54 protein-coding genes and 1 pseudogene are annotated in these 50679 nt (G+C 59.4%); 29 read left to right on the top strand and 26 right to left on the bottom strand.

The genetic code is table 11. The features are described from left to right. Nucleotides 1-119 (bottom strand): annotated as a pseudogene (gene gcvT, locus ACR0KW_RS21695) (glycine cleavage system aminomethyltransferase GcvT); the annotation flags it as partial. Between the two features lie 348 nt (nt 120-467). Between gcvT and ACR0KW_RS21690 the strand changes: the two are divergent. Genes ACR0KW_RS21690 through ACR0KW_RS21675 form a run of 4 tightly spaced genes read left to right on the top strand, consistent with a single transcriptional unit; the run spans nt 468 to nt 3963 of the window. Next, nucleotides 468-1118 (top strand): histidine phosphatase family protein, encoded by a 651-nt coding sequence (locus ACR0KW_RS21690; RefSeq protein ID WP_480806869.1) that lies wholly within the window; start codon nt 468-470, stop codon nt 1116-1118. A 14-nt stretch (nt 1119-1132) separates the two neighbouring features. After that, a complete protein-coding gene (locus tag ACR0KW_RS21685) occupies nt 1133-1747 on the top strand; it encodes a glutathione S-transferase family protein (RefSeq protein ID WP_480806868.1) in 615 nt (204 codons plus the stop codon). Nucleotides 1748-1761: 14 nt separating this feature from the next. Then, the gene (locus tag ACR0KW_RS21680) at nt 1762-2817 is read left to right on the top strand and encodes a saccharopine dehydrogenase (RefSeq protein WP_480806867.1); all 1056 of its coding nucleotides are present in this window, start codon (nt 1762-1764) and stop codon (nt 2815-2817) included. A 3-nt stretch (nt 2818-2820) separates the two neighbouring features. Continuing rightward, entirely contained in the window at nt 2821-3963 is a 1143-nt protein-coding gene (locus ACR0KW_RS21675; protein WP_480806866.1) for a saccharopine dehydrogenase family protein, read from the top strand. Nucleotides 3964-4001: 38 nt separating this feature from the next. Here the strand turns inward: ACR0KW_RS21675 and ACR0KW_RS21670 are convergent, their stop codons facing one another. The 7 genes from ACR0KW_RS21670 to ACR0KW_RS21640 all read right to left on the bottom strand — a co-directional run bounded on the left by ACR0KW_RS21670 (nt 4002) and on the right by ACR0KW_RS21640 (nt 8233). After that, the gene (locus ACR0KW_RS21670; RefSeq protein ID WP_480806865.1) at nt 4002-4235 is read right to left on the bottom strand and encodes a hypothetical protein; all 234 of its coding nucleotides are present in this window, start codon (nt 4233-4235) and stop codon (nt 4002-4004) included. Between the two features lie 24 nt (nt 4236-4259). After that, entirely contained in the window at nt 4260-5081 is an 822-nt protein-coding gene (locus ACR0KW_RS21665) for a hypothetical protein (RefSeq protein WP_480806864.1), read from the bottom strand. 146 nt (nt 5082-5227) lie between these two features. Beyond that, the gene (locus ACR0KW_RS21660) at nt 5228-5428 is read right to left on the bottom strand and encodes a DUF1127 domain-containing protein (RefSeq protein WP_480806863.1); all 201 of its coding nucleotides are present in this window, start codon (nt 5426-5428) and stop codon (nt 5228-5230) included. A 38-nt stretch (nt 5429-5466) separates the two neighbouring features. Next, nucleotides 5467-5703, bottom strand: a complete 237-nt coding sequence (locus tag ACR0KW_RS21655) for a DUF1127 domain-containing protein (RefSeq protein ID WP_480806862.1) — start codon at nt 5701-5703, stop codon at nt 5467-5469. Nucleotides 5704-5810: 107 nt separating this feature from the next. Next, entirely contained in the window at nt 5811-6956 is a 1146-nt protein-coding gene (locus ACR0KW_RS21650; RefSeq protein WP_480806861.1) for a tetratricopeptide repeat protein, read from the bottom strand. A gap of 99 nt (nt 6957-7055) precedes the next feature. Next, entirely contained in the window at nt 7056-7373 is a 318-nt protein-coding gene (locus ACR0KW_RS21645) for a DUF3775 domain-containing protein (protein ID WP_170326413.1), read from the bottom strand. Nucleotides 7374-7459: 86 nt separating this feature from the next. Then, nucleotides 7460-8233: a DUF1365 domain-containing protein gene (locus ACR0KW_RS21640; protein ID WP_480806860.1), complete on the bottom strand. Its 774-nt coding sequence runs from the start codon at nt 8231-8233 to the stop codon at nt 7460-7462. Nucleotides 8234-8387: 154 nt separating this feature from the next. Between ACR0KW_RS21640 and ACR0KW_RS21635 the strand changes: the two genes are divergently transcribed. From ACR0KW_RS21635 to ACR0KW_RS21625, 3 genes are read left to right on the top strand one after another with little or no spacing between them, the layout of a single operon-like run. After that, nucleotides 8388-9044 carry a sigma-70 family RNA polymerase sigma factor gene (locus tag ACR0KW_RS21635; protein ID WP_480806870.1) on the top strand — a complete coding sequence of 219 codons (657 nt, stop codon included), beginning with the start codon at nt 8388-8390 and terminating at the stop codon, nt 9042-9044. Nucleotides 9045-9054: 10 nt separating this feature from the next. Next, nucleotides 9055-9705 (top strand): ChrR family anti-sigma-E factor, encoded by a 651-nt coding sequence (locus ACR0KW_RS21630; protein ID WP_480806859.1) that lies wholly within the window; start codon nt 9055-9057, stop codon nt 9703-9705. Between the two features lie 58 nt (nt 9706-9763). After that, entirely contained in the window at nt 9764-10168 is a 405-nt protein-coding gene (locus ACR0KW_RS21625) for a hypothetical protein (RefSeq protein ID WP_480806858.1), read from the top strand. Between the two features lie 3 nt (nt 10169-10171). Here ACR0KW_RS21625 and ACR0KW_RS21620 read toward each other — a convergent pair whose 3' ends face one another. The 6 genes from ACR0KW_RS21620 to ACR0KW_RS21595 form a co-directional block, all read right to left on the bottom strand. Continuing rightward, entirely contained in the window at nt 10172-11401 is a 1230-nt protein-coding gene (locus ACR0KW_RS21620; protein ID WP_480806857.1) for a DNA recombination protein RmuC, read from the bottom strand. Between the two features lie 52 nt (nt 11402-11453). Next, nucleotides 11454-13319 (bottom strand): DNA mismatch repair endonuclease MutL, encoded by a 1866-nt coding sequence (mutL, locus tag ACR0KW_RS21615; protein WP_480806856.1) that lies wholly within the window; start codon nt 13317-13319, stop codon nt 11454-11456. 279 nt (nt 13320-13598) lie between these two features. Continuing rightward, entirely contained in the window at nt 13599-14528 is a 930-nt protein-coding gene (locus tag ACR0KW_RS21610; protein ID WP_480806855.1) for a metal ABC transporter permease, read from the bottom strand. Beyond that, entirely contained in the window at nt 14525-15730 is a 1206-nt protein-coding gene (locus ACR0KW_RS21605; RefSeq protein ID WP_480806854.1) for a metal ABC transporter permease, read from the bottom strand. Before ACR0KW_RS21605 ends, ACR0KW_RS21610 begins: the two co-directional genes overlap by 4 nt. A gap of 3 nt (nt 15731-15733) precedes the next feature. Then, nucleotides 15734-16537 carry a metal ABC transporter ATP-binding protein gene (locus ACR0KW_RS21600; RefSeq protein WP_480806853.1) on the bottom strand — a complete coding sequence of 268 codons (804 nt, stop codon included), beginning with the start codon at nt 16535-16537 and terminating at the stop codon, nt 15734-15736. A 3-nt stretch (nt 16538-16540) separates the two neighbouring features. Then, a complete protein-coding gene (locus ACR0KW_RS21595) occupies nt 16541-17494 on the bottom strand; it encodes a metal ABC transporter solute-binding protein, Zn/Mn family (RefSeq protein WP_480806852.1) in 954 nt (317 codons plus the stop codon). Nucleotides 17495-17692: 198 nt separating this feature from the next. Here ACR0KW_RS21595 and deoC point away from each other — a divergent pair, with 198 nt between their 5' ends. From deoC to ACR0KW_RS21580, 3 genes are read left to right on the top strand one after another with little or no spacing between them, the layout of a single operon-like run. After that, nucleotides 17693-18691, top strand: coding sequence for a deoxyribose-phosphate aldolase (gene deoC / locus ACR0KW_RS21590; protein WP_480806851.1), 999 nt, complete (start codon nt 17693-17695; stop codon nt 18689-18691). Nucleotides 18692-18702: 11 nt separating this feature from the next. Then, nucleotides 18703-21036 (top strand): aldehyde dehydrogenase family protein, encoded by a 2334-nt coding sequence (locus tag ACR0KW_RS21585; RefSeq protein WP_480806850.1) that lies wholly within the window; start codon nt 18703-18705, stop codon nt 21034-21036. Nucleotides 21037-21060: 24 nt separating this feature from the next. Beyond that, entirely contained in the window at nt 21061-21876 is an 816-nt protein-coding gene (locus ACR0KW_RS21580) for an SDR family oxidoreductase (protein ID WP_480806849.1), read from the top strand. 22 nt (nt 21877-21898) lie between these two features. On the opposite strand, the gene ACR0KW_RS21575 is transcribed toward ACR0KW_RS21580, so the two are convergent. The 7 genes from ACR0KW_RS21575 to ACR0KW_RS21545 all read right to left on the bottom strand — a co-directional run bounded on the left by ACR0KW_RS21575 (nt 21899) and on the right by ACR0KW_RS21545 (nt 30366). After that, nucleotides 21899-23209, bottom strand: a complete 1311-nt coding sequence (locus ACR0KW_RS21575; RefSeq protein WP_480806848.1) for a M16 family metallopeptidase — start codon at nt 23207-23209, stop codon at nt 21899-21901. Next, nucleotides 23206-24546, bottom strand: a complete 1341-nt coding sequence (locus ACR0KW_RS21570; protein ID WP_480806847.1) for a M16 family metallopeptidase — start codon at nt 24544-24546, stop codon at nt 23206-23208. The genes ACR0KW_RS21575 and ACR0KW_RS21570 overlap by 4 nt, the downstream gene beginning before the upstream one ends. An 82-nt stretch (nt 24547-24628) precedes the next feature. Beyond that, entirely contained in the window at nt 24629-25147 is a 519-nt protein-coding gene (locus ACR0KW_RS21565) for a DUF3035 domain-containing protein (RefSeq protein ID WP_480806846.1), read from the bottom strand. Nucleotides 25148-25197: 50 nt separating this feature from the next. Further along, complete coding sequence (lspA, locus tag ACR0KW_RS21560) at nt 25198-25668, bottom strand: signal peptidase II (protein WP_480806845.1); 471 nt, start codon at nt 25666-25668, stop codon at nt 25198-25200. Beyond that, a complete protein-coding gene (purH, locus tag ACR0KW_RS21555; protein WP_480806844.1) occupies nt 25668-27257 on the bottom strand; it encodes a bifunctional phosphoribosylaminoimidazolecarboxamide formyltransferase/IMP cyclohydrolase in 1590 nt (529 codons plus the stop codon). The genes lspA and purH overlap by 1 nt, the downstream gene beginning before the upstream one ends. 22 nt (nt 27258-27279) lie before the next feature. Beyond that, nucleotides 27280-29019, bottom strand: coding sequence for a heparinase II/III family protein (locus ACR0KW_RS21550; RefSeq protein ID WP_480806843.1), 1740 nt, complete (start codon nt 29017-29019; stop codon nt 27280-27282). A gap of 90 nt (nt 29020-29109) precedes the next feature. Next, nucleotides 29110-30366, bottom strand: a complete 1257-nt coding sequence (locus ACR0KW_RS21545) for an RsmB/NOP family class I SAM-dependent RNA methyltransferase (RefSeq protein ID WP_480806842.1) — start codon at nt 30364-30366, stop codon at nt 29110-29112. An 89-nt stretch (nt 30367-30455) separates the two neighbouring features. Between ACR0KW_RS21545 and ACR0KW_RS21540 the strand changes: the two genes are divergently transcribed. Further along, nucleotides 30456-30638 (top strand): DUF1674 domain-containing protein, encoded by a 183-nt coding sequence (locus ACR0KW_RS21540; RefSeq protein ID WP_480806841.1) that lies wholly within the window; start codon nt 30456-30458, stop codon nt 30636-30638. A 4-nt stretch (nt 30639-30642) separates the two neighbouring features. Here the strand turns inward: ACR0KW_RS21540 and ACR0KW_RS21535 are convergent, their stop codons facing one another. After that, a complete protein-coding gene (locus ACR0KW_RS21535; RefSeq protein ID WP_480806840.1) occupies nt 30643-31497 on the bottom strand; it encodes a LysR family transcriptional regulator in 855 nt (284 codons plus the stop codon). Nucleotides 31498-31594: 97 nt separating this feature from the next. Between ACR0KW_RS21535 and tmpA the strand changes: the two genes are divergently transcribed. The 5 genes from tmpA to ACR0KW_RS21510 all read left to right on the top strand — a co-directional run bounded on the left by tmpA (nt 31595) and on the right by ACR0KW_RS21510 (nt 35332). Next, nucleotides 31595-32731 carry a 2-trimethylaminoethylphosphonate dioxygenase gene (gene tmpA, locus ACR0KW_RS21530; protein WP_480806839.1) on the top strand — a complete coding sequence of 379 codons (1137 nt, stop codon included), beginning with the start codon at nt 31595-31597 and terminating at the stop codon, nt 32729-32731. Then, nucleotides 32728-33318, top strand: a complete 591-nt coding sequence (gene tmpB / locus ACR0KW_RS21525; RefSeq protein ID WP_480806838.1) for a (R)-1-hydroxy-2-trimethylaminoethylphosphonate oxygenase — start codon at nt 32728-32730, stop codon at nt 33316-33318. Before tmpA ends, tmpB begins: the two co-directional genes overlap by 4 nt. Next, nucleotides 33315-33983, top strand: coding sequence for an ureidoglycolate lyase (locus ACR0KW_RS21520; RefSeq protein ID WP_480806837.1), 669 nt, complete (start codon nt 33315-33317; stop codon nt 33981-33983). The genes tmpB and ACR0KW_RS21520 overlap by 4 nt, the downstream gene beginning before the upstream one ends. 83 nt (nt 33984-34066) lie before the next feature. Continuing rightward, on the top strand, nt 34067-34924 hold the full coding sequence (locus ACR0KW_RS21515) for a hypothetical protein (RefSeq protein ID WP_480806836.1): 858 nt from the start codon (nt 34067-34069) through the stop codon (nt 34922-34924). A 39-nt stretch (nt 34925-34963) separates the two neighbouring features. After that, a complete protein-coding gene (locus ACR0KW_RS21510; protein ID WP_480806835.1) occupies nt 34964-35332 on the top strand; it encodes a hypothetical protein in 369 nt (122 codons plus the stop codon). A 2-nt stretch (nt 35333-35334) separates the two neighbouring features. Here ACR0KW_RS21510 and dapB read toward each other — a convergent pair whose 3' ends face one another. Next, a complete protein-coding gene (gene dapB, locus ACR0KW_RS21505) occupies nt 35335-36144 on the bottom strand; it encodes a 4-hydroxy-tetrahydrodipicolinate reductase (RefSeq protein WP_170326387.1) in 810 nt (269 codons plus the stop codon). 91 nt (nt 36145-36235) lie between these two features. Between dapB and rbfA the strand changes: the two genes are divergently transcribed. From rbfA to rpsO, 6 genes are all read left to right on the top strand, one after another. Next, on the top strand, nt 36236-36631 hold the full coding sequence (rbfA, locus tag ACR0KW_RS21500) for a 30S ribosome-binding factor RbfA (RefSeq protein ID WP_170401134.1): 396 nt from the start codon (nt 36236-36238) through the stop codon (nt 36629-36631). Next, complete coding sequence (locus tag ACR0KW_RS21495) at nt 36628-37371, top strand: phosphodiester glycosidase family protein (protein ID WP_480806834.1); 744 nt, start codon at nt 36628-36630, stop codon at nt 37369-37371. Before rbfA ends, ACR0KW_RS21495 begins: the two co-directional genes overlap by 4 nt. Before the next feature lie 54 nt (nt 37372-37425). Next, nucleotides 37426-38331, top strand: coding sequence for a tRNA pseudouridine(55) synthase TruB (gene truB, locus ACR0KW_RS21490; RefSeq protein ID WP_480806833.1), 906 nt, complete (start codon nt 37426-37428; stop codon nt 38329-38331). Nucleotides 38332-38352: 21 nt separating this feature from the next. Further along, entirely contained in the window at nt 38353-38856 is a 504-nt protein-coding gene (locus ACR0KW_RS21485; protein WP_480806832.1) for a DUF1643 domain-containing protein, read from the top strand. Between the two features lie 94 nt (nt 38857-38950). Continuing rightward, nucleotides 38951-40009, top strand: coding sequence for a calcium-binding protein (locus ACR0KW_RS21480; RefSeq protein ID WP_480806831.1), 1059 nt, complete (start codon nt 38951-38953; stop codon nt 40007-40009). Nucleotides 40010-40164: 155 nt separating this feature from the next. Then, nucleotides 40165-40434, top strand: a complete 270-nt coding sequence (rpsO, locus tag ACR0KW_RS21475; RefSeq protein WP_170382052.1) for a 30S ribosomal protein S15 — start codon at nt 40165-40167, stop codon at nt 40432-40434. A gap of 244 nt (nt 40435-40678) precedes the next feature. Here rpsO and ACR0KW_RS21470 read toward each other — a convergent pair whose 3' ends face one another. Further along, the gene (locus ACR0KW_RS21470) at nt 40679-41800 is read right to left on the bottom strand and encodes a helix-turn-helix domain-containing protein (RefSeq protein WP_480806830.1); all 1122 of its coding nucleotides are present in this window, start codon (nt 41798-41800) and stop codon (nt 40679-40681) included. On the opposite strand from ACR0KW_RS21470, the gene ACR0KW_RS21465 reads away from it, so the two are divergent. The 3 genes from ACR0KW_RS21465 to ACR0KW_RS21455 all read left to right on the top strand — a co-directional run bounded on the left by ACR0KW_RS21465 (nt 41789) and on the right by ACR0KW_RS21455 (nt 44996). Beyond that, complete coding sequence (locus ACR0KW_RS21465; RefSeq protein ID WP_480806829.1) at nt 41789-42211, top strand: helix-turn-helix domain-containing protein; 423 nt, start codon at nt 41789-41791, stop codon at nt 42209-42211. The two genes, ACR0KW_RS21470 and ACR0KW_RS21465, sit on opposite strands and share 12 nt — an antisense overlap. Before the next feature lie 314 nt (nt 42212-42525). Beyond that, the gene (locus ACR0KW_RS21460; protein WP_480806828.1) at nt 42526-43923 is read left to right on the top strand and encodes a DUF1214 domain-containing protein; all 1398 of its coding nucleotides are present in this window, start codon (nt 42526-42528) and stop codon (nt 43921-43923) included. Between the two features lie 314 nt (nt 43924-44237). Next, nucleotides 44238-44996, top strand: coding sequence for a bestrophin-like domain (locus ACR0KW_RS21455; protein ID WP_480806827.1), 759 nt, complete (start codon nt 44238-44240; stop codon nt 44994-44996). Between the two features lie 291 nt (nt 44997-45287). Here the strand turns inward: ACR0KW_RS21455 and ACR0KW_RS21450 are convergent, their stop codons facing one another. Further along, nucleotides 45288-46292: a helix-turn-helix transcriptional regulator gene (locus tag ACR0KW_RS21450; RefSeq protein ID WP_480806826.1), complete on the bottom strand. Its 1005-nt coding sequence runs from the start codon at nt 46290-46292 to the stop codon at nt 45288-45290. A gap of 233 nt (nt 46293-46525) precedes the next feature. Between ACR0KW_RS21450 and ACR0KW_RS21445 the strand changes: the two genes are divergently transcribed. The 4 genes from ACR0KW_RS21445 to ACR0KW_RS21430 all read left to right on the top strand — a co-directional run bounded on the left by ACR0KW_RS21445 (nt 46526) and on the right by ACR0KW_RS21430 (nt 50184). Continuing rightward, nucleotides 46526-47092, top strand: a complete 567-nt coding sequence (locus ACR0KW_RS21445) for a hypothetical protein (RefSeq protein WP_480806825.1) — start codon at nt 46526-46528, stop codon at nt 47090-47092. 101 nt (nt 47093-47193) lie between these two features. Continuing rightward, nucleotides 47194-47913: a hypothetical protein gene (locus ACR0KW_RS21440; protein ID WP_480806824.1), complete on the top strand. Its 720-nt coding sequence runs from the start codon at nt 47194-47196 to the stop codon at nt 47911-47913. Nucleotides 47914-48157: 244 nt separating this feature from the next. Further along, the gene (locus tag ACR0KW_RS21435) at nt 48158-48880 is read left to right on the top strand and encodes a hypothetical protein (protein ID WP_480806823.1); all 723 of its coding nucleotides are present in this window, start codon (nt 48158-48160) and stop codon (nt 48878-48880) included. After that, a complete protein-coding gene (locus ACR0KW_RS21430; protein ID WP_480806822.1) occupies nt 48877-50184 on the top strand; it encodes a carbohydrate porin in 1308 nt (435 codons plus the stop codon). The genes ACR0KW_RS21435 and ACR0KW_RS21430 overlap by 4 nt, the downstream gene beginning before the upstream one ends. A gap of 307 nt (nt 50185-50491) precedes the next feature. On the opposite strand, the gene ACR0KW_RS21425 is transcribed toward ACR0KW_RS21430, so the two are convergent. Next, nucleotides 50492-50679, bottom strand: a 188-nt coding sequence (locus ACR0KW_RS21425) for a hypothetical protein (protein ID WP_480806821.1), incomplete at its 5' end; no start/stop codon positions are given.

The following is a 50679-nucleotide window of genomic DNA, read 5'->3' as shown; positions in this document are numbered from 1 at the left end:
TGCTCTCCCATGATCCCCATCGGGTACTGAACAGGCATCTCCCAACCAGCAAAATCAACCATCTTACCGCCCAACTCAACATGCAATGAGTACAATGGCGTGCGCTTAATATCGGTCATGGGTCCAACCTTTCTTAGGTCATAATCTCTGAATGCCGCACTTGTTCGCCCTACGTCAAAACTGTTTGCCGCCCAGATTCTCACGACTGTGTCGCAAGTCAACAGTCATGGAACTTTGATCTGTGTCAGAGCAGTCCCCTTGAGAGCCGGGTAAAGAGTATACACCCGTATGCTGCATTCGTGTTTCTGATAGGAAACTTTTCCCCCTTACGCAACATCAAAATGACAATCACCGACAGCTCACCCAAGCACGCGCCTTAAGTCGCTGAGATTTTTGCCGGATGCCCACGGAACACCTCTGGTCCCTGCCTACAACCTGCCCTAAGACTCGGCCCGAGAGGGACCGCCATGTCACATATAACACTGGTTCGCCACGGCCAGGCCAACACCGATGCGCGTGATGAAGAGAGCTATGACAAGCTCAGCGATCTGGGTCACCAGCAGGCGCGCTGGCTGGGTGACCACCTGCAATTCACGCGGACCAGCTATACGCGGGTCTATTGCGGCACTCTGACCCGACACATCGAAACCGCGTCCAGCATGGGACTGGTGGAACCGATCCGCGACCCCCGCCTGAACGAGATCGAATACTTCACTATCGCCAAGCTGTTCGAAGAGCAGCACGGCGTGATAGTCCCGACCGACCGCGAAGGATTTGTGGAGCACCTGCCCCGCACATTCGCCGCCTGGGCCAAGGGCGAGATCAGGGACACCCCCGAGACCTTCGAAGACTTCGAGGCCCGCGTCTCAGGTGCGCTACGCGATATCGGCACCGAGGGCGGGCCCGCGATAGTGGTGACCTCGGGTGGGTTGATCTCGATGGTGGTTCGGCAGGCAATGGGGCTGGACATCCCGTCGATGGCGCGTGTGGCCCTTGCCATCATGAACACGTCGATGCATCGTCTGCACCCGATCGGCCCACAGCTAAGCCCGGTCCTGTTTAACGCCGTTCCGCATCTGGAAGCGCCGGACCGGCAATACGCCCAGACCCACCTGTAAACTTCGGAGGCCCTATGCAGCTTTATTATGCCCCTCGCACGATCTCTGTCGCTGTTGCCATCGCGTTGCAAGAGGCCGGGCTGGACTATGAAGCGATCCAGTTGGATTTTGCCGGGGGCGAGCAGACAAAGCCTGCCTACAAGCAGATCAACCCCAAGGGCCGTGTTCCGGCGCTGGTCGTTGACGGCGGCATTCTGACCGAAACCGGGGCGCTGTTGGAATATATCGCGGCCAAGGCCCCCGAGGCCGGTCTGGTGCCTACCGATCCGATCATGGCGGCCCGGATGCGTGAGGTGATGTTCTACCTTGCCTCAACCATGCATGTGAACCATGCGCACAAGATGCGCGGGCACCGCTGGGCCGACAAGAAATCCAGCTGGAAAGACATGAAAGACAAAGTCGCGCAAACGATGACTGCGTCTTGCGACTACATCTCGTCGAACGGCCTGCGTGGACCGTTTGTGCTGGGCGAGGCGTTCTCGCTGGCAGATGCTTACCTATACGTGGTCTGCAGCTGGCTGGAAGGCGACGGCGTTGACGTCTCGGCCTTCCCTAAGATCGTCGCCTTCCGTGAGGCGATGGAGGCACGTCCTTCGGTTCAGGCGGTGCGCGCCGCCGGAATGCTCTGACAAAAGGAAATACGATGACACATCTCTGGGTCCGGGCAGAACAGCGCTCGAACGAGGAACGGGTCGGGCTGACCCCCGAAGGCGCCGCAGCGCTGATCGCAGCAGGCATCCGCGTGACGGTCGAGGAAAGCTCGGTCCGCGCCATTCCGATTGACGGCTACAAGGATGCGGGCTGCGAGATCGCGGCTGAAAACTCCTGGCCCGAGGCTCCGTTGGATGCGATCATCTTCGGCCTGAAGGAACTTCCCGAAGACGGCACGCCCCTGCCCCATCGCCACATCATGTTCGGTCACGCCTATAAAGGTCAGCATTCAGGCCGCGCACTGTTGGAGCGGTTCAAGACCGGCGGCGGTACACTGTACGATTTGGAATATCTGGTGGATGAAAACGACCGCCGGGTTGCCGCCTTCGGCTATTGGGCCGGGTATGCGGGTGCTGCGGTTACGCTCAAGACATGGGCGGCGCAGCTACGCGGTCAGGAATGCCCACCGGTAGGCGTTTATCCCAGCAAAGATGCGTTGAATGCCGAACTGCTGGCCGAGTTGGACGCCACCGGCGCCGACCGCCCCCGCGCCATTGTCATCGGCGCTTTGGGCCGCGTCGGAACCGGGGCTGCCGACCTGTGCGAAGCGATGGGTGTCACTGTCACCAAGTGGGACATGGCCGAGACCGCCAGCGGCGGGCCGTTCCCCGAAATCCTCGACCACGACCTGTTCCTGAACTGCATCTTTGCCCGCCCCGGCACCCCGGTCTTTGTTCCACAAGAGGCGCTGACCGCCCCGCGCAGCCTGACCGCCATCGGCGACGTGGCCTGCGACCCGGACAGCAACTACAACCCGGTGCCGGTCTATGACCGAGCCACCACGTGGGAGGCCCCCGCCCTGCGCGTGGCCACCGACCCGGTGATGGACGTGATGGCGATCGACAACCTGCCGTCGATGCTGCCGGTCGAAAGTTCGGAAGACTATGCCGCGCAACTGCTGCCCTCGCTGCTGACCCTGACCGATCTGGACAGCGGCGTCTGGGGTCGGGCAGAAGCAACTTACAAAACACATATGAGAGGGATCTGAGCGATGACGATTCACTGGTGTGGCACCGGCCTGTCGGCCATCCCCGGCTTGCGCCGCCTGATCGAAGGCGGGCACAAGGTCACCGTCTGGAACCGGACCATCGACAAGGCCAAGGCCGAAGTCGGAGACCTGACCGACGACATCCGTGCCTTTGACATCGACGCGTTGGGCACGGTGTTGGAAAAGGGCGACGTGATCGTCTCGATGCTGCCGGGTGACTGGCACGTGCCGCTGGCGGAACTGGCGATCTCGAAGGAGGCCAACTTTGTCTCCTCCTCCTATATCGCGCCCGAGATGCGCGCGCTGGACGACAAGGCGCGTGAGGCCGGTGTCGCACTGGTGAACGAAGTTGGGCTGGACCCGGGCATCGACCACCTGATGGCCCACGCTCTGGTCGCCGACTACCGTGCCTCGGACGCGTTCGATGCGCAAAACCACCTGAGCTTCATCTCCTATTGCGGCGGCATCCCCAAGAACCCGAATCCGTTCCGCTACAAGTTCAGCTGGTCGCCTTTGGGTGTGCTCAAGGCGCTGCGCTCACCGTCAAAATCTATTCGCGATTATGCCCCGTTGGACGTCGCCCGCCCGTGGGACGCGATCACCAGCTATATCGCGCCGTTGCCGACGCCCGAGAGTTTTGAGGTCTACCCGAACCGCGACTCGATCCCCTTCATGGCCGAGTACCAGTTCGAAAAGCACTGGCCGGTAAAGGAATTCGTTCGCGGCACCCTGCGCCTGAACGGTTGGGCCGATGCATGGTCGGACGTGTTCAACGAGATCGAGACCTTGTCTGGCCCCGAAGGTGACGCCCGCCTGAAGGAGATGTCGGATCAGTTCTGGGCCGAGAATGCCTATGACGAGGGCGAGCCGGACCGCGTGGTTCTGTGCGTGGGCCTGAAGGCGGAAAAAGAGGGCATCCCGGTCTGGAACAAGACCTATGTGATGGACGCCTGGGGCGACGCGCGCGGCACCGCAATGGCGCGCCTGGTGTCGGTTCCGGTCTCGCTGGCTGTCGAAGCTGTTCTGAACCGCGCCATCCCGGCCGGTGCCCACGCCGCCCCCAGCGACCCGAAGCTGGTGCAAGACTGGATGGCCGAGATCGACACACTGGCCCAGCACCTGCAAGTGGTGGATCATTTGAACTGATTGGCTAGCCCGCTCCGGTCACAGTCGGGGCGGTGTCATCAATTCAAAGCGGTCTGCGCCAGATCAACAAGATTGTGGCGCAGTTGCGGGCTGAAAATAAACTCATTTGTGTATTTCCACCCCGTTATATCTTTTTGTTCAAACCCCTCGTAATAAGAAACTTTGCCGTCATTCACGCATTCAAACACACGATGATGGATCAAAAACTGGGGCACATGTTCCAAAGTTTTGTTCGGCCAGTCGACCCCGCCCAGAAAGGCCCACTGAAACACCTGTTTGGATTTCCAATCGTCCCTCTAAACCAATTCTGTGAGGGTTTCAGCGCCTGTGTCCCGCAACGCTTTTTCGAGTCGTTCCGGGTTAAACTCCGCCCATTTTTTCAATGCCTCATCGCAGCTTAAAACCGGATAGTTGGCGCGGCGTTCGGGGAATAGGGGCGGGCAGTCAGGCCCTGCAAACATACACGCTTCAAAAAAACCTGCGGCCGTTTTCTTGTGTGTCAAATCCAGCCTATACACTTCTCTGAAGACCTCAGCCGCCGCCCCATACTGCTTTAGCTCAAGCCGCATCTGCCCAAGTTCGCGTGGCATCCACAGCAAGCGCTCATCTTCCGCAGCCGGGTATTTCTCCTTCAACCGAACAAAATATGCGTCGGCCTCTTCGTACCGCTCCAGCTTCTTCAAAAGGAGAAAACGCTGTTGCATCGTGTAGGTATTCGCGGGGCCCAATCGATGCGCTTTTTCGATTGCCTCAAACGCCGCCTCATCCTCGCCCAATTTGCCCAGAACATAGCTAACCCACTGCCAGGCTTGATGTTCATCTGCATCAAGAGAAGCCGCGTCGTTGAAATCCTGCAACGCCCGCTGCAGGTCCTCCTGTTCCACAAATGCCCGTCCGCGATAGATATGGAGGACTGCCAATTCCTGCGGCGTGTACTTTGTGTCTTCAAGAAGCCTGCTACAGCCCTGAGCGGCCGCCTCCGGCGCGGTTTCCGGACTGTGGCATCCCCCCGCAAGCATGTCTGCGGCCAAATCGTTTCGCTGATTCTGCAGATACAGAACAAATGCGGCGACCAAAATCAGGCACGCCGCTGCCAGTCTTACAATTCGCCCGTTCAACAGCCTGCCCCTACAATGCGCCAATCAACTTGAACGCGTTTTTTTTGGCATGACCTCTTGCGAATGGCAATCTGCCCCTAGGAATATCGGTTTACAAAAAAGCCATCCCGAAGTTTCGGAATGGCTTTAGCTTGAACTGTTATCCGTCAGATATAGCGTTCGATCACGTCGTCGATATCGCTGCGGTTGATGCCCAGCTCGGCCAGGTCCTGATCGGACAGCCGGTTCAGCTCTTGCGCGGCGCGCACGATATCCGATCTGATCGCCTGCAGCCGCATTGCCCGGTCGAACAGCAACACGGAACTGGCACTGACCGACGGTTCGCGGTTGATTTTTGAATTCAGCATCCTCTCCTCCATGTTTGGCGCCTGGCTGGGCGCCTGGATCACTGAACGTGACGGTTATAGGGCTGCTTGTGGTAGACGCTTTCATAGGCGCGCCGATTGATGTCACAGCGCGGAATGCCGATGTCTTCCAGCTGCCTGTCGGTCAGCTTCTCCAGCGACCGGACGGTTTTGGCGTAAATCCCACGGCGGAAATGTTCTACCCGTGCTTCGGCGTAATTCGAAAACAGACCGAAGAAGAGCCCCTTCTGCGGGGTAACTGTTTGTGCGTATCCCATGACTTTCTCCTTTAACTCTGAATTGCGTTTGTCGTTGCTGAAACAGATAAAAGAAGCCCGCGTTAACGCGGCCAGAGGGAAAGATTAAAACGGGTTAATGTGTTGGGTCAGGGCGTGTTGCCGGGTGTGTTCAGATACACATACGCCAGGTCGATAAGGTTTCGGCGAAACTCCCGAGGAAGGTAAATTTCAGCGTCTTCCCTGAGGTAAGTTGGTTCGAAACCTCTGATCGTATAGGTCTCGGGCAAAAGAAACTCGCCTCCTGACACGCAATGGAACATTTGGTCATGCGATAGAAGATGACCTGCCATCTCACGTGACGGAACATTCAAAAAAAATGAGGTTGTGGCAACGTAGCGCGCTTGCACTAACAATGTTGTTCGCTCGGGTTCGTCCGCAACAAGGCTATGTATGTCGTGTGGTCCACCTTTCTGCACGACCTCTTCCATGAACCTTGGATATTTGGCATCGAATTTTGCTATCGTCTCATCACAGTTGATCTTCGGGTAACCCTCACGCCGATCAGGGTACAGAGGAGGGCAGTTCGCCCCGGCCACCTGGCAACTAAAAAGGAACGTACCTCTTAATTGCCAGTCCACGGGGTTGGCGGCCAGTTTATCCCTGATCTCAAGTGTGCCATCCAGAAAAGCGGTATGCGTCAGTGGGTAAAGATCTGGATTCTGCATCAACCGATGCAACTCGGTTTTGGGCCCACTGATTAGCCAACTTACACTGCTTTCCCCACGCAGCCTTTCACTCACGAACTCATCGACTGCGGCATGTCTGTCGAGGCTAACCAGCAGTTGGTATTTGCCGCTCAGCGCGTCAGGGTCGTCTGGTTGCAGGTCGAAGGCCGTCAGGCGCGCATCCACCATCCCATCTGTATCGCCCATCGCTTCCAGAAGCCTCGCTTTCCATTCCCAAGGAATGTAGCTTCCCGGATCCGCTGCAACCGCCAGATCAGCCTCACGCTTTGCGGCTTCCCAATCCTTTACCCCCATGTAAAGCCGCATTTTGTTGCGGTATGCCAAAGACCTCTCAGCCGGATCGGAAACGGTCCAGTCCAACAGCAGGTCGCAAGCATCGAGGGTGGTTTGCAGGTCACCCTTGTCCGAACTGCAGATATCAACCAACGCGTCATGTTTCTTGCGCAAGAACGGCAGCGCAACGATGCACAGCACGATCAGAACGATGGCAACGCGGACAAAAGTCACTTTGCGTTTCGGGGGATCAACAGAAATATCAGCGTTCATTCAATCAACCAGAAGTAAATTCGGTTGAACTGAACCAAACCTGTACGGGTTTGTAAACGGCCTTCAAAACAATGCCGGCATGGATCGCGGGCACCGTGTTTACATCAGATCGTTTTCCACGTCTTCGGCCGATATTCCCAACGCATCCAGGCCGTTCTCAAGGTGATCCGACAGGTGTGGCGTGCCGATCAGATAGTCAGCGCAGGGGGTCGAAGCCTCGGACTTGGCGGTTGCAATCGCTTCGGCCAGATCCTCGGCGAAAAAGCTCTCGCGCCCGATCCACATCACGGCAACCAGCTCGGCCTGCTCATCCTCGCCCATACGGTCTATGAAGGCGCGCAGTTCGCCCTCGGCGCGGTTCAGTTCGCGCCCCATCATGGCAACCTGAGCGATTTTTCTTGCCGAGATTTCCAACATGACCAACTCCTCGTGTTCGCGGTTTCCATCCTAGCACAAACATTCTGAAGTGCCCGAGTCTTTGATCTTACTCAAACAAAGACGCTTTATGGCTCGCGGATGCGGGAAACCGGGTGATCGGGAACAGGGGCAGTGCGGAACGGACGGAACCGGGCTTTTTTGACCCACAATTTCAAGGCCTGCCACAAGATCAGGACAAACGCGCGGCGAGCGCCGAACGGGCGGCGCAGCAGCGACCACAGGATTTTGCCATCACTCAGCGGCGCACGTGGCCCGGTCAGTGTTGCGATCAACCCGCCGCCCTCGCGCCCGTAGTCGATCCAGACACCCACGCGGTCGGGGCGATAGTCGAACCGGAAGGTATAGGTTCCCTCGACCTTTTGAAACGGCGAGACATGCATCAGCTTGCCCGCCACGATCCGGTCCGAGGGTTGGATCGGCGCGAAATCGGGATTGTGGCACAAATAGCTATGGCGCGTGCCATAGGTATTTGTGACCTCGGCCACCACTGCATAGAGCTGCTCGTCGACGTCGAAACAGAACCAGAAACTAACCGGGTTGAACACGTGGCCGAATACGCGTGGCTGGGTCAGCAGGGCAATCCGGGCCGGTTGGGTAACACCCATCTGGTCGAACTGTTCGCGCAGCCAAGCGGCACCGCGCCCTTTCCCCGGCTCTCCGCCATGATCGCGATCTCGCCAGTTGGTGACATTGGCACGGTTCAGCGAAAACAGCAGCGGGCTGACCGGGTCCCCTTCGGGGTCCAGAAGGATGTAGTCGACGGAATAGCGAAAGGCGTTTTGAACGGCCCCTTTTCGCCCGTGAAAGGTGTGGCCCGCGATATGGTCGATCCTGTTCACGCCTTATTCCTTGATTCCTTGCTGTGCCTGTAAACCGTTCAAACGGCATTCTTTTCGCAATCTGTTCGTACCAGACAATACGCAAGCTAGCCCGATACGGATCAAAAACCGCAAACAAAGTGATCCGCCTTTGGCTGGCCCGCGTATTGTGGTTATGTTTACCGAGATCGATACCGTGACCTTGGATGAACCGGCGGCCGAAGGGCCAGCACTCAAACCTTGGCGCGCGAAAAAACGCATCAGGGGCAAGCCGGTGAACAAAGCGGATGGCAGTTGCGACACCAGAACTGAGTGGGTGAGCCACGTCAGACGCATTCGGGACGCGCAGGATCAGGCGGCCTTTGCCGAGCTGTTTCAGCATTTCGCGCCGCGGATCAAGGCGTTTCTGATCAAGTCGGGCTCAGACCCGGCGATGGCCGAGGAATGCGCGCAAGAAGTTATGGCAACCTTGTGGCACAAGGCGCATCTGTTCGATCCCGCCCGCGCGACCGTCGCCACCTGGGTGTTCACGATCGCAAGAAACAAGCGCATCGACGTCCTGCGCAAACAACGCCGCCCCGAGCCCGAAGATCTGGGATGGGGCCCCGAGGCGGAACCGGAACAGGATGATGTGATCGCACTGCAACAGGAAACCGCGCAGCTGCGCGACGCCATGTCGGCGTTGCCAGAGGCGCAAAGGGAGTTGATCGAAAAGGCCTATTTTGGCGATCTCAGCCACCGCGAGATTGCCTCTGCAACCGGATTGCCGCTGGGCACGATCAAATCACGTATACGGCTGGCGCTGGACCGCTTGCGCCACGCGATGAACTGAGATGATGACGATGAGCAACAAGATCAAACATCACCTGACAGATGACCTGCTGATGGCCTATGCCGCTGGCAGTCTGCCCGAAGCGTTCGACCTGATGGTCGCCACGCATCTGTCCCTGTGTGACCACTGCCGCGCCCGGGCCGAAAGCTTTGACGCCGTTGGCGGCTGTGTCCTGCAGGATCAGGACGCCTCGTCCAGCATGAGCGATGGCGCTTTGGCCGCGACCATGGCGCTGATAGCCCAAGGCGCGCCGATTGCGAAACCGGCCCGTCCGGGATGTTCGGTTCTGCCCGCGCCCCTGCAGGATTACGTGGGCGGAAATGTGAACGACATCAAATGGCGCGCTATCGGCATGGGTGTGAAACAGGCGATCCTGCCGACCACACGCGAGGCCACCGCACGCCTGCTGTTCATCCCTGCAGGTGCCGCGGTACCCGACCACAGCCACAACGGCATCGAACTGACGATGGTGCTGCAAGGCGCGTTCTCGGACGAGGTGGACCATTTCGCCCGCGGCGATGTCGAGATCGCGGACGAGGATGTGCACCACACGCCGACCGCGGATATCTCGGAAGACTGCATCTGCCTGGCCGTCACAGATGCGCCGCTGAAGTTCAGCAAGCTTATACCGCGTCTGTTCCAGCCGTTTCTGCGTATTTGACCCGCTGGGCCAGCCTATTGTTCACTGACCCGGCCCCATTTTGGTGGAGATGTGTACCATGACAAAACTTCTGGCCTTTTCCTTTTTCCTGACCCTCTTCGCCTCTGGAGCGTTCGCGCAGCGGGTTGCCGATGTGAAATTCGAACCGGGGAATTTCGGCGCGATGGTCAGCGGGACGATCACAGGCGACGAATATTTTGATTACAAGCTGGGCGCGTCGTCTGGGCAGGAGATGTTCGCCGATCTCCAAGTGAGCGACACAAACGGCAATGGCGTGATCTATTTCAACATCCTGCCGCCCGGCAGCGACGGGGTTGCGATCTACAATGGCTCGATCAACGGTAACACCGCCAAGATCGACCTGCCGGAGGATGGGGATTACACGATCCGGGTCTACCTGATGGGCAATGATCGGGATACCGGCAAGACGGTCGGCTACAATCTGGACCTGTCGATCCAATAACGCTTAGCCCTCGGACTTGCCCAGCGGCACGACGTTGGTGTGATCATCCGGGGCCAGCTCCTCAAAATCAAAATTGTCCAGCCGCTGCGCCCGGCGCCCGGCCTTTTCGGCGCTGATCTTGATTTCCGAGATATCCTTGGCCGCCTGTCCGAAATGACGGTCGAGATTCGCGACACGATCCCCCAGACGCTCCACATCCTTGTGCAGCATCCCAAGTTCCTTGCGGATCGCCCCCGCCTGTTCCCGCATCCGCGCGTCTTTCAGGATCGCGCGCATCGTGTTTAGCGTCGCCATGCAAGTGGTGGGCGAAACGATCCAGACGCGTTTGCTGAAACTCTCCTGCACCAGTTCCGGGAACTTGGCGTGCAGCTCTGCATAAACGGCCTCCGACGGCAGGAACATCAGAGCGCCATCGGCGGTTTCACCGTCCAGAATGTACTTCTCGGCGATATCGTTGATGTGTTTGCGCACCGTGCTTCGGAACATCTGCACCGCTGCTTTCAACTCGGCATCATTGGTCGATCCGATCAGCGCCTCATAGGCCTCCAACGGGAACTTGCTGTCGATCACAATCGGACCCGGAGGGTTCGGCAAGTTGATCAGACAGTCTGCCCGACGCCCGTTCGACAGCGTCGCCTGCAGTTGGAAGCTGTCCGAAGGCAGCGCCTTGGATACGATATCGTTCAGCTGAATCTCTCCAAACGCGCCGCGGGTCTGCTTGTTCGACAGGATATCCTGCAGCGACAGCACATCTCCCGACAGTTTGGTGATATTGTCCTGCGCCTTGTCGATGGCGGCCAGACGCTCCTGCAACTGGGTCAGCGAGGTCGCGGTCTGTTTCGACGAGCCATGCAGCGATTCCTTCATCCGTTCCTGCATCTCGGCCAGCGCGCGCGCCGACTTCATCGCGTTGTCCGCCAGCCGGTCATTCATCTGCTGCTGCACCGAAGACAGGCGCGATTCAACCGTCTGGATCACCTGCACCTGCGCATTGGCCTGCGTGTCCGAGACATGCTGGAGGCCGCCGCGCAGTTGCTCCTGCCCCTGCCCCAGCTGCTGCACATGCTGGCCCAGATGCGCCATCTGCCGGGCCAGAGGCTCCGCCATTCGGGCCGAGCGCTGCGCCGCCCGCATGGACATAAACAACAGCAGCAGAATCAGCGCGACAACGCCGCCCGCAACCAGGATCGAGGGGTCGTTCAATGCAACTTGGGTGCCAGCAATCTCGATCATGTCGCCTCGGATGTTCTTGTTTCATTCTTCATAACCCGGCAACGCTGCCGGATCAACTGCGGCCGAACAATCGCTCGATATCGCTCAGCTTCAGTTCCACGTAAGTCGGCCGCCCGTGGTTGCACTGTCCGGAATGGGGGGTCGCCTCCATCTCGCGCAGCAGGGCGTTCATTTCCTCGGCCCGCATCCGGCGGCCCGACCGGACCGACCCGTGACAGGCCACGCGGCTGAGGATCGCCTCAATCCGCGCCTGCACTGTCTGGCTTTCGCCCTGATCGGCCAGTTCATCGAGGATATCCAGGATCATCGCGCGGGCATCGACCTCACCCAGAATGGCCGGGGTCTCACGCACGGCGATGGCGCCACCACCGAAGGGTTCCAGCGTCAGGCCGAGGCGCGACAGGTCGTCGGCCACGGTCATCAGCCGCGCGCAGTCGCCTTCGGAAAGCTCCACAATTTCCGGGATCAGCAGCGCCTGCGCGGCGACGCCCTTCTCGGCCATCTGGGTTTTGAGCTTTTCATAGACCAGCCGCTCATGCGCGGCGTGCTGGTCGACAATGACCATGCCATCGGCGGTCTGGGCGATGATGTAGTTCTCATGCACCTGCCCGCGTGCCGCGCCCAAGGGCAGGTCAACCACCGCCACTTCCTCGGCAATGGGTGCTGCGGGCGTCGGTTCCACAACGCTGCCGCTATAGTCTTGCGAGAGTTCCGCAAAGCCCGGAGCTTGTGACCTGTAGGCCGCCTGCCGCGCTGCGGGCGATGGCCGGTCCATCTGATAAACCCGCGCGGGTGTGGGCTGAGCAGGGAGCACCGGTTCGGGCCGCATAGCCCCCAATGTGGCATTGGCCACAGTGGTCGAGGCCCGGTGCCCCGCCTCGGCCAGCGCGTGGCGCAGGGCCGAGACAATCAACCCGCGCGCAACGCCGGGATCGCGGAACCGCACTTCGGATTTCGCGGGGTGAACGTTCACATCCACCAGCGTCGGGTCGCAGTCGATGAACAGCGCCGCCGCCGGGTGGCGGTCGCGGCTGAGAAAATCGAAATAGGCCGCCCGGAGCGCGCCGGTCAGCATCTTGTCGCGCACGGGGCGGCCATTGACGAAGAGATACTGCGCCACCGCAGCACCGCGGGAATAGGTCGGCAGGGCAGCATAGCCATAGAGCCGGATGCCTTCGCGCGTGGCATCGATCTGCAGCGCGTTCTCGGCAAATTCGCGCCCGATCACGCGGGCCAGACGGGCGTGCAGCGCGTCGAAAAGATCGCCATTTTCACGGTCAGCGCGGAAGGTCACGCGCCCCTCACCGCCGCCCGAAACATCGCGCAGGGTGAAGGTGATCGCAGGCTCGGCCATCGCCAGACGTTTGACCGTGTCGCCAATCGCCTGCGCCTCGGCCCGGTCGGTGCGCATGAATTTCAGACGTGCGGGAGTGGCAAAGAACAGATCGCGCAGCTCCACCACTGTGCCTGCGCGCAGGGCGGCGGGTTTCACCGCCTCCATCTTGCCGCCCGCCACGTGGATCCGCGCCGCATCCGCGCCCGGCACCCGGCTGGTGATCGTCAACCGACCCACCGCGCCCAGTGACGGCAGCGCCTCGCCCCGGAACCCGAACGTGTGGATGTTCAGCAGATCCGAGCCGTCAATCTTCGAGGTCGCATGGCGCGACAGGGCCAGCGGCAGGTCCTGCGCCGATATTCCGCAACCATCATCAGTGACACGAATCAACGTCTTGCCGCCATCAGCGATATCAATGGCAATCCGTGTCGCCCCGGCATCAATGGCGTTTTCCACCAGTTCCTTGACCGCCGAGGCTGGGCGCTCCACCACCTCACCCGCAGCAATACGGTTGATCGCAGCATCATCAAGCTGCCGGATGACGGGTGGGTTTTCGCTGATATTGGGGTGTGTCTGCGCCATACCACCAGACCTAGCACAGGCGCGCACGATTCTGCCACTGGTTTGGGCCTATCAATTTTAGGGAGGGGCGTTCGAACAATCGCGCCGACCGATGCTGTCACAGGGCAAACCGGAACGCGATTGTCCGAACGATCCGAAGTGAGTGGTGGTCATTCAGAAAAAATCTGGCGCGGGCTTAGCACGATTGAAACATTAAAAGTCATTAACTCTGCCCGCGCAGGATTTCTGAGCGAGTTTCAGCCGACCGCTCGCAGACGGGGGTGGCGGGAACACGCCGTGTCAAGAGGCCTGGGGCGCTCCGACACGGGTTCGGCACGGTCCCCATAGCGCGGCAGTGACCAGGATCAGGCCCGACATGGTGGCAATCATGCCTGCCGCGCTGACAGCGTCCGTTCCGCCCAGCCACAACGGCCCATATCCCGCCAGCACATAGCCCGACACCGCCGAGACGGTGGCGAAGATAACGCTCCACGCGATCTGGGTTTCCAGCCGATTGGTCATCATGCGCGCTGCAGCAGGCGGGCAGATGAACATGGCGATCACGATGATCGACCCCACCGCATCAAAGGCCGCCACGGCGGAAATCGCCGCAACGATCACCAGTGCCATGCCCAGTGCGCCGGTGCGAATGCCGATGGTGCGGGCAAAACCTTCGTCAAAGGTGGAAATCTTCAGCGGCCGCCAGAACAGCCAGATGAACAGGATCACCCCCGCCAGCGTTAGTCCGATACGCGGTAGTTCCGGCGGCAACCCGGCCAGGGCCGTCAGGTCCAGCAAGGATGACCAGCCCACCGCATCCAGCCAGATCAGGCTTTCCAGATTGCCGTAAAGCGCATGTTCCACGTCCAGATGCACGGTCGAAGTGTCGGTCTGTTCCAGCAACAGCACGCCGCCTGCGAACATGGTGGTAAAGACCACACCCATCGCGGCGCCCGGTTCGATCTGGCCCAGCCGCCGGATCGCCTCGATCATCACCACGGCCACAATCGAAGCCCCCGCTGCGCCCAGCATCATCGGCCAGGTCGAGATCGCTCCGGTTAGCAAAAACGCCACCACGATCCCCGGCAGCACCACGTGGCTGATCGCATCCCCGATCAGGGCCTGTTTGCGCAGCACCAAAAAATTACCGGGCAGCGCGCAGGCAATCGCCGCGAATGTGCCGATCAGCAAAGGTGTCAGGGACAGGGGGACAAATTCTTCACCGCTCATGAGGGCACCCTCTGTGGGCCGCCGATCTGGCGGTCGAGTTCAGCGATCTGATCGCGGGTCAGCACCGTTTCGATATCGCGCAACCCGTCATACAGCGCCGCTGTCGCCTCATGCGCCTGATCGGCGCGGACCACTTCCCAGCGTTTTTCGTCGCGCAGGGCTTTGGCTGCGCGGGCCTTGCCGGCCTCGGTGGCGACGCCATCGGCACGGGCCAGCCCGGCGCGTTTCAGCAGGCGCAGGGTCAGCGGTTCATAGATTTTCTGGTCCTGCGCCAGCGCCAGCAGACCCTGCCGGATATGTACCCGGCGTTGGAAACGAAGATGTTTCAGCACCGCCGCCAGAACACCCCGGACCGGGGCCAACAGCAGGGACAGGGCAAAAAACCCAAAGCTGACCAGAACAATAATCGGACCTGTCGGCAGGTTGGGGGCCGAGGCCGACAGCGCCGCCCCCAGATACCCGGCCAGACCACCCGCCAGACCGGCCAGCAGCACCACCCGGTCCGACCGTTCGGTCCAGAACCGCGCCGTGACGGCCGGGATGATCAGCAGCGCCACAATAAGGATAAGCCCGACGATTTTCAGGCCAACCACGGTGACGGCCATCACCAGCCCCATCATCGCCAGATCAATGCGATGCACCGGAAGCCCCCGCGCCGCGGCGTATTCCGGATCGAAGGCCACCATCGTCATCGGGCGCCGGATGATCATCACCAGCACCAGCGTCGCAGCACCTCCAATCGCGATGATCAGCGCATCGGCCCAGAGCATCCCGGCGGTCGAGCCCAGCAGGAACCCCTCCAACCCGGCCTGCCGCCCGACGCCCATGGTCTGAATGACGGTCAGCAGCACGACACCAAAACCGAAAAACACCGAAAGAACCGCCCCGATGGCCGCATCTTCGGCCAGTCGCGTGCGGCGGGTCAGCCAGTTCATGCAGAGCAAACCCACCCAGGCCGAGATCGCCGACCCGGCCAACAGGCCGATCAGATTGCGCCCGTCGCCGCCAAAGGCAACCAACACCATGAAGGCCAGACACACACCCGGCAGGGTCGCGTGGCTGATCGCGTCGCTGACCAGTGCGCGCTTGCGCAGAAACAGGAAGGTGCCGGTTACCCCGGCCGAAATGCCCAGCAAGGTCGCACCGATGGCAACCAGCGTGGCGTTATAGCCAAGCTGCAGGGTCAGAGCGTCCCAAAGCATGATTTACCCCAGTGCGCGCGAGATCTGGTCGATCTGGGCGGTGGCCAGACGGCCTCCGTAAGCCGATTGCAGGGTTTCGGCGGTGAAGGCTTCGGCCACCGGTCCTTCGGCGACTTTGCGGGTGTTGATCAGGAAAACATGGTCGAAATAGTCGGTGACGGTGGCCAGATCGTGATGCACGACGATGACGGTCTTCCCTGCCTCTTTCAGCGATTTCAGCACCGCGATGATGGCCTTTTCCGTGGCCGCATCGACACCGGCAAAGGGTTCGTCCAGCAGATAGAGATCAGCCTCTTGCGCCAATGCGCGGGCCAGAAACACCCGTTGCTGCTGACCGCCCGAAAGCTGGCCGATCTGACGGTCCGCAAAATCGTGCATTCCCACGCGGTTCAGGCAGTCCATCGCCCGGGCCATGTGGCGGGCGCGAATGCGGCCCAGCAGGCCCAATTCCCGGGACAAGCCCATCAGCACCACGTCGATCACACGGGTCGGGAAATCCCAATCCACACTGGCGCGCTGCGGCACATAAGCGATGCGGGCACGTTGCTGCTCCAGCGGCTTGCCGTAGACGGTCACCTGCCCGGATAGTGGCGAAACGATCCCCAAAGCAGCCTTGAGCAGGGTAGATTTCCCTGCCCCGTTCGGCCCGATGATCGCTGTCATCGCACCGGGCTGGACGGTCATATCCACCGAGAACACCGCAGGTTTCTGGCCGTACGAAACTGTCAGGCCGCGAATGGCCAGAGGGCTGTCGTCCAGGCTGTTTTCAGCAACTGTAACACCCTGATTTGCGGCCAGTTCCAGCATCACTCAAAACCCCGCCGACAATTTGCCGTTCATGCCGCGATCGGGCACATCCGCGCCCAGCGCGCCTGCAATGACGGTGATATTGTGGTCCAGCATTCCGATATAGGTGCCCTCATAGGTGCCCGGTTCGCCCATGGCGTCGGAATACAGCTCGCCGCCCACACCCACATCATGACCTTTGGCCGCGGCACCTTCGATCAACGCGCGCATCGACCGGTCGGATACCGAGCTTTCCACGAATACCGCTTTCAGCTGTTTGTCGACCAGCGTGTCCACCAGCTCTCCGATCCGGTTCAGGCCAGCCTCGGATTGGGTCGAGATTCCCTGAATGCCCATCACCTCATAGCCGTACGCCGCGCCGAAATAGCCAAAGGCGTCATGCGCGGTGACCAGCACGCGGTTGTTTTCAGGAACGGAAGCAAGCGCCTGGCCCGCATAGGCTTCCAACTGATCGATCTCGGCCAGATGCGCCTGCGCGTTGGCAGCAAAGATGTCGGCGGCGTCGGGACGCGCTTCGGCCAGCGCCTCTTGCACTTCGACGACCACGTCGCGCCACAGGGCCGGGCTCATCCACACATGCGGATCGTATTTGTCGGCGTAATCGTCATGGGCGCGCAGTTTCGACGTGTCGACCCCCTCGGCCACAGCCACCACCGCCCGCTTGCGGCCCAGATCGTGGAAGAAGTCTTCCATCTGCGCTTCAAGGTACAGACCATGCCACAGGATCAGATCCGCGCGGGTCATGGCAACGATATCGCTGCGGGTCTGGCGATAGGCGTGCGGATCGATGCCGGGACCCATCAGGCCCTTCACCTCGACCTGATCTCCACCCACCTGACGCGCGGCATCGGCAATCATGCCGGTGGTGGCAACCACCTTCAGCGGTGCTTCGGCCCAGGCCGTCAATGGCAATGCAGCGGCAATGGCCAGTGCTGCAAGAAAGCTGCGACGAATCATTTCAGACCCCGATTTGGTAAACTGTTAAGAATGAATATGCGAACCATTCGCAACTAAGTCAACGCTCTTGCGAATTATTCGCAAGAAAATGCCAATTTTGTCCATTTGGTCAAAAAATATACGGCCGCAGCCCCTGTATGCCTTCCATTTACGCGCAACCCGTGCGAATTTGGCGCAAACCTCCCAAAGGATGTGATTATGGAAACGCAGAGCTCAGACAGCCCCGTGCGCACCGCGCATCTGCCGCAAGTGACCGAGCCCAGAAACCCCGGTATGGACCTTGATCTGGACTGGGTGCGCGCTGTGCAGGTCAACACCTCGGCTATCGAACGACGCGCGGCGACCCTGCCCGGTCGGCGGTCGGTGAAGAAAGACTATCAGGCCGCGTGGCTGCTGAAGGCGGTCACCATGATCGACCTGACCACGCTGGCAGGCGACGACACCGTGGGCCGCGTGCGCCGCCTGTGCGCCAAGGCGCGCCAGCCGGTCACGCCCGGTTTGCTGCAGGCGATGGACATGCCGCCGATCACCACCGGCGCGGTCTGTGTCTATCATGACATGATCGAAACCGCCGTTGAGGCGCTGAAGGGCACCGGCATTCCCGTCGCTGCCGTTTCCACAGGGTTTCCCGCAGGACTGTCGCCGTTTCACCTGCGCGTGGCCGAGATCGAGGAAAGCGTGAAGGCCGGGGCCGAAGAGATCGACATCGTGATCTCGCGCCGCCACGTGCTGTCAGGTGACTGGCAGGCTTTGTATGATGAGATGAAAGCCTTCCGCGTGGCCTGCGGTGATGCCCATGTCAAAGCCATTTTGGCGACCGGAGAACTGGGCAGCCTACGCAACGTCGCCCGCGCCTCGCTGGTCTGCATGATGGCGGGCGCCGATTTCATCAAGACCTCAACTGGCAAGGAAAGCGTCAACGCCACTTTGCCTGTGTCACTGGTGATGATCAGAGCGATCCGCGACTTCTATGATCGCACCGGATATCGGGTTGGCTACAAGCCTGCGGGTGGAATCTCCAAGGCCAAGGACGCGCTTGTCTACCTGTCGCTGATCAAGGACGAACTGGGCGACCGCTGGCTGGAACCGGACCTGTTCCGCTTTGGCGCGTCGTCGTTGCTGGGCGATATCGAACGGCAGTTGGAACACTATGTCACCGGGTCCTACTCGGCTGGCTACCGTCACTCCATGGGCTGAGGACAAGAACAATGACAGTCAAAGAGATTTTTGAGACCATGGATTACGGCCCCGCCCCCGAAAGCGCCGCCGAGGCGCTGGCCTGGTTAGTTGATCAGGGCGACAAGTTCGGCCATTACATCGACGGCAGTTTCACCAAGCCCGGCAAAGGGTTCGACAGCCGCAACCCTGCGACCGGAGAGGTGCTGGCCAAGCTGACGCAAGCCAAACAGACTGACGTGGACAACGCTGTCGCCGCTGCCCGCAAGGCGCAGCCTAAGTGGGAGAAGCTGGGCGGCGCAGGCCGCGCGCGGTATCTCTATGCCATTGCGCGGCTGTTGCAGAAACACGCGCGGCTGTTTGCTGTGCTGGAAAGCCTCGACAACGGCAAACCGATCCGGGAATCGCGCGACATCGACATCCCACTGGCGCAGCGGCACTTCTATTACCACGCCGGAATGGCGCAGTTGATGGAGAGCGAGTTGCCGGATGCTGAGGCGTTGGGTGTGTGCGGGCAGATCATCCCGTGGAACTTCCCGCTGCTGATGCTGGCGTGGAAAATCGCGCCGGCAATTGCAATGGGCAACACGGTGGTTCTGAAACCGGCCGAGTATACCTCGCTGACCGCGCTGCTGTTTGCCGATATCTGCTCGCAGGCTGGTCTGCCGAAAGGTGTGGTCAACATCGTCACTGGCGATGGCGCGGTGGGCGAGATGATCGTGAACGCGGACGTAGACAAGGTCGCCTTTACCGGGTCGACCGTGGTTGGCCGCCGTATCCGCGAAGCAACTGCAGGTTCGGGTAAGGAACTGACGTTGGAGCTGGGTGGAAAGTCCGCCTACATCGTTTTCGACGACGCCGATATCGACAGCGCCATCGAAGGTCTGGTCGATGCGATCTGGTTCAATCAGGGTCAGGTCTGCTGTGCGGGCTCGCGCCTGTTGGTTCAGGAAGGCATCGCCGACCGGTTCCACGACAAGCTGCGCGCGCGGATGGACAAGCTGCGCGTTGGTGATCCGCTGGACAAATGCATCGACGTGGGTGCGGTTGTGGACCCGGTCCAGCTGCAGACCATCAAGGGCATGGTCGAAAGTAATACCGCAGGTCATGTCCATCAGGCGGCCTGTGAACTGCCTGCGAATGGATGCTATTACCCGCCGACCCTGATCTCGGGCCTCGAAACCTCGGACCCGCTGATGCAGGAAGAGATCTTTGGCCCGGTACTGGTCTCTTCGACTTTCCGCACCCCGGAAGAGGCGGTCGAACTGGCCAACAACACCCGTTACGGATTGGCCGCAACAGTCTGGACCGAGAACGTGAACCTCGCACTGGATATCGCGCCCAAACTGGTCGCAGGCGTGGTCTGGGTCAACGCCACCAACCTGTTCGACGCCGCTGCCGGTTTCGGCGGCGTGCGCGAAAGCGGTTTCGGTCGTGAAGGCGGCTGGGAAGGTCTGAGCGCCTACACCAAGCCCAAAGGCAAGGCCAAGCCGCTGACCAAAGTCGAGGCTACCATGGGCGAAGGGGCTCCGGTCGACCCCATTGACCGCACCGCCAAGATGTATGTGGGCGGCAAACAGGCGCGGCCCGACAGCGGATATTCGAAACCCATCTGGGGCAAATCCGGCCTGCTGGGCCATGTGGGTCTGGCGAACCGCAAGGATGTGCGCAACGCGGTTGAGGCCGCGGCGGGCGCCAAAGGCTGGTCCAAGACCACCGGCCATCTGCGCGCGCAAATCTTGTACTACATCGGTGAAAACCTATCGGCCCGTGCCGAGGAATTCGCCGCACGCATCGACGCCATGACCGGCAAGAAGGACGGCGCGAAAGAGGTCGAGGCCTCGATCCAGCGCCTGTTCACAGCTGCCGCTTGGGCCGACAAATATGACGGTCAGGTGCACGGCGTTCCGATCCGGGGCGTTGCCATTGCCATGAAGGAACCGGTCGGCGTGATCGGCGCACTCTGCGCGGATGAGGCGCCTCTGCTGGGTCTGGTCTCGGCCATGGCTCCGGCGATTGCGATGGGCAACCGGGTGGTGCTGGCAGCAAGCGAGCCCTACCCGTTGGCAGCCACGGATTTCTACCAAATTCTGGAAACGTCGGACGTGCCCGCAGGCGTGGTCAACATCCTGACCGGCAGCCATGCGGAACTGGCGAAACCGCTGGCCTCGCATCTGAACGTGGATGCGGTCTGGTCGTTCTCGTCCACCGATCTGTCGAAAGAGATCGAGGTCGTCTCGGCCGGGAACCTGAAACGGACCTGGGTCAATAACGCGACGGCATTCGATTGGGGCATGGACCATTCCCGCCGCTTCCTTCAGGCTTCGACCGAGATCAAGAACATCTGGGTGCCCTACGGAGAGTAGGGCTCCCCTCGAAGGGAGGCCTACATGGATTTTGCAAACAAAACCGTCATCGTCATTGGCGGCACCAGCGGCATCAACCGGGGCATTGCCGAGGCCTTTGCGGCCTCGGGTGCCAAACTGGCCGTCGCCAGCCGGTCGCAGGAAAAGGTAGATGACACCGTCGCCGCGCTGATGGCTGCGGGCGCGGCTGACGCCATTGGTGCTGCCTTTGATGTGCGCGACCCCGAGGCGGTGGCAGCGGGCCTGAAACAGTTCCACGACGCGTTCGGCAATTTCGATGTGCTGGTTTCCGGTGCGGCGGGCAACTTCCCCGCACTTGCGGCCGAGATGTCGGTCAACGCGTTCAAAACCGTGATCGATATCGACCTGATGGGCACAGTCCATGTGATGAAAGGGGCCTATCCCTATCTCAAACGGCCCGGCGCCAGCATCATCAATATCTCGGCGCCGCAATCCTATCTGCCGTACGAGGGCCAGGCCCATGTCTGCGCCGCCAAGGCGGGCGTTGATCAGATTACCCGCACCCTGTCGATGGAATGGGGGGTCGAGGGCATCCGCGTGAACTCGGTCGTTCCCGGGTTCATCGAAGGGACCGAAGGCGCGAAACGTCTGGCACCCACCGAAAACGCCCATGAAGAACTGCGTCGCGATGTGCCTCTGGGCCGCTGGGGTCAGCCGCAGGATGTAGCCAATGCCTGCCTGTTCCTCAGTTCCGATCTGGCCAGCTATATCAGCGGCACGGTGATGGCTGTGGATGGCGCGCTGTATCAGCGCGGCTCGGGCAAATTTGGTCAGATGATGGGGCAGATGCTGCGCAACGCAGCGGGGAAAAAGGGCTGAGGCGCGCTCAGCCCCCTTTTCATCAATTCGTGGTTTCCAGACCTTCGGGTTTACCGACAACGGTGAAATGCAGCCCTTCGGGGTCGAGCAGTTCACTGGCCACACGGTTCACATCTTCCAGCGTCACCGCGTTCACCTTGTCGTTGCGGGTGGTGATATAGTCGATGGGCAGATCATCCATCTGCATCCCGACCATGATCCCGGCGATCTGCCCGTTGCCATCAAAGCGCAGCGGGTAGGCCCCGGTCAGATAGGTCTTGGCATCATCCAATTCTTTCTGCGTCACGCCTTCGGACGAGGCCCGGGCCCATTCATTGCGGATCACCTCGACCGCCTCGGCGATGCGGTCATTGCCCGAGGACACCGAACCCAGATAGACCGAGGCCAGATCCTTGGGCACCAGATAGGTCGCCACACCATAGGTCAGGCCGCGCTTTTCGCGCACTTCCTGCATCAGGCGGCTTTCGAACCCGCCACCGCCCAGAATGTGATTCATCACAAAAGCGGCAAAGAAATCGGGATCATGCCGGTCGATGCCCGCGTGGCCGAACAGGGCCACCGATTGGGGCGTGTCGAATTCGACAACGCTGACCCCGCCGGGGATGGTCACGTCGGCGCGGTCCGGAATGGGTTTGCCGGTTTCGGGCAGGTCAGCCAGCAGCTTGTCCAGAAGCACACCCAGTTCTTCGGCCGTGATATCGCCCACAGCACCGACATAGAGCCGGTCCTTGGCAAACACGTTGTCATAAGCGGTGACCACATCATCGCGGGTCAGCGCGCTGACACTTTCGATCGTCCCCTTGCCTTCGGTGCCATAGGGATGATCGCCATAGGCCATACTCGCGAAGTTACGTCCGGCTATGTCGTTGGGATCGGTCTGGTCCGACCGCAGGCCCGATACAACCTGCGCCTTGACCCGCTCAACCGCGTCCTCATCAAAGCGCGGTTCGTGGATCGTCGTGCGCAGCAGGTCAATCACCTCGTCGCGGTTTTCGGTCAGGAATTGGGTCGAAATCGAAACCGAGTCATCAGACGCGTTGTAGCTGAACGAGGCCGCCAGTGATTCCAGTTCGCGCGCATAGGTGCGGGCATCCATGTCGCCGGCACCTTCTTCGATCAGGCCGCTCATCAGATAGGTGGCCCCACGCTTGCCGGGTTCGTCCAGCGAAGTGCCACCACGAAAACGCAGTTCCAGCGCGGTGAAGGGGATCGAGTGGTCCTCAACCAGCCAAGCGGTGATGCCGCCGGGCGAGGTCACCTCTTCGATCTCGATCTCGGCCCATGCGGGCAGCGCGATGACGAAAGCGATCAGAGTTGCGAATATGCGTTTCATTGCGTCACCTCATCGTCGCGCATCAGCCAGCCGGTGACCGACGCCTCGGGTTGCAGCACCTCGCGGGCGGCGGCGATGATCTCATCCCCCGTCACGGCCTGCAGGATATCGGGCCAGGCCTGCACATCCTCGACCGTCAGACCGCTGGTCAGGGCGCGGCCATAGCGGTTGCCGATACCGTCCACGTTGTCACGGGCATAGGTCTGGGCCGCGCGCAACTGCATCTTGATCCGGTCAAGGTCTTCTTCGTTCACACCCTCAGTGATAAAATCGGCCACCGCCTGATCCATCGCGTCCTCGGCCTCTCGCAGCGACACGCCCTGCGCCGGAACAACCAGCAGATCGAAGGTCGTGTCGTCCAGAGAGACACCGCGGTAGAAAGCCCCGGCATAAACGACCATTTGCTGCTCGAACTGTAGCTTTTCGTTCAGATAGGACGTGGTGCTGCCACCCAGCAACTCGGCCAGCAGGAACAGCGCTGCGGCTTTCTCCTGCTCACCCGGATCGCGTTCGGGCGCCAGATAGCTGCGCTGCACATAGGGCTGGGACACCCGCGCATCCTTGAAAGTCAGGCGACGTTCGGCGGTTTGCGGCGGCTCTTGCGAGCGCACCCGTTCGGGCAGCTCCGGATTGGCGGGGATGACACCATAATATTTCTCGGCCAGTGCCTTGACCGCGTCGGGTTCCACATCGCCGGTCACCACCAGAATGGCGTTATTGGGCGCGTAATGGGTCTGGTAGAAGGACAGCGCGTCCTCCATGTCCAACGTCTCCATCTCGTGCCGCCAGCCGATGATCGGTACGCCATAGCGGTGGTTGAGATACTGCGATGCGCTCATCTGCTCGCCAAACAGGGCACGGGGGCTGTTATCAGTGCGCTGATTGCGTTCTTCTAGGATCACGTCGCGTTCGGTGACGATGTCCTCTTCGCTCAGGCGGATGTTGCGCATCCTGTCCGCCTCCATCCGCATCATCAGCTCCAACCGGTCGGCGGCGACGCGTTGGTAATAGGCGGTGTAGTCATAGGACGTAAACGCGTTGTCATTGCCGCCATTGGCCGCAACCGTGGCTGAAAACTCACCCGGGGCCAGCGTATCAGTGCCCTTGAACAGCAGGTGTTCCAGAAAATGCGCCACGCCGGACGAGCCGACCGGCTCATCCGCAGACCCGGCCCGGTACCAGACCATATGCTGCACGACCGGCGCGCGGTGATCTTCGACCACAACGACATTCATGCCGTTATCCAGCGTGAAGGTTGTGACCGCCTCGTGCCCCTCTTTGGCAAGCAAGGGGGTGGCGGCAACAAGGGCGGCAGACAATGCCAGAGCCCGAACCATGGGGCGTCCTCCGTTTCGTTCAATGGTGTTCAAACTACGGTGGTGCAGCGCAGGTTCAAGGCCGATGACGGAAAGTTAAGATTTATTCATCGACCGGAGGCGCGGAAGGCGTCTCGATCCCCGCACGGCGCGCCGCTTCGTTTTGCGCGTTGGCATCAAGCGACTGACGCTCGTACACCTGCGAATAGCGGTCCACCTTGAACAGGCGCAGACGGGTCAGGCGGCCCTGTTTCCTGCGGAATTCGGCATCTTCGGTATCGACAACCTGCCGCGTGTTGGACGGCACACCATAGCGGCTGGACGCGGTCACCAACGCCGCATCGGAAGACGGGATGGCGGCATTGGCATTCAGCGCCGCCTCGTTACCGCCCAGCGCCACAATCGCGTCCGCCTTCGGATTCGGATCGGTCAGGTTTGTTCCACCCGGCGTTGGCGCAGGCAGGAACTTGTAGTCCTTGGGCTGGGTCAGTGGTTCCACCGGCATAACCGAGAACTCATCCGGGCCGTCTCCCGGCGCCTCAAGATGGCGCAAACCGACATTCGAGCACCCGGCAACTGCAAGGATCAGTGTCACAGCAAGTATGGAACGCGGCAACCGCATCAGAGTCTCCAGCCAGTTTCAGGCGCTTTTATCGCATATCATCCGGCGCGTCACGAGGGCTTTTTGCCCTCGAACAACACAAGCCCGATGGCGCCCGCAAAGATGAAGACATCAGCCAGATTGAACACGAACGGGTTGTTGATGCCGCAGCAGGACATGTTCAGGAAATCCAGAACATATCCATAGATCACACGGTCCAGCACATTTGCCAGCGCGCCGCCGATCAGCAACCCGCCACAGAACAGCATCAGTTTAGACGGTGCCGTGCGCATCAGCCAGATCAGCACGCCGATCGAGATGGCCAGCGAGATACCGATCAGAATCCAGCGTGCGGTGTCGGTATCCCCTTGGAAGAGGCCAAAGTTGATACCCCGATTTTCGCCGTATTTGAACACCAACAGGGGCGGCAGGACATCGATTTTGCCCTCGGCCACGCGCATCACGTGAACGACCAGATACTTGCTGATCTGGTCGATCAGAAACGCGGCCAGCGCGGCCCAGAGCAGAAGGCGAAAGCGCATCAGTGGCGGAAGTGGCGCATGCCGGTGAAGACCATGGCCAGACCGGCTTCATCCGCCGCCGCGATCACCTCATCGTCACGCATCGATCCACCGGGCTGGATGACGCAGGTGGCACCGGCCTCGGCGGCCTCCATCAGACCGTCGGGGAAGGGGAAGAACGCGTCAGACGCTACGGCAGAACCGATGGTCAGCGGTTGGGCCAAGCCCAGCGTATCAGCCATGCGTTCGGCTTTCTTGGCTGCGATCAGGGCCGAGTCGACGCGGCTCATCTGGCCCGCACCCACGCCCACAGTCGCACCGTCCTTGACGTAGACGATGGCGTTGGACTTGACGTGTTTCGCCACTTTCCACGCAAACAGCAGGTCGCGCATCTGCTCCTCGGTTGGGGCCTTTTTGGTGACCACTTTCAGGTCATCCATGCCGACAAAGCCATTGTCCTTGTCCTGTACCAGCAGGCCACCGGCCACCTGACGCACGGTTTTGCCGCCTGCAGTCACGTCCGGCAGACCTTCGGTGGTCAGCAGTCGCAGGTTTTTCTTGGCGGCAAAGATCGCCTTGGCCTCGTCCGATGCGCCGGGGGCGATCACGACCTCGGTGAAGATACCGGTGATTTCCTGCGCGGTTTCAGCGTCCAGCGGCTGGTTCAGCGCTACGATGCCACCAAAGGCCGAGGTACGGTCGCAATCGAATGCCGCTTTGTAGGCCTCCAACAGAGTCGCGCCTTTGGCCACACCGCAGGGGTTGGCGTGTTTGATGATGGCACAGGCCGCGCCTTGTGCCGGGTCAAACTCGGCCACCAGCTCAAACGCCGCATCGGTGTCGTTGATGTTGTTGTAGCTCAGTTCCTTGCCCTGATGCTGCACGGCGGTCGCCACTCCGGGGCGGTTGGTGCCGTCGGTGTAGAAGGCCGCCGACTGGTGGCTGTTCTCGCCATAGCGCAGGGTCTGTTTCAGCTCGCCGGCAAAGGCGCGGCGTTTCGGGGCTTCAAGCTCCAGCGCGTCGGCCAGCCAGTTTGACACGGCGGTGTCATAGGCGGCGGTGCGGGCATAGGCCTTTTGCGCCAGCTTGCGGCGGAATTTCGGGCAGGTCGCGCCGTTATGCTGGTCCATGTCGCCCAGCAGCTTCTCGTAATCCTCGACGTCCACGACAACGTTGACGAAAGCATGGTTCTTGGCCGCGGCGCGGATCATCGCCGGGCCGCCAATGTCGATGTTCTCGACACATTCATCGTAATCGGCACCTTTGGCCACGGTGGCCTCGAACGGATAAAGGTTCACCACCAGCAGATCGATGGCACCGATGCCATGCTCGGTCATCGCGGCGACGTGGGTGTCGTTGTCGCGCAGCGCCAGCAAGCCACCATGAACCATTGGGTGCAGGGTTTTCACCCGGCCGTCCATCATTTCTGGGAAGCCGGTAACCTCGCTGACATCCTTAACCGCAAGCCCCGCATCACGCAGAGCCTTTGCGGTGCCGCCGGTTGACAGCAGCTCGACCCCGCGCTCGGACAGCGCCTGTCCCAGTTCGATCAATCCGGTCTTGTCGGATACGGAAAGCAACGCGCGGCGCACGGGGTGAAGGTCGGTCATGGGTCCAAAGGTCCTTTTGGCGTCAGTCAAACTCGGGCTCGTCCCGGTGCAGGTCGCGCACGGCATAGGCTGTATCCTGTGCCTTGCTCAACGTCCACTGGATGCGGGTCGCATACTCCATTGCGCGCCCGGATAGAACGATCTGTTTTGTCGCGCGGGGCTTTAATCGGCCTTTTTCAAGATAAACGCTTGGTTCGACGGTCAATTTTGCAACACCGTCGTGGCGGAAAACCCAGATCTCACCGCTTTTGAGCGCCATCGACACCGCCGCGCCGCCCAAATCGATGGCCGCATCCACATCCGGATGCAGGTGAAACCGGACATCATAGCGAATACCCTTGAGGCCCGAGGCGTCCATCGCCTTGTCGAACTGCCGCTTAGCCTTGTCGGTGGCGGTCAGCAGAATATCCTCACCCGTAAGCTCGCGCCCGTCAAAGCGCAGCTCGAACGTGCGGGCATGGGTTAGGCCGAAGGTCTTGGTGTAACTGTCATGCCCGACCATAAAGCGCATGCCCTCGAACGCGTCTTCGAAATCGACCGGCACTTCCTGCGGCGCGTCGACCAACGCTTCGTTTTCGTTGCCGTTCCCTGCGGGGGTCAGCCGGGCGCTGGAATAGCCATCCAGGCACAGGGTCGAATGCGACGGCGTCGCGCGGCCTGCCCGCCGCCATTCCGAACCGAAACTTTCGCCCGAGCCGCAATTCACGATCAAGGGCCGCCGACCGGAGGTCAGCTCGAACGCGAGGGTCGAGGCATGGGCATTCAGGGACGCGGCCCCTTTGGGTGGCACGCCTGCATCCACGATCACACTGGTCCGTGCGGCATAGAGCCGGGAAAACCCCATCGCCAGCCCATTCGCGTGCTGCGGCCGAACACCGCTTTGGGCCAGCGCCTGATCCAGCCGCCCTTCGACCCCGCGCCCGCCACCGTGAAACCGGGCCAGCGCACCGTCGGAATGGCGCAGGCTGCGCAGCGTGGGGGCCATCCGCTTGATCGCATCGGCCTGCGCTGCGGGTGTCCCGCGTCCCAGATCGCCCAGCGCGGCCGAAGTCCAGGACAGCAGGGTGAACACGTCCAGTAGCTCTTCGGGGTTGCGGGTGGAAATACCGCCCTGCGCGTCGATCTGTTTTTCACATTCCTTGGCCAGCGCACGCAGCGCCGGATCGGCCAGCTGCTCCAACCCTTTCAGGGCAAGCCCCGCCTGTACCAGCCCGGCCAGCGCCTCGAACCGGGGCAGCCCCGGTGTGGCAGCGTGCCAGCGTTTGGACAGAAACCATGTCTGCTGCGCCAACGCGCGGAAGAAGGCTTTGGTCTGCGCCTCATCCATCCCGCGCAGCAGGAACGCCGCGTGGTTGATCCAGCGCATGACCCGCCGGCCGGTCAGATCGGGCGCCCATCCGGGCCCCTGCCCGCGCCCATGCGCCTCAATCCAGCCCCAGACCCAGCGCTGCGCCTTTTCGCGGGCGCGCATGTCGCCGACCGCAGCCAGATCGTCCAGCCAAGCAAACCCGTGGCGTTCATTGTCAAACCCGGTGCTTGGCGCGGTGACATCCCAAAGGTTGGTATCCTGCGCCTCGACCAGATATCCGGCAAACAGCAGATTGCCCGCCACCAGCTGCCGCCCGCGCGCGAAGGACCCTACAGTTCGGGGCTCGGGCTCGGACACAAACCCGCTGACCGCTTTGCGCCGCTGGCTGAGCCGCGCATAGAGACGGTTCTGGAACCGCGCCCATCGGTTGGTCATGGTATCTGAGTTTGACATGACGCTCGTTACTCTGCCTCTTGCGCTCTGCTGGCGCTTGAGACCCAACGATAGACCGCACGGATCGTCAAGTCACCGAAAAGCGTCGTGTCAGGCGGATTTGTTCAGGCAGGCCAGGTAGAACCCGTCCATCCCGCCGCGATCCGCCCAATAATCGGGCCGCAGACGCAGGCCGCCTTCCTCGGTAATCCAGTCCGGGTCGACCCCGGCGATGGTCAGCGCATCGCGATCCACTGTCATGTCGGGATACTGGTCCAACGCCTCTTCGACCTGCACTTCGCCCTCATCGGGCAGCAGGGAACAGGTGCAATAGACCAACCGCCCGCCGGGTTTCAGCAGCGTCCAGGCATGGGCCAGCATTTGCGCTTGCAGCTCGATCAGCCCGCCGAATTCCGAGCCATCCTTAGCAAAAGGCAAATCAGGGTGGCGGCGAATGGTTCCGGTGGCGGAACAGGGCGCATCCAGCAGGATGGCGTCGTACTGGCCCTGATGCTCCAACGCGTCGCCCGCAGTGACATTGGCCTTGAGACCGGTGCGTTTGAGGTTCTCGCGCACCCGCTCCAACCGCGTTTCCGAGATATCAAGTGCGGTGACCTTGCCCCCGGCTGCGGCCAGTTGCAGCGTCTTCCCTCCTGGCGCGGCGCAGAGGTCCAGCACGGTTTCCCCCGCCTTCGGCGCCAGCACCTGCACCGGCAAAGCCGCCGCCGCGTCCTGCACCCACCAATCACCGCTGTTGAACCCCGGCAAGGCCGAGACCTGCCCCGCATCCTGCACCCGCAGCGACCCGGTCGGCAGCGCGTCTCCTGGCCCACTCGCGCCCGGCTTTACGGTAATATCCAGCGGTGCACCGGCGAAATGGGCCTGCTCCATGCCCGCGATGGCCTCGGCACCCCACGCCATGATCAGCGGATCGCGCAGCCATTCCGGCAAACGCGGCACCCGCATCTTGGGCCACGCCTCGGGCCCTTCCGCGGCCACTTTGCGCAGCACCGCGTTCACTAGGCCCTTGAGACGGCCGTGCTTACGCGAGCGACCCACAATCTCGACCAGGGAGTTGACCACACCATGCGCAGCCTCACCGTGACAAAGTTCAACCGCGCCGAGGCGCAGGACGTTGTGCACGGTCAGTGCAGGCGTCCGGTTCAGGTGGTTGTCCAGCAGACGGTCGGCGCGTTCGAGGCCGCGCAGGGTTTCCAACGTCAGCCGCTGCGCCCGCGCGCGGTCCTCGGGGTCCAGCCGATCCAGCGCACCTGCGGCCAGACATTCGGACAGCAACCGGCCTTCCCCCAGAATCTGATCCAGCAGATAGATCGCGCTGCGTCGCGCCGCTGTTGCGTTGTCGGACATGGAACCGCCTTTGATGTGACCCTCGCCCGCATTGCCAAACGCGGACGGGGGCGTATATCAAGACCCTGCACGGAAAGGAACCCGATGTCATGAGCGACGACCGCAAAGACCTGCCCCCTGCCGCCCAACGCGCGCTGGCCGAGGCCGAAGAGCGCCGCAAAAAGGCCGAGGCTGAGGCAAAAGAGATGCCCAGGGAACTGGGTGGGCGCGATGGTCCCGACCCGGCCCGTTACGGCGATTGGGAGAAGAAAGGCATCGCGATCGACTTCTGATCGTTCAGCCCCGCAACGCCTGCAGAAAATCATCAATCAACGCGCGCTGTTTCTTTGACCGCACCCGATCCTCGGGCCAGGTCAGCCAATAGCCTTCGCGCGTTTGCAATTCCGGCAGACCCAGCCTGCACAATTGCCCGCTGCGCAATTGTCCCGACGCCAACGGCACCGAGCCCAGAACCACCCCCATCCCCTGCCGGGCCGCGGCAATCGCGTGACCCATTGAATCAAAGCTGACCCGAGCGGGTGGCAGGTCATCCATCCCCGCAGCCGCAGCCCAGTCGCGCCATCCCGGGCGTTCACCGCGCTGATCAACCAGAGGCGCACCCCACGCAACGCCGGGTGCGGCCATCGGCACCAGAACTTCTTGCGCGATCAAGGCGGCCTCTCGCCCCGGCCAGGTGCCTCGGCCGTAACGGATTTGCAGCCAGGTCTTTTCCTCATCCAGCGACGACCGGCGTGCCACGGAATCCGTCAGGACCTGCACCTTGGGACGCATCTCGAGAAACACGGGCAGGCAGGGCAGAACCAGCGCATAAATATGGGACGACAGGCCCGCGACACGCAGCTCACGCGGGGTTTTGCCGAACAGATCCTCGGTGTTGCGCTCCAACGCCTGCAAACTGTCTTGAACCAACGGCAGATAGCTTTCGCCCTCGACCGTCAGCGACACGCCTCGCGCCTCGCGAACGAACAGCGTGCGACCCAGCCACGTTTCAAGATTTGCGATCCGCTGGCTGACGGCTGCCTGAGTCAGGCCGAACTCCTTCGCGGCGGCGGAAAACCCACCTAACCGCCCGGCGGCTTCGAACACGCGCAGCCAATCCAAAGGCGGCAATCCGATCTTTTTCTTAGCCATTAGTTTTTCCAAGCCTCAGCAGCAATAAGGATTAATTGTCGTAATGCCACGGGACGCGTATTTCCTCAAGCAAAGCCACGCTGAACAGGAGACCCTCATGCTGCGCATCGCCACCCATGACGCCTCGGTCGTGACCGTCGAATTTGACACCGGAACCCAGGCCCGTTTCCACACAATCTGGCTGCGCGACAACGCGCTGGACCCCGAGACCCGCGCGCCGGGCAACGGCCAACGCCTGATCACCATCGGCGACATTCCCGCTGACATTTCTATCAGTGCCGCCGAGGTTCTGAACGGCGATCTGAGCGTCACCTTCCAGCCCGAAGACAAAACCGCAATCTTCCCCGCCGCTTGGCTGGCCGATCACATCTATGACCGTGACGCGGCGCAAGACATCGGTCGCATCGCCCCCGGCATCACCACATGGGAACGTGGCATCGATGCGCCCGGCGCGGATTGGGACGCGGTGCATGCCAACCCCACCGCCAAGCGCGACTGGTTGGCTGCGGTGGCCGAGTTCGGCTTTGCCAAGCTGACAAACGGCCCGTCTGAGCCGGAATCGCTGCTGAAAGTGGCCGATCTGTTCGGCTATGTCCGTCAGACCAATTACGGCCCCTATTTCGAGGTCCGAACCGAGGTGAACCCGACCAATCTCGCCTATACCGGGCTGGGCTTGCAGGCCCACACCGACAACCCCTATCGCGACCCGGTGCCGACGCTGCAGATCCTCTATTGTCTGGAAAACAGTGCCGAGGGCGGCGACTCGATCGTGGTCGACGGTTTCCGCGCCGCCGAGAAACTGCGCGAACAGAACCCCGAAGGTTTTGCCCTGCTGGTGGGTTACCCGGCGCGGTTCGAATACAAAGGCTCGGACGGGGTTTGCCTGCGGTCGCGCCGTCCGATGATCGAACTGTCGCCGGACGGAGAGCTGGTCGGCATTCGCTTCAACAACCGCTCGACCGCACCACTGGTCGATATCCCGTTTGACCGGATGGAGGCCTATTACGCCGCCTATCGCCAGTTGGGCGAGATCATCGATGACCCCGCGATGGGCGTATCGTTCAAGCTGGAACCGGGTGAAAGCTTTATCGTCGACAACACCCGTGTTCTGCACGCACGGCTGGGCTATTCCGGTGCGGGCTCGCGCTGGTTGCAGGGCTGTTACGCCGACAAGGACGGGCTGCTGTCGACACTGGCGGCAATGGACATGGCACAACCGGAGGCGGCGGAATGAAACCGGATTTTTCGACCCTCAACCGGGACAATATCGTCGCTTTCATCGGCGACATCTTCACCCGCCGCGGTGGAGAGGAATATCTGGGCGAACCCGTCACCATGGCTGAACACATGCTGCAAGGCGCCACCATTGCCGAACAGAACGGGATGCCCGAAGAAATCATCGTTGGCGCGCTGCTGCACGACATCGGCCATTTCACGTCCGAGTTCGGCACTTATCACCCCGACGACACCAAAGACCGCCATCACGAGGATGCGGGCGCGGCGGTGCTGGAACAGTTCTTCCCCTCGGTCATCACCGATTGCTGCCGTTACCATGTGGCGGCCAAGCGGTATCTCTGCGCCACCAAGCCCGAATACTTCAACCGCCTGTCTGATGCCTCGGTCCACACGCTGGAACTGCAGGGCGGCCCGATGAGCGCTGAGGAAGTGGCCGAATTCGAGGCCAACCCGAACCTGAAAGAGATCATTCAGGTCCGCTATCTGGACGAGGCGGGTAAGCGCGCTGATATGGAAACACCCGACTTTGCCCATTTCGCACCGATGGTTCAGCGTATGGTCGACAAACACATGGGGACGTCATGAACGCGCCGGAATATATCTTTGAGGCCAGCACCAAGCCCTCGCTGCCGTGGCACGAGGTCCCGCTGATCCGCGCCACCGACGAGTCAGTCAAGGGCTATGGTTGTCTGGTCGATGATCCCGAAACCTTCGAGATCGAAATCACCCGCTGGCCGCAGCAGGGCTGGCGGCCCATTGACGAGGGCACCGGCGACGAAGGTGGCTGGGTCGAGGGCACGTTCCACGGCGAGTGGAAGGGCGATGTGCTCTATGGCCGGAACGAAGCGGTGAACGGCCACTATGTCCTGGGTTGGTCCACCGATCCGCAACAGGCACAGGCGGAAAGCCAGACCGCACCCCGCGATCAGGTGTTGCTGTGGCATATGAACTATCACCCCGATGGCGGGCAGATGTTCTGGCCGCTGGACAACAAGCCCTTCATCATCCCCGCTGCCCTACCTGGGGACAACCTGACGCCCGACAAGGTGGTGGCCTTCTGGTGCGACGGCTCGCGCGGGCTCTATATCCATCCCGGCATCTGGCATGAGGGGATTTTCCCCGTTGAGGACAATCAGCGCTTCCTCGACCGTCAGGGTGCCGTTCATGCGCGGGTCAGCGCGGATATCGGCAAGGAATTCGGTGTCTACCTCGCCTGCCCGTTGCGGGCGGACAAGATCAGGGACCTCTGATACCGCTTTCAGAATCCCTTAACCCTTGCCGCCGACATCTGTGTTACGCTCGACCCACGTCCAAAGGGTACGGGAGCCATCAGATGGGACTGAACAGACGTAAAGTTGTCCAGTTGGGAACCGTGGCAACAGTCGGAACGCTGCTGCCGCGCGTCTCGCTTGCGGCGACAGACCAGAATGAAGCGTTCGAACAGGGCTTTAGCGAGACGCTCACGCGCCTGAAAGCGTTATTCGCAGAGCTTGGGTTCACTGAATCCGAACCGCTGTCGATTGTATCGGGGGACGCAGAGTATAACGGTGGGCTGCGGCACGATTTCGATCAGTCCGCCCTGCCGTCCAATGCCTTTGTCATCCAGCCCTTGGCGCGGGTAGCGGATGTGGACGAGCAACACCGCCCGGACGTGCTGCCCCTGTTCCACGAGGTCGGCTGTCACCCCGCGAATGCCGATGGTCAGGCCACGACCCGCCTGATGATGCGCCTTTTGACCGAGGGGTTCGGCCTCGACCCGTCCCGCATCGCCTTTGTCAGTGTGCCACAATCCGACGACATGCGCCCAGTGTTGGACGAGATGGGCCTGCCTTTTGCGGAAAAAGTCCTGCTGCGAGACGAGGCCGAAGCCTTGGCGGCCCGCGATGCCTCCGGCTTTTTCTTTCCCGATCCGTTTGGCGAAGACTACATCGTGACAATGGGCGTCTATTACCGCCTCGGCGATATGAAAGAATCCGCACCCACGACCTATCCCCCAACGGACAACTGGACCGAAATCGGTGAGATCGTGATTAGTGGTGAAGCAGCCCCGTTAGGAATTTCCATCGGGGCCGAGCGCCTGACTTATGCGGTCACCGGCCAGTTCCCAACCTGGGATCAGCGGCTGGGTGCCTTATTTGCACAGGTCGAACAGGAAGGCACCGAGCCGCCCGGACTGGTTTCATTTCGCTGATACAGAATATATCTTTTAGGCCATTTGAAGGAGACAGATTTGCTGACTGCGCTGTTATTCATACTCGGCTGCTTCGTCCTCCTAGGCCTGTCGTTATTTGTCGCCATGATTTTTCTCGCGTCGGTCTTTCCAGTATTCAACTTCAAGGATGAGTTTGTTGAGTATTGGACTAGAACGCGCGGCAGCCCGCCCTCGCGCAGACGGATCATTTTGAACGCCTATGGAGCGGGAAGTCACTTTTTCATGGCCGAAAAATGCTGGGATCAGCACAAACCCAATGCTATACGCCTTGTACCCAACAGGAATTTGTTCCTTGGGTTCACCTTGGGGATCTTGTCCTGGATAACGGCTGCACTGTTCTGGATCGCGGTGATTGTCGTATATAGCTATGCGAGATCGCAGTTTTAGCCCTACAACCCCAGCACATCCACCATGTCATACTGACCCGGCGCCTTACCTTGCCCCCACAGCGCCGCCTTCAGCGCGCCGCGGGCAAAGATGGCGCGGTCGGTGGCCAGATGGCGCAGCACGATGCGTTCTCCGGGGGCCGCAAACAGCACGTCGTGTTCACCCACGATGTCGCCACCGCGAATGGCGTGAAAGCCGATATTGCCGCGTTGACGCGCGCCGGTGATGCCGTCGCGACCCCGGTCGGATACGTCCGCCAGATTGACGCCGCGCCCCTCGGCAGCGGCCTCGCCCAGCATCAGCGCGGTACCCGAGGGCGCATCGACCTTGTGGTGGTGGTGGCCTTCGATCACCTCGATATCGAAATCCTCATCCAGCGCAGCGGCGACCTTTTTGGTCAGTTGCACCAGCAGGTTGACACCAAGGCTCATGTTTCCGGCCCGCACGATCACCGCGTGGCGCGAGGCCGGCTCCAGCGCCGCGATCTGCTCATCCGTCATGCCGGTAGTGCCGATTACATGCACGCAACGCGCCTGCGCGGCCAGAGCGGCAAATTCCAGCGTCGCCTCGGGCGCGGTGAAGTCGATCACCGCCTGCGCCTGCGCAAACGCCTCCAGCGGGTCATCGGTGACTTTGACGCCCAGTGCCTGACCACCCATCGCCTCGCCCACGTCCTGACCGATCCAGTCATGGCCCGCACGTTCGACCACACCGACCAGACGCGCCTGATCACTGTCCGTCACGGTCTTGATCAGCATCTGCCCCATACGGCCCGAAGCCCCTGTGATGACGATCCCCGGAATATGGGTCATTGCGCTGGTCCTTTTCGTTTAGTCGGCTCAAAGCCTCCTACCCCGTTCGCGCCCGCTTGGCAAAGCCCTGCTTTGCGCTTAGATCGGGGGAATGGCAAAGAACAAATTCCACGATGGCCCCGGCCCGTCCCAACGACAGCTGCGCGTCGGCGAACTGATCCGCCGCACCCTGTCCGAGGTTCTGGCGCGCGGAGATGTCCACGACCCTGACCTGAACCGCATGTCGATCACCGTGGGTGAGGTGCGCACCTCGCCCGATCTGAAGATCGCCACCGCCTATGTGCTGCCCTTGGGCGGCAAAGGGCAGGAAGACGTGATCGACCTGCTGGCCCGCAACAAGGGTGAACTGCGGCGCGTGATCGGCAAGAAGCTGAACCTGAAATTCTCGCCCGATCTGCGGTTCCGGCTGGATGACACGTTTGACCGTCTGGACGACACCCGCCGCATGTTCGAACAGGACGCGGTGCGCCGCGATCTGGACGAGTGATCCGGGCACTGGCCACTTTGGGCGCGGTCCTTTGGGCGGCGCAAGCCTCTGCGGTCACCTGTGAAAAGCTGACCCATGAGGACAAGCGGTACACCATCTGCGAGGTGGATGCTGCCTCCGAAGACCTGCGCCTGTTCCTGAACGATGAAAACGGCGATCTGCTTGGGCATTTCTCCTCGGTGAACGAAGCACTTGCCCCCGGAGGCAAACGGCTGGCCTTTGCAATGAACGCTGGCATGTATCACGACGACCGTTCTCCGGTGGGCCACTATGTCGAAGAGGGTCAGGAGCAGATGCGGGTGATCCCGAATGCGGGCCCTGGCAATTTCGGTCTGCTACCCAACGGCGTGTTCTGCATCCGGGAAGGTCGCGCCGATGTGTTTGAGACGCTGGACTATCTCGACCAGACGCCCGGCTGCCGCTTTGCCACCCAATCCGGCCCGATGCTGGTGATCGACGGAGAATTGCATCCGCGTTTCCTGCCCGATTCGACCTCGCTCTATGTGCGCAACGGGGTGGGAACCAGCGAGGATGGCACGCGCACGGTGTTTGCGATCTCGGACGACTATGTCACCTTTCACGAATTCGGCAGCCTGTTCCGGGATGTTCTGAAAACTCCGAACGCGCTGTTTCTCGACGGCAATATTTCCCGGATGTACGAACGGGCAAGCAACCGTTCCGATATTGGGTTCTCGCTGGGGCCGATCGTGGGTGTAGTCGAAGACATGCCCACAAATTGACAGCGGCAGAGTGATCCGCTAACTCGCGCGCCTCAGCAAGAATCTAGGTGAAGCATGGGACGCAAACGCAAGGGCCGCGACATTTCCGGTTGGCTGGTGGTGGACAAGCCTGCAGGCATGACCTCGACCGCCGTGGTCAACAAGGTGCGTTGGGCGATGGACGCCAAGAAAGCAGGCCACGCGGGCACGCTGGACCCCGAAGCAACCGGCGTTCTGGCGGTGGCCTTGGGTGAGGCGACCAAGACCGTGCCCTACATCACCGATGCGTTGAAAGCTTACACCTTCACTGTTCGTCTGGGGCAGGCCACCAACACCGATGATGCCGAGGGCGAGGTGATTGCGGAAAGCGATGCGCGCCCCTCGGACGATGATATCAAACAGGCGCTGGCCCCGTTTCTGGGCGACATCATGCAGGTGCCGCCCAAGTTCTCGGCCGTGAAGATCGACGGGCAGCGCGCGTACAAACTGGCCCGCGACGGAGAGGACGTGGAACTGTCCGCCCGACCCCTGTGGGTTGAGGAGCTGATTCTGGTCGACCGCCCTGACGCAGACCATGTCGTGCTGGAGATGACCTGCGGCAAGGGCGGCTATGTCCGCTCGATCGCACGTGATCTGGGTGCGGCGCTGGGATGCCACGGCCACGTGCGGGAACTGCGCCGCATCTGGTCCGGCCCGTTCGAAGTCGAAGATGGCCTGTCCATCGAACAAGTCGACGAAATGGCCAAGACCACCGCGCTGGACGAGTACTTGCATCCGCTAGAGGTCGGCCTCGCCGACCTGCCCGAGCTGAAATGCACCCCCGAAGGCGCCACACGTCTGCGCAATGGCAACCCGGGCATGGTGCTGGCCTCGGACGTGGAATACGGTGACAAGGCCTGGGCCTCGCTGGATGGCAAGGCGGTCGCCGTGGGCATCTATAAATCCGGTGAATTGCATCCCAGCCGGGTGTTCGTCGCCTGAACGGCGTGTTAGGCGGGTGGCATGATCACCCGTTCCCACACAAAGGGCGATGCGCCCTCGACCGCCATTTATTCCGACTGCGAGAAGTATCGCTATAGCCTGACCCGCGTGTGGGACCCTGAAGGGCGCAAAGCGCTGTTCGTAATGCTGAACCCCTCGACCGCGACCGAGGTTCAGAACGACCCGACAGTCGAACGCTGCGAACGCCGTGCCCGGGCGCTGGGGTTCGGGGCGTTTCAGGTTACCAACATCTTTGCCTGGCGCGACACCGACCCGCGCAAGATGCGCGCTGCGGCTGATCCGGTGGGTCCCGCAAATGACGCGGCGATTCTGGATGGTGTTGAATGGGCCGATCAGGTCATTGCCGCCTGGGGCACCCATGGCGCGCATCTCGACCGTGGCCCGGCAGTCGAAACCCTGCTGCGCGGCTCCGGCCAGCCGCTGTTTCATCTGGGGCTAACCAAGGGCGGGCACCCGAAACATCCGCTCTATATCGCCTACACCCAGCAGCCCGAAGCGTGGTGACAAAAGATTAACCACAAGATCAGTCCGGCTTTGACCAAGTGACTGATCCCATGAGACATTTACCCTTGGACCAGTGCGTTCACGGAGGGTTCCTATGTTTCTGATCGGATTGCTTGGACTGGCCGCCGTCGGTGGCGCCGCCTATGCCATGAGCGACGTTTTCGAACCCGAAGACGAGCCTGAAGAGGACGAAATCTCCGAAGACCAGATCGACGAGGTGACCGAGGGCAATTTCCTCGAGATTGATGACAGCGTCGAAGGCGCCTTGCCCCCTGATGAATTCGGTGAAGTGGACGAAACCGCCAAGCCCGAAGACCCCGACCCGTCGACCGGGACCATCATATCGGAGTTCCAAGGCGATCTGATCATTGCCGGGACCGAGGATGCAGATGTCCTGACCGGGCAGGACGGCGTCGACCAGATCAACGGTTTCGGCGCAGATGACGCGATCTTTGGCGGCGCGGGCAATGACGTGCTGTACGGGGGCGAAGGTGCGGATACCGTCTCGGGCGGGGACGACGACGACACTCTCCACGGTGAGGGTGGCGATGACCTGCTGAAAGGGGATGACGGCGACGATGAACTCTATGGTCATTTCGGCGCGGATCAGCTGGACGGCGGTAAAGGCGACGATACGCTGCATGGCGGTCAGGACGATGACACGCTGGACGGCGGCGAAGGCGATGACGCACTGCATGGTGGCTATGGCAACGACACGCTGCGCGGCGGCGCGGGTGAGGATGTTCTGTTCGGCAGGGATGGCGATGACATCCTGACCGGTGACGATGGGGAGGGCGAACAGGCCCCCGACTTCCTGAATGGCGGCGCCGGAGAAGATACGATTCTGGCCGACAGCGGGGATATCGTCACCGGCGGCGATGACGCCGATGACATCATCCTTGACCCCGAACCCGAGGATGAGGCCGTGACGGTGATGGATTTCCAACCCGGTCAGGACAAGCTGTTCGTGTCCTGGGACGGCGCCGAAGACCCCGATATCCGGATCGAGAACGATGCCCAGAACGAAAACCTGACCCATGTGCTGGTCGACGGGCAGGACGTGGCGCAGCTGCTGGGGGCCGAGGGTTTGACCGCCGACGACATTCAGCTGATCTCTGAGGCCGAACTGGCGCAACTGACCGCGCTGGGCTGACCCGACAGAATCCCTTTGCCATTTGCCGAAAATGCGCATATACGCGCGCATCCGCATCCGCATCCGCATCGGAATCGGTGCGGTTCTCTCCATGGGCCTGCGCTGGACGACATCCCGGCCTGCGCCATCAACTCTAACCTTTGAAGGAGACCCCGATGTCGATTACTGCCGCTGAAAAAGCACGCGTCATGAAAGAATTCGGCACCAAAGAGGGCGACACCGGTTCGCCTGAAGTACAGGTTGCCATCCTGACCTCGCGCATCAACACCCTGACCGAGCACTTCAAGACCCACAAGAAAGACAACCACGGTCGTCGCGGTCTGCTGAAAATGGTCGCCCAGCGCCGTAAGCTGCTGGACTACCTGAAAGGCAAGGAAGAAGCGCGCTATCAGGACCTGATCAAAAAGCTGGGCATCCGCCGCTAAGTTCGGATCGCACAGTTTGCAGATTTCAGACGCCCGCCAATTTGGCGGGCGTTTTTTTTTGATTAACGGCTCGGGAAAGTCGACGACACCATCATCACATCAAAACGACGGCAGCACTAAACGGTGTCAGCTATGCGGACAAAGTGACCTTTCGCTGCACCTGCTCCAATGGCAGCTAACTGCACGTCGTATTGTTCAATACAATCAAAGAGCACACAAAGCCGAACCTTCAGTTCGCACGGCCTTAACCCTCGGTCGATAGTCTTTGTCGATATTGGCTTGGTGTCAGACCTGTGTATTTCCTGAATGCACGCGTGAAATGTTGTGGGTGCTCGTAACCCGCAGCAAACGCGACATCGATTATCTTGGCAACAGGATCATCAAGCAGCAAACAGGCGTTCTGGAACCGCGCTTCCTGAACAACAGAGGAGTAGGTTTTGCCATGTCGGGCCAGCGTTCGTTGAAGAGTTCTGCGCGACATCCCTGTGATTTCGACCATGAGATTCAGGGGTGGGTAAGCATCCTGAAGATAAGGAGCGACAACTCGCCGGAGGCTTCCGACGAAGTCGACCCTTTCTGGAAACAAAGTTACCTCAGTAGACCCATCCTCGGTAGGCGAGATACAAGGAATTGCCAAGCTAGACACTGGAACTGTGACAGAGGTGTGCTGTTGACCACACTGAACTCTGGTGTTCGGGTACGCTGCTTCAGTCGAGATATGGCCTTCGGATTGCGACATGATTGTAATTTCATCGGGACACCATTCTGCGCCACAGACACTGCGCAGGATTTCGATAATTGAATGCACCGCGACCCATTCCGGTCCGGCCAACGCGCAATGGTCGCGAAAATCGACTAAATCGAAATAAATTCGATAGGCAGACCCCTCTGACTGAACGCCCACGGAAATGGCCGTATTTTCAATAGGTGCTACACTTGCAAACGCCTGAACAAGCGCCAGACCCGAGGGCGCGTTAATCAAAGCCGATTGCATTTTTTGGGAAAGACCGGACATCCTTGCTGACAGTGACGCGTGGTGACCAAACTCAACAATATCCAGATCTCGACTGCACTGGCCGACAAACTCGAACACCTGCGGCAGGCTGAGATACGCATCCGGATTGTCTTCGATAAGTGTAGGGAGTTTTGCGCGTTCCAACTCTCGATCAACCGGAGCGCCGATTTCACGCAAAGAAGACGTATAGGTGAGAAGGTGCGCGGCGCGAACCAAAGGTAATGGTCTCATCCAGAACTTCCTCCTCCCCGGCTGGTTTCCGGCATTTGGCTGTTCTACGCCCTTGAAGACTATGCACAAAACACGCCAGCCCGCAATCACCGCAAACGGCGGCGCGTAATGGTCAGACACCGGCAGCTGCGCCACCTACTATTTAAGCCGAGAATGCGAGCCATCGGGGAGCTGTGTATGCCGCGCCGAAATGCAGAAAGAGGGATCGACATCGTCGCTCTTATGGATGTGGTGGATGCTCAGTCACGAGACGGCAGGGCAACGGTCCAACGCGTGTCAGATGAATTGGGAATAAGTCGCCGCTCGTTACAGAGATACCTAAACGCGTCAGGATTCACATTTTCGGGAATACGCGACCAGGCTGTAAATCATGCTGCATTGACCATGCTTGCCCATTCCAAGATTTCTATCGCGTCAATTTCCAAACGGTTGGGCTACAAAAACCCCGGCAGCTTCACGCGGGCATTTGTAGGTTGGAACGGGGTAACCCCGGTTATCTATCGATGCCGGGCTAACAAGGGGAAATCTTAGATGCGGTGTGGCGCGAAATGGTCAGAATTCTGAAATGGAATGTGGTCTCATCCCGACACAATCGAGAACGTTTTGAGGTTGAAGTTGATCGTTTGATTTGGCCGCCCGCGCATAATGCCACTCTGCCCCACTGTCCGGCGATGAAGTAGGAAAGACAGTAAATGCCGCCACTTCTTAACTACTTGTAAAACTGTGAGAATTGGAGTTATTCAAGTGTCAAATTGACATATTGCTAAATTGAAAAATGCCAGGGTTTGCGCCCGCGCCGTCCAAAAACAGTTGAATTCGAAGTCAAAAATAACCCGGAGGAAATTATGAACAAAATTATGAAGACTATAGCTTCGGCCGCCGCCATCGGGCTCGCCGTTGCACTCCCATTGAAAGCGGAACAACTGAGTGATGCGGAACTGGAAAATCTGGTGAAACGCTCCACACAGTATGTTGCGCTGTTCAATACGCTCAACAACTTCGTGCTTGATCCCAAAAACCCGCTGGCCTCGGGCGGGTGGAACAAGACGGCATATCCGAAGGGATTGGCCAATGCGTCTGTGCGCGCCCTTCCGCGCCCAAATAATGATACGCTCTATGTACTTTCGATGCTGGACATGCGCGACGACGCGGTGGTGATCGAGTATCCGGCCTTCGATTCCAAATTCGTCTCGCTGGAGGTTTCGGCGACAGATCATTACGTCAACATTCCCCTTGCCACGGCCAAAGGTGACTTCAAGAAACCGACTAGGATTCTCTACTATTCTGAACGTACCGACGGATATTCCGGGGAAAAGGTCGATGGCGTCGACCAGATATTCGAGATGTCCGGCGACTTTGGCATAGCCTTTCTTCGCGTCATGCCGCAGGCAAACGACCCGGCTAAATTCAAAGCAAACATGGCAGCGATCAAGGAAGTCAAACTGCAAACCTTGTCGGAGTTCCAGGGCAAACCTGCCAAACCCGTAACCCCCCTGAACACGCCGAAATACTCAACAGACGCGAATGTCTATGCTGAGAATTTCCTGGAAGTGATGCAGTGGGTGTTCAACTACACCACGTTCGACCCTGACAAGTATGAAATGGACAAAGAAGCGCTAGCCGCGCTCAAGCAGGTTGGGGTTGAGCCGGGCAAGGACTTTGATCCGAACGCGCCAAAAACAGTGGATTACAAACGTCTGGCAGCAACCGCGGCCAAAATGTATGCCGCAGAGAATTCCATCTGGAATTCGCCGAAAGAGGTCGCGCCTTACCTCTACAAAGTGTTCCAGCCGAAAGGGAAGATTGATATCGATACAATGTTCCTGCAATCCGTTGTCGGGCCACTGGGCCAGCCAGCCAGCGAGGCGATGTATCCAGGCATCACCACGACGGACGGCAAGCCGATGAATGCCGAGAATGACTATGTCATCAAGATGACCAAGGACGAGATGCCCCCGGCAATCGCATTTTGGTCAGCCACGCTTTACGACACCAAGCATGGCTATTTCATCCCCAACAAAGAAGACAAATACAGCGTAGGTCAAAACGCCGGTATGAAGCTGAACGCGGACGGTGGGATTGAGATCCACATCGCGGCCGAGCAACCTGACGGAGTTCCAAAAGAGAATTGGCTTCCGATCACCCGTGAGAATCTGGGGATCGACATCATCATGCGGATCTATCAGCCCGATCTGGAAAAGATGAAGACCTGGAAAGCACCGAAGGCTGAAATCGTAAAGTAAATGAGCCTGATGTTTGAAGAACGCCCCGGCGCAAAATCTGTGGCACCGGGGCGCGAACACCCCAAGTCGCGGTGCATTTATGACGCCGATGTAGCACTGCGAGCTCACAAGGTGCCTTCAACCTTAACTTAGGTAAAACGGAGAGCTTGATGGCCTGCTTTCCAAAGAAATTAGCGCTCTGCTTCCACTTTGCCCTGTCCTGCACGCCTTTGAGGGAAGTGACTTGACTGTTTTTTCAGTGTCGTGCGTTTTGTTTGGTATGATCCGATGTTTTTCGCCATCACCTGGTGGCCCGGCAGAATGAGTGTTTGCAGATGAATGAAACGCTTTTGACCGCAATTGTCCTTATCGCAGGAACTGTCATTGCGATCCTGCTCGTTTACCATGTTTCTCATTGGTTGGTTGGCCCCGAACCAGATGCGGTAACGAAAGAGCTTTCTGGCTCAATTCTAAGCCGGGTATCGGCTATACACGCTTTGATCTTGGGTCTGGTCTTTGCCCAACTCGCCCTGGACTATCGGAGTTTGCAGAGTGATCTGGGCTCTGAAGCAGACACTGTTTTGCAAATTGTCACCGATGCAAAGCTGCATGCCGGGGAGGGGAGCGAGGACATCTTGGCCGGAGCCAAGAATTACATTGATGTGGTGGTGAACCAGGAATGGCCAGAACTTGCAACAGCAGATGGTTCTGCTGATGCAGGACGGATCGCCTGGTTGCAGGTGTACCAAGGTTCCCTCCACCTGACGTCCGATACCGCAGTTCAAAAGCGCTTGCATGATAGCCTGGTGGCTAACACGCGTGAATTGGACCAAATTCGCAGCAAGCGACTGAACATAGCAAACCGTTCAAACCAGGCACCTTTTTGGTTCGCGGCGATAGCCGGCCTTGTCATTATTTCCATCAGCTTTTTTGCGTTCGCGCCATCGGGCCTGAACATTGTATTCGTGGCTTTGTTCGGTATTTATAACGGAATTACCTTGTTTTTGATTTACTCCTTCGCAAATCCCTATGCGCCCCCCGGAGCACTTGAGCCGGTTGCGCTATCGCGCGTGGGAGTGCTCATAGGGCAATAGTAGATACCGTGAGGACGGATGAGAAATAGCTAAATTTGGCAAGAAACTTCTCTTTCGTTACAATCGTTTCAACGCCGAGAAATACACTTTGTGAAGCCGCAACAGCCGCACTAAATGGGCATTCGGTTGGTAGTCAACCAAGGATGCTTAAGCGATACTATCCTGCCATTCGCTTAACGGACACTAAGGACTGCTTCTGGCTTTAATGTTTGAGCGGGTAGGACTTTATTCAAAGCAAGAATTTCATTCACCGCGTGTTTTGATGGTCGCACCATGTGTTGGCGCCTCTGCTCATCGTTTTGCTTTGGCCAGTTCTCTTGGGGACCGACCTTCCCAACGTCGAATTGCCCGCGTGAGAGCTGACTGATGGGAATACCCCAAAGACATAGCCAAATCCCTGAGAGTTCCTTCATCCAGCTCTAGCCATTCTGCGGCAGCCTCACGCCTGACTTCGGCGAGAATGTGGGAAAACCTTGTACCTTCCTGTTTGAGCAGACGCTGGAAGGTTCTCGGACTGACCCCCATGACCTGGGCAATTTTAGGTAACGTTGGTCTTCCTGTCTCAAGCATCGCCCGCAATACGACTTGGACGGATCCTGTCAAACCACCAGATCCCCGCAATGAATCGAGTTCAGGTAACGGTGGTGGGGATTGAGCCGCCCCAACCCGCATACTGATAGGAGCGTCCAGGGCTTCGTTAGCAACCCGCAGACTCAAAATGTTTCGACCTTCGCGTAGAGGGCTTTGAAAGCGCTCTTCGAGAAATGCCAGTCCCTTCGATGGATGAGGCGTGATTTCAATTTCGCGAATACTGGTATCTGCCGTTGAATACCTAATGAAATATAACTCAAGCAATGCTGCGGCAAACTGGTGAAGATAGTGAAGGGTCTCAGCGTCGAAAGTTGTGCCCCAGAACTGGCGAATAACCCCGCAAGACTTCTTCCGCTCAAGCATCAGGTGCTCGTGAGACGAGAAAAAAGGCAGCGCCTGACCGACGAGATTGATGGCTTCTCCCGTCGAGCTTGCCGAAAAAGCGACTGGTGCCATCATTGCAAGGGACACATCTCCGGTTTCCTGGATGATCCGTGTTGGTAAATCAGGCCCTTTGAGTCGACATAACTCTCGCAAGAAACTCGCAAAACTGTGCAGAGGAACAGCCTGAAGAGGATCATCCGAAATCAGGAATGTGTACGCTCCGGGGTCACCAAATTGATCAAATGAAAAATCATTCTGAGACAGCCACTGAAATATCGGCGCGGCGGCCGACGCTCTGATTGTTGGAATTATTCTGGACACTTTAGATCTCCGAACGCGATGCTTCGAGACTAGCGCAAGGCAATCTCAAACCAAAATCATGCTATGGCGCGAAATGGTAAGTTTGTGCCGGGGGACCCGCTAATATCGAAATTAAGTAGTTGAACGGCATCGATTCTGTGCGATCATAGGGATTGGAGGAAATCGGCAGTTTAGACCGGTTTCCAAGACAAATCCCACGCGTGAGCATTGAGTTTCAAACGGAGGGACTGCTAATGAAACGTTTTTTAGGTCGTCAATTTGCGCCCATTGCGACAGTATTTCTGGTCAATTTTGCGCCTGCGACTGCTGAAGAAGAAAGCATTCAGCTTTTGTTTGTTCAGACTGCCTCCAGTATCGAAGTTGATAAGGACAAAAAGACCGTCAGGCTGATCAATATCGATCCGCAGACCGTCTATTTTTCTGACCGTCCATACCGCAAGGCGGGGCACATTTCGATGGACAAGTATCTGGAAGCCTGGACAGAGGGTGACGGAAACTTCAGCGAGACGCCGCCCAATGCGGCATTGTCTGTGTTTGAGGCCGGACAAGACGAGAATTCGCTTGTGGTTCTGGAGTTGTTCGAGCCCGTCGTCGAAGGCGCGGACCTGATCTATCGCTACGCCGTGATCGATGGGGAGTTGCCTGAAAGCAAAGGACCTACAGCACTCTTCATTGACACAATCGGGCCCGGCGGAGGCGTCGGGAGAGGCTATCATGGCGTCGGCGTCGGTCGCAGAGGACCCGGAGTGGCTGGCTGGGCCGGCGTCGCCGCCAGATCCGAAGCGTCTGACGACAACTAAGGGGCTTGAGGTGTTAGTTAGGAGAAATCAAAGCGTTAGGCTATCATTTCTCCATTGAATCCACGCTTTCGCAAATCATTTGTTAAATATGGGAGGGAAAAATGGGCAACATCAAAACGTTTGATCCGCGTTTACAGTTTGTAATCAGAACGATCTTTGGGATCGCCTTTACCTCAATTTCGGTCGGGCTTGCTGCTGCGGAAGAGAAAGTGGAACCCGTGGATCTCAATGATATTCGCGGTATGCGTTATTGCGAGTTTCTTCTGATATATGACGACCGGATTGATGTCTATAATACCAGCGACTCCGCCGGGTGCCCTGAAGATCTTTGGAAGGCGATAGATGTCGCAAAACTGGCCGAAGCGCACGGTGTCAAAAAAGCCCAGCTCAACGGACCGCATTTCTGGGCAATGGATGAACAGACACTTGGCATGGGCGAAACAAAGACCTTTGCAGGTATCGAAGCGCGATATGCGGCGAGCTTGCCGCTCTCGGCAATCGGGGCCGGCACAGGGTCCGATCCCTACAAACCCTATACGGCAGCAAAACAACAAACGATGATATTCAAGGCCGGCAACCCGGTCTATGAACTGGTCGATCCAGATGGCAACACCTATGCTTTGAATGCTTATGGGGCAGAGGTGAAGGATGGTGATCCAGCAAACCTGTCTCAGCAACTTTCCACGGCGGAGGGTTGGAGTTTCAAGGTGAGCACGCCCACCGAAGACCTGACCATCGAAGGCAGTACAGATGAGCCTGTGCAGATGGTTGGCGATGACTTCCACCAATATTACACGCGCTTCGGAACCGAGGCCCAATGACGCCAAATCATGCAACTTTACCACCTGGTCGGACCCATGGGGAAAGGGGACAAGGGTGTTGACGTCGGAGGAAGGCGACCGGTAGCGGCTTGTCGGGTTGGCTTCGCTAAGTTTTCGAGGCGCCAAGCAACTACGAGAACTATGACGGTAAAACTATTTGGAATCATGAGATTAGAGGGGATTATCTTCGTTAACAGTTCGGATCTTTTTTCGCTCATCCGAACGTTCAAAATGGGAGGGCAAAATGAGCAACCTCAACACATTTGGCAGGCTGTTTTTTCGAACTGCAAACCAAGCGATTTATGGGGTCGCATTTGCATCATTTTCAGTTGGACTTGCAGCTGCGGAAGAAAAACTGGAGCCCATCGATCTCAATGACATTCGGGGCATGCGCTATTGTGAGTTTCTTCTGATATTTGACGACCGGGTCGATATCTACAACACCAGCGCCTCGGCTGGTTGCCCGGAGGAGCTTTGGAAAGCGATAGATGTCGAAGAACTGGCAGACGCGCACGGTGCCAGCAAAGTCCAGCTTAACGGGCCGCATTTCTGGGCAATGGATGACCAGACGGTTGGCATGGGAGAGACAAAAACCTTTAGCGGAATCGACGCGCGCTATGCGGCAACATTGCCGCTTTCGGCGGTCGGGTCTGGTCAGGGGGCTGACCCCTACAAGCCCTATACGAGTGCAAAACAGCAAACGATGATCTTCAAGGCTGGCAGCCCTGTTTATGAACTGGTCGATTCCGAAGGCAATACATACATTCTGAACGCGTATGGCGCAGAGGTGAAAGATGGTGACCCTGCCAACCTTGCGGACCAACTAAAGCCCGCCGAGGGCTGGAGCTTTAAGGTCAACACCCCCTCGGAAGATCTGACTATCCGAGGAAGTACCGATACACCCGTGCAAATGGTTGGAGATGACCTGCACCAGTATTACACACTCACGGGAACTGAAGCTCAATGACATTGGAAGCACTTAGATGCGTTTCGCCAGTGGTTCGCCCGGTAACCAGCAGCGCAATTCTGTTTTTTCTGACCAGTTTTTGCGCAAGCGCTCAATCCAGTTCGACAGACCAGAGCCAGACGCTGTCCGGGTATGGAGAGCCCGCGAGCCTTGAGACAGGTGACAGTGTCACAGAGGAACTTTGGATCGACAACCACCGGGTGGATGGCCTTCTCACTTTCCCAAGATTCCAGAAGTTCTTTTCGCCCTGGTTCGATTGGAAGAAGCGGATCAATAACAAGTACGGGCTAGAGCTTGGGTTCAGCTATCAATCCTTGCGTCAGGAGGTGAACAGGACGCTGGGCGAAGACAATGCCGCTGCCGCCCGATTGCAACTTCAGGGGGCTTGGACGTTGGTGGGACGCGGCACCAAAAACGTTGGCAAGCTGACATTTCGTTTAGAAGAACGCACTACACTTGGAACGACGCTTCCACCAACAAGCCTTGCAGGGCAATATGGTGGCATCACCCCGTCTGGAGGGTTCAGCGATTTTGGTTTTGCGTTCACGGAACTCGCCTGGCGTCAGGCTTTGGCAGAGGGACGCTTTCGGTTCGTGCTGGGCAAAATCAGCGCCTTGTCCTGGTACAACGGCCATGCTTTGTCTTCGAGCTTGCGCGGCTTCCAGAATCTTGCCTTGCAAAGCAGTTTAACCAAGCCGTCGCCCGGTCGAGGAATTGGCGGCGGTGTAGCTTACGAGTTTACACCTCACTTTGGTGTGGTAGCGGGCATACATGATGCAAACGCAACAACAGCCGGAAATCCCTTCGATACGATAGGTGAAAAAGAGTTTTATCAATCGATTGAATTCCGGTACTGGCCGACCACGCCGGACAGACGTCGCTGGGATGTGGTTCGCTTACAATTCTGGCACCAGGACGCGTTGGAGGCCAAGGGCGTTCCCGCTGGAAATGGTGTCACGTTCCTGGCCAGCAGGCTTTATAACGACAAGTGGTTCCCGTTCTTCATAGCCGGTCACTCGGACGGCAATGCGTCGCTGATGAAGACAGACGTGACCGCTGGGCTCGGCATCGCCATTGACACAGAGCATCGGGTCGCCAGCGACGTCATCGGATTGGGTGTCAGCTGGGGCGACCCGTCTAATCCAGCATTGCGCGATCAAATCACAACCGAGGCCTTCTATCGCCTCACCCTAGTCCAGAATTTTGTGATTACTCCATCGATTCAGTGGGTCAAAAATCCCGCTGCCACCACCGCCTTCGATGATGTTCTAACCGCGGGGATCCGTGTGCGCGTGACGTTCTAATTCGACCGCTGTGTATTGTTTTGCGGGCATTCGTAGGAGGCGCGGGTCCAGTAAAACAGGGTTCTCCCTTGCCGTCAGCCGTGCAATACTCGAACGGCTGGTCCGGGATCGGCCAAGGTCCGGTCCCATGGGAGCTTCAGCAGCTAGGCGCACCAAGGCGACTGGGCAATCATCTGAAACGAATGGCAGTTTTGCGTGCAGGAATGTTGAAGAGGCTATTTCGACTAGCGTCAGCAACTTGTGCTCATATTTCAACCACCAAACGCCTATCCGAACACCGATTGTTGGCAACGCCTGAATGGTTGTTTCATGTCAACGCTTTAAAGTGCTCGCTGGCGAACGCCATAAACTTTTTAACCGCAGGGCGGCTATAACTCTCGCGGGAAGCTATCAGCCAAAGCTTATGGTGAAGCTCTTCATGTTTGAAGCACTGGACCAAGTCGGGGGTCGCATCGCCTGTTACACACGGTAACAAACCCAATGCATCGCCAACTT

Source organism: Ruegeria sp. CG11 (assembly GCF_056537245.1).
Note: the sequence above shows the minus strand (reverse complement) of the source record. Positions and strands in the feature narration are given on the sequence as shown.

Excerpts from the sequence above, each read along its gene's own strand:
- ACR0KW_RS21575 (WP_480806848.1), bottom strand. The coding sequence starts at position 23,209 with ATGAAACGCATATTCGCAACTCTGATCGCTTTCGTCATCGCGCTGCCC.
- ACR0KW_RS21660 (WP_480806863.1), bottom strand. The coding sequence starts at position 5,428 with ATGCTGAATTCAAAAATCAACCGCGAACCGTCGGTCAGTGCCAGTTCC.
- ACR0KW_RS21675 (WP_480806866.1), top strand. The coding sequence starts at position 2,821 with ATGACGATTCACTGGTGTGGCACCGGCCTGTCGGCCATCCCCGGCTTG.
- ACR0KW_RS21485 (WP_480806832.1), top strand. The coding sequence starts at position 38,353 with ATGATCACCCGTTCCCACACAAAGGGCGATGCGCCCTCGACCGCCATT.
- ACR0KW_RS21570 (WP_480806847.1), bottom strand. The coding sequence starts at position 24,546 with ATGGTTCGGGCTCTGGCATTGTCTGCCGCCCTTGTTGCCGCCACCCCC.
- lspA (WP_480806845.1), bottom strand. The coding sequence starts at position 25,668 with ATGCGCTTTCGCCTTCTGCTCTGGGCCGCGCTGGCCGCGTTTCTGATC.
- ACR0KW_RS21465 (WP_480806829.1), top strand. The coding sequence starts at position 41,789 with ATGGTCAGACACCGGCAGCTGCGCCACCTACTATTTAAGCCGAGAATG.
- ACR0KW_RS21630 (WP_480806859.1), top strand. The coding sequence starts at position 9,055 with ATGAGCAACAAGATCAAACATCACCTGACAGATGACCTGCTGATGGCC.
- ACR0KW_RS21535 (WP_480806840.1), bottom strand. The coding sequence starts at position 31,497 with ATGGCTAAGAAAAAGATCGGATTGCCGCCTTTGGATTGGCTGCGCGTG.
- tmpB (WP_480806838.1), top strand. The coding sequence starts at position 32,728 with ATGAAACCGGATTTTTCGACCCTCAACCGGGACAATATCGTCGCTTTC.
- ACR0KW_RS21690 (WP_480806869.1), top strand. The coding sequence starts at position 468 with ATGTCACATATAACACTGGTTCGCCACGGCCAGGCCAACACCGATGCG.
- ACR0KW_RS21605 (WP_480806854.1), bottom strand. The coding sequence starts at position 15,730 with ATGCTTTGGGACGCTCTGACCCTGCAGCTTGGCTATAACGCCACGCTG.
- ACR0KW_RS21650 (WP_480806861.1), bottom strand. The coding sequence starts at position 6,956 with ATGAACGCTGATATTTCTGTTGATCCCCCGAAACGCAAAGTGACTTTT.
- ACR0KW_RS21515 (WP_480806836.1), top strand. The coding sequence starts at position 34,067 with ATGGGACTGAACAGACGTAAAGTTGTCCAGTTGGGAACCGTGGCAACA.
- rbfA (WP_170401134.1), top strand. The coding sequence starts at position 36,236 with ATGGCAAAGAACAAATTCCACGATGGCCCCGGCCCGTCCCAACGACAG.
- ACR0KW_RS21455 (WP_480806827.1), top strand. The coding sequence starts at position 44,238 with ATGAATGAAACGCTTTTGACCGCAATTGTCCTTATCGCAGGAACTGTC.
- ACR0KW_RS21540 (WP_480806841.1), top strand. The coding sequence starts at position 30,456 with ATGAGCGACGACCGCAAAGACCTGCCCCCTGCCGCCCAACGCGCGCTG.
- purH (WP_480806844.1), bottom strand. The coding sequence starts at position 27,257 with ATGACCGACCTTCACCCCGTGCGCCGCGCGTTGCTTTCCGTATCCGAC.
- ACR0KW_RS21545 (WP_480806842.1), bottom strand. The coding sequence starts at position 30,366 with ATGTCCGACAACGCAACAGCGGCGCGACGCAGCGCGATCTATCTGCTG.
- ACR0KW_RS21435 (WP_480806823.1), top strand. The coding sequence starts at position 48,158 with ATGAGCAACCTCAACACATTTGGCAGGCTGTTTTTTCGAACTGCAAAC.
- deoC (WP_480806851.1), top strand. The coding sequence starts at position 17,693 with ATGGAAACGCAGAGCTCAGACAGCCCCGTGCGCACCGCGCATCTGCCG.
- ACR0KW_RS21565 (WP_480806846.1), bottom strand. The coding sequence starts at position 25,147 with ATGCGGTTGCCGCGTTCCATACTTGCTGTGACACTGATCCTTGCAGTT.
- ACR0KW_RS21645 (WP_170326413.1), bottom strand. The coding sequence starts at position 7,373 with ATGTTGGAAATCTCGGCAAGAAAAATCGCTCAGGTTGCCATGATGGGG.
- truB (WP_480806833.1), top strand. The coding sequence starts at position 37,426 with ATGGGACGCAAACGCAAGGGCCGCGACATTTCCGGTTGGCTGGTGGTG.
- tmpA (WP_480806839.1), top strand. The coding sequence starts at position 31,595 with ATGCTGCGCATCGCCACCCATGACGCCTCGGTCGTGACCGTCGAATTT.
- ACR0KW_RS21460 (WP_480806828.1), top strand. The coding sequence starts at position 42,526 with ATGAACAAAATTATGAAGACTATAGCTTCGGCCGCCGCCATCGGGCTC.
- ACR0KW_RS21620 (WP_480806857.1), bottom strand. The coding sequence starts at position 11,401 with ATGATCGAGATTGCTGGCACCCAAGTTGCATTGAACGACCCCTCGATC.
- ACR0KW_RS21440 (WP_480806824.1), top strand. The coding sequence starts at position 47,194 with ATGGGCAACATCAAAACGTTTGATCCGCGTTTACAGTTTGTAATCAGA.
- ACR0KW_RS21685 (WP_480806868.1), top strand. The coding sequence starts at position 1,133 with ATGCAGCTTTATTATGCCCCTCGCACGATCTCTGTCGCTGTTGCCATC.
- ACR0KW_RS21625 (WP_480806858.1), top strand. The coding sequence starts at position 9,764 with ATGACAAAACTTCTGGCCTTTTCCTTTTTCCTGACCCTCTTCGCCTCT.
- ACR0KW_RS21635 (WP_480806870.1), top strand. The coding sequence starts at position 8,388 with ATGTTTACCGAGATCGATACCGTGACCTTGGATGAACCGGCGGCCGAA.
- ACR0KW_RS21445 (WP_480806825.1), top strand. The coding sequence starts at position 46,526 with ATGAAACGTTTTTTAGGTCGTCAATTTGCGCCCATTGCGACAGTATTT.
- ACR0KW_RS21580 (WP_480806849.1), top strand. The coding sequence starts at position 21,061 with ATGGATTTTGCAAACAAAACCGTCATCGTCATTGGCGGCACCAGCGGC.
- ACR0KW_RS21430 (WP_480806822.1), top strand. The coding sequence starts at position 48,877 with ATGACATTGGAAGCACTTAGATGCGTTTCGCCAGTGGTTCGCCCGGTA.
- ACR0KW_RS21680 (WP_480806867.1), top strand. The coding sequence starts at position 1,762 with ATGACACATCTCTGGGTCCGGGCAGAACAGCGCTCGAACGAGGAACGG.
- ACR0KW_RS21585 (WP_480806850.1), top strand. The coding sequence starts at position 18,703 with ATGACAGTCAAAGAGATTTTTGAGACCATGGATTACGGCCCCGCCCCC.
- ACR0KW_RS21600 (WP_480806853.1), bottom strand. The coding sequence starts at position 16,537 with ATGCTGGAACTGGCCGCAAATCAGGGTGTTACAGTTGCTGAAAACAGC.
- dapB (WP_170326387.1), bottom strand. The coding sequence starts at position 36,144 with ATGACCCATATTCCGGGGATCGTCATCACAGGGGCTTCGGGCCGTATG.
- ACR0KW_RS21655 (WP_480806862.1), bottom strand. The coding sequence starts at position 5,703 with ATGGGATACGCACAAACAGTTACCCCGCAGAAGGGGCTCTTCTTCGGT.
- ACR0KW_RS21610 (WP_480806855.1), bottom strand. The coding sequence starts at position 14,528 with ATGAGCGGTGAAGAATTTGTCCCCCTGTCCCTGACACCTTTGCTGATC.
- ACR0KW_RS21595 (WP_480806852.1), bottom strand. The coding sequence starts at position 17,494 with ATGATTCGTCGCAGCTTTCTTGCAGCACTGGCCATTGCCGCTGCATTG.
- ACR0KW_RS21480 (WP_480806831.1), top strand. The coding sequence starts at position 38,951 with ATGTTTCTGATCGGATTGCTTGGACTGGCCGCCGTCGGTGGCGCCGCC.
- rpsO (WP_170382052.1), top strand. The coding sequence starts at position 40,165 with ATGTCGATTACTGCCGCTGAAAAAGCACGCGTCATGAAAGAATTCGGC.
- mutL (WP_480806856.1), bottom strand. The coding sequence starts at position 13,319 with ATGGCGCAGACACACCCCAATATCAGCGAAAACCCACCCGTCATCCGG.
- ACR0KW_RS21550 (WP_480806843.1), bottom strand. The coding sequence starts at position 29,019 with ATGTCAAACTCAGATACCATGACCAACCGATGGGCGCGGTTCCAGAAC.
- ACR0KW_RS21520 (WP_480806837.1), top strand. The coding sequence starts at position 33,315 with ATGAACGCGCCGGAATATATCTTTGAGGCCAGCACCAAGCCCTCGCTG.